Below are 42784 nucleotides of genomic sequence, written 5' to 3' on the forward strand. Positions count from 1 at the left end.
CCGGGGCTCCGCCGCCGTGGCCACGCGGCGTTCCCCATCGGCCCGGGCCGTCCGCGCCGGGGCTGGGGCGTCCCGGGGTCGGGCGACCGCTTGCGCCGGGCGCGGCGCGGAGGCCGGCGCCGGCGCGGTCGCCGTGCGGGCAGCGGCCGAGCCCTCGTCCAGCATGGCACGGCAGGCACCGCTGAGCCGGTCGCGCTCGCGCTGGAGACAGGCCGCGACCCGGCCCGGATCGGGGATCGACGAGGCGCAGAGCCGGATCGCATCCGGCCCGCAGGCCGCGCGCTGGGCTTCGGTGCCTTGCGCCCAAGCCGGCGTCGCGGCGAGCAACGGCAGGATCAGGGCCACCTTCGGGATGATCGTCATGCGCATACCCTCGGTTCGATGATGAACGGGTCCGCGCCCGGACCGAACGGCCCCGGGCGCGACGCCGCCGCGCTGTCCGGAGCGCGGCGACGGGGCCGCCCAGGTGACCATAAAACCGGTCCGGGGGGCAAATGCGGGGATCGCCGGTATCCGAAAGACGCGGGCCGACGCCGACGCCTCGCCCGGCACGCGGGGGTCACGATGGCGGCAGCGCGCCGGACTCGCAGAACCCGCGGGCTGCCGCGCCTCACTTCGTGATCTTCACCGAAACCGGATCGCTCGACGGGAAGGTCTCTTCCAGCGCTTCGTCGAGACGTTCGTTCGCCTTTTCCTGGCTGTTCTCGGGATGGGCCTTGTCGCCCTTGCCGTCCTGGCGGAAGCCGGCGGCCTTGGGATCGTCCTTCTCAACGCTCTTGTCGGTCACGGGTACCTCACTCGGGGGTTCGATCGCCGCGCCCTGCACGGCGGAGATGTGGGACCAACGCGGGCGACGGCCCGGGTGTTTCGTCCGGATCGGACGCGTTTACCGGCCGGCAGGCCGGATCGGGTAGCGTCGAGGTTCGGCGCCGCGCGGCGCTTCCCGGGCGGAGCCGCCGATGCATGTCGTGATTCTCGCCGAGTTCGCCGCCGCGAGCGGGGGCGCCGAGAAGGTGGCGGTCGAGTCCGCCCGCGGCCTCGCGGAAGCCGGGGTGGAGGTCACCTACATCCAGGGCGTGAGCGGCCCCGCCGACGCGCTCCTCGATCACCCCCGCCTGCGCCGCATCGATCTCGCCCTGCCGGACGTGTGGTCCCTGCCGGCGTGGCGCGGCGCCGCGACGGGGATCTGGCATGCGGAGGCCGCCCGGCGCCTGTCCGCCGTGCTCGGGGCCCTGCCGGAGCCGGCCGATTGCCTGCACCTGCACCAGTGGACGCGCACCCTCTCACCCGCCGTTCTGCCGGTGCTGCGGGGCTATCCGGCGCCCTTGGTGCTGACGCTCCACGACTACTTCCTCGCCTGCCCGAACGGCGTCTATTACCGCTTCGACCGGGCCGAGCCCTGCGCCCTCTCCCCCCTCTCCGCGCGCTGCCTCACCGCCCCCTGCGATCCCAAGAGCCGGCTGCACAAGGCGGTGCGGGTCGGGCGGTCCGTGGCGTTGCGGGCTGCGGCCGGAAGCGAGCCCCTCGACGTCATCCATGTCTGCGATGCCAGCCGCGCCCGCATGCCAGGACTGCTCGGGGCCTTGCGCCTGCGCCATCACCGGATCGACAACCCCGTGCGGGTGGCGCCCGGCCTCCCGGCCGAGCCCGCGAACGGCCAGGCGATCGCCTATGTCGGCCGGCTGACCGCGGAGAAGGGAGCGGATCTCGTGGCCGAGGCCGCAGGCCGGGCGGGCCTGCCGGCGCTGTTCATCGGGGCGGGCCCGCTGGAGGATTCCCTGCGTGCCGGGGGTGCCGAGGTGATCGGCTGGCGCAGCCCGGACGAGGTCGCGACGATTCTCCGGGCGCGGGCCCGGGCGGTCTGCGCGCCCTCACGCTGGTACGAGACCGGCCCGCTCACGGTCTACGAGGCCCTGGCCCAGGGCCTTCCGGTGGTGGCCTCGACTCGGTCCGGCGCCGCCGAGAAGGTCCGCCACGGGGAGACCGGCCTCGTCGTCGAGCCCGAGTTCGAAGCCCTGGCGCAGGCCTTCCGGGCGCTGCGGGACGACGCCTTGGTGGCCCGACTCGGTAGAGCCGCCCACGCGGCCTACTGGCAGGCGCCGCCGACCCTGGCGGCGCATGCCGACGCCCTCCTCGGGCTGTACCGGCAGCTCGCGGAGGATCGCCGTTCGCGGCACTGCGGCAGCGCGCCGACGCATCTGCGGGAGATCTCCCCCGCATCCGCCCCGTGAGCGCACCGTCAGCGGTTGGCGGAGCGCGCCATTCATCACTATAATGCGTCGAACCACAACATAGGTAGCAGGACGCTGCCAGGGCCCTCAGCCTATATTCCTAGCTGTGTCAGGGGCTTATCGACCGATGGCGTCGATCACGATTTGGTTCCCCCGCCTTCTTGACTTTTATGTTGCACTGCAACATACGGGTTTCGGGCCGGTCATCTGAACGGAAGGGCCCCGCTTCCTGAGCGGCGCCACCATCTCCCGGTCCTGACGACAGGAGAGCGATATGAGCACCCCGAATTTCGAGATCCCCGCTGAGTTCCGCGATTTCGCCGACAAGAGCGTCGATCAGGCTCGCAACGCCTTCGGCACCCTCCTGAACGGCGCCGTGAAGACCTCCGAGCAGCTCCGCAGCTCCGCCACCACGGTTCAATCCGCCCTGTACTCGGCCGTGCTGAAGGGTCTCGACCACGCCAAGACGAACGCCGACGCCACGTTCGACTACGCCCAGCGCATCGTCCGCTCGAAGGATCCCAAGGAGGCCTTCGAGATCCAGTCGGAGTTCGTGAAGTCCCAGTTCGCCGCTTTCCAGGCCCAGGCCAAGGAATACGGCGCCCTCGCTCAGAGCGCCGCCCGCTGATCGGGTTCTGTCCCGGCTGCGGCCGGGACGCGACGGCATGACGGTTCGGGATCCTGACCCAGGGTCCCCGAAGCGTCATGCCACGACGCTATGCTCTCCTGCGGCGCTCCGGACTCTGTCCGGAGTCGCCCGAGAGCCATGGGTATCGAACGAGGAGAGGTTTCATGTCGTCGAGCCGCCGCAGAGGACGTTCACCGGGATCGCCCGCCGCGGGCACTCCCTCTCCCGCCCAAGACGTGGCGCCGACCCCCGAGATTGCGCACGAGACCCCCGAGGCGGTCGAGCACGCGGCCTCCTCCGTCGCGACGCCGGAGGAAGCGCCCGCCGCCATCGAGGCGAGCGACGCGTCGTCGGAATCCCCGGTTGAGGCCCCGGCCGACCATCCGGCTTCGGACGAGCCCTCCGTCGTGGAAGAGCCCGTCGTGGAAGAAACCGCCCCGGAAGAGCTCGCCCCGGAAGAGCCCGTTCAGGCGCTCGCCGAGCCGGCCGTCGAGGCCGCCGAGAGCGTGACCGAGACGGCGTCGGAGGTCGTGACCGCGTCGGTGGAGCAGACGGCCGAGGCCGCGTCGAGCAGCGTCGCGCAGACGACCGAGGCGGTCGCTGAGACCGTCGAGCAGACCAGCGCGGCGGTGTCGGATGCCGCCGAACTGTCGACCGAGGTCGCGGCGCAGGCCACTGAGGTCACGGCCGAGACCGTGACGGACGTCGCCGAGGCGGCCACCGAACCGGCGGTGGCGGTGACCCATGCGGTCGTCGAGACCGTCTCGTTCGCCACCGACAAGGCCTTCGAATCGCCGAAGGGCGTGCACATCGGCGCGAACTTCGTGTTCGTCCCGACACTGGCGCCCCTCACCGAGATCAACCAGACCCTGCTGGCTTTCGCCCGCGGCGAGGGTGAAGCCGCGGTGGCGCATTTCCAGGCTCTGACCCGGGCCAAGTCCCCGGCGGAGGCGATCCGGCTCCAGGTGACCGAGATCCAGCGGGCGGCGGACGCCTCGCTGACCTGCTTCAGCCACATCCTGCGCAGCGCCAACCCCTTCGGCGATACCGCCCGCTGGCACTGAACCCGGCTTGGGGCGCGGCGGCCTCTCGCCCGCCGTGCCCGCCGGGGCTACATAGCCCGGATCGTACCTGTGTCTTCCGGGAGACCCGCCATGCCCCTCTCGCCGCTTCTGCCGGCCGGCCTGCTGTCCGCGCTTCTGCTCGCGGCCCCCGCCGCCGCCCAGATGGCGCAGACGCCCGAGAAGACCGTCCCCCTCTCGAAGGGCGAGATTCAACTCTCCTTCGCCCCGGTGGTGAAGCGGGCGGCCCCGTCCGTCGTCAACGTCTACGCCTCGCATGTCGAGAAGCGCACCGCGCGGTCCAGCGCCATGGACGAGTTCATGCGCCGCTTCTTCGGCGAGGATCGCCCGGGCCGCGGCCCCTCGGGCATGCCGGGCGAGCGGGCCCAGCGCTCCCTCGGCTCGGGGGTGATCGTCGATGGCAGCGGCCTCGTCATCACCAACAACCACGTCATCGAGAACATGAACGAGGTGAAGGTCGCTCTCGCCGACAAGCGCGAGTTCGAGGCCCAGATCGTGCTGCGCGACCCGCGCACCGACCTCGCCGTGCTGAAGATCAAGACGCCCGCCGACATCGCGCCCATGCCGATCGGCGATTCCGACCATCTCGAGGTCGGGGACGTGGTGCTGGCGATCGGCAACCCCTTCGGCGTCGGCCAGACGGTGACGCAAGGCATCATCTCGGCGCTGGCCCGCACCCAGGTCGGCTCCTCGGACTACCAGTTCTTCATCCAGACCGACGCGGCGATCAATCCGGGCAATTCCGGCGGCGCGCTGGTCGATCTCCAGGGCCGCCTCGTCGGGGTCAACACCGCGATCTACTCGCAATCCGGCGGCAGCCACGGCATCGGTTTCGCGATTCCCGCGAGCATGATCCGCGCCGTGGTCGACACCGCCAAGGGCGGCGGCAGTCTCGTACGCCGCCCCTGGCTCGGGGCGCGGGTGCAGAGCGTGACCGCCGACATCGCCGAGAGCGTCGGCCTCGACCGACCGACCGGCGTGCTGGTGGCCAACATGCAGGCCAAGAGTCCGGCCGAGGAGGCAGGCCTGAAGCGGGGCGACGTGATCCTCACCATCGACGGGCAGGGCGTCGATGATCCGGACTCCTTCGGCTACCGCTTCGCCCTCAAGGGCATCTCCGGCACCGCCCAGTTCGGCATCCTGCGCGGCACCCGGCGCCAGACCCTTCAGGTCAAGCTCGGCCCCGCCCCGGAGACCCGCCCGCGCGACGCCCTCAAGGTCCGGGCCCGGACTCCCTTCGCGGGGGCGACCCTCGTCAACACCTCGCCCGCGGTCGGCGAGGAGTTGCAGGCCGACCTTCCCGAGGAAGGCGTGGCGATCAGTGCCGTCGAGGAAGGGTCGCTCGCCAACCGCGCCGGCTTCAAGAAGGGCGACGTGATCGTGGCGGTGAACGGAACCCCGGTTGCCTCGACCAAGGACCTCGACCGGTTGACCCAGCGCAGCTTCGGCCTGTGGGAGGTCTCGATCAACCGCGGCGGCGAGGTGCTCACCTCCGTCTTCGGAGGCTGAGGGCACCGCTCTCATGGCGGACCTTGGGGACGAGCACGTCCATGTCGGGCGTGAAGGCTGGCTGTTCCTGACCGCCGGCAGCAACAACGTCGTCGGGCAGTTCAGCCGCTCCGGCTTCATGCGGCGGCGGGTGCGGGGCTGGAAGCGCCTCGTGGTGGAGCGGGTCCGGCGCTGCGAGACGCTCGGTGCTCGCTACCTTCACGTGGTCGTGCCGGAGAAGCTGTCCGTCTACGATCACCGGCTCGCCCCCGGCCTGCGGGTGGCGGTGCGCCTCTCTCCGGCCCTGCGCCTGCGCCGGTCCCTGTTCTGGCACCGGACCGCCCGCCGCGCCTGCCTCGACCTCGTCACGGCGTTCCGGGCGGCGCGGGACGAACGCGACCTCTACCATCGCACCGACAGCCACTGGTCGTTCGAGGGCTGCGATCTGGCCCACCGCCTGATCTGCGCGGCGGTCGGTGCCGAGCCGGGGGATCTGTCGGTCGAGCCGGACCAATGGATGGAGCGCGCGGGCGACCTCGGCGACAAGTTCGATCCGCCGGTGACGGAATCCTGGCCGATCCGCACCCTGCCGATGCGGGCCGAGCGGGTACATGCCAGCCCGATCGTGCAAGTGCGCGAGCAGGCGGGCCGCGCCGAGACGCTCCATGTCGGCGCCCACGTGATCTTCCGCAATCGCGCGGAGGGGGTCGATCCGCGCCGCGTGGTGCTGTTCGGCGATTCCTATTCCCACTTCGCGCCGATCCTGCTCACGGCTCACCTGACCCAGAGCTTCGCCGAGGTGCATTTCCTGTGGTCGTCCTCCCTCGACTGGGGCTACCTCGAGCGTGTCCGGCCGGACATCGTGATCGGACAGATGGCCGAGCGCTTCATGTTCCGGGTGCCCGACGACCGTTTCGACCTCGAGGCCTATGCGAAGGAGCGCTTCGGCGCCGAACTGGCGCAAGCCGGTCTCGCGGCCGAGCCGTGAGCCGCGCCCCGGCACAGTCCGGAGCGCCCGGCAGAGTCCGTTTAGCCTGACCTGAAAATGTTTCGTGCGCGGCGCCCGACGCAACATCCCCATGTGCGCTGGCGCAATGCGTCCGAAACCTGACGCGCCTATCCCTAGCCCCAGACGAGAGCCGAAAAGGCTCCGAGCAAGGGGTGGACATCATGCGGGACGTTCTCAAGATCGTGGTGGCGGGTTCGGTGCTGACGGCCTACGCCGTGCTCGTGCCCTCGATGGTGGAAGCGGTGCCGGCGCCCGCGGGCAAGGCCTTCACCCAGCGCCTGCCCCAGGCCGGCGGCGCGGTGCCGGTGAGCGCCCGCCTCTCCGCTTCGGACACGGTCGAGACCCGCGTGTTCGTCGCCCGCCGGCCGCTCGTCAGCGGCGTCTCGACCAGCGGAGCCGCATGGTGACCACCGCGGACGCGCCCCTCCTCGCCGCGGTGTTCGTCGCCGGCCTTGGCCTGGCCGCCCTGCTCAACACCCTCCTGGCCTGAATTCCGTCGTCAGGGCGGCGGGTGTTTCGCGACCTGCTGCTTCCATCCCCTCCCGAGATTCTCAGCTCGCCGCGAAGGCGAGGGCGCGCGGATTGCCGTGCAAGCCCGCGCAGAGGTCGTCGACTTCCGTCACGTCGAGCGCGTCTCCGCTGCTGGCCGCGATGGTGTCGATGAGGTCGTCCTTCCGGGGGTCGAACGGGTGACCCTGCATCCGGTAGAACTGATAATAGCGCAACGCCGCCAGCAGCGTGTCACGCTCGCGGGCGGTCACGGTGAGGTTCTGCGTGGTCATGGGATTCCCCTTGGCTTGCAACGAACGCTTGGGCGAGGCCGCGCGCGACTCGCCAAGCTTGGCCGTTGTAACCCCACGAGGTGAGTCCCGTCCATGTGAGCGGGTCGGCGCGCTCCCGCATCGTCCTCGAACCGAGCGATCCCGGATCCGCCCCGCCTGACGCCGGATCGGGGAACGCGCCTGTGCCTTCGCGCGGTTCGGGCGCTCCTCCGGGCCCGGGAATGGTCCGATGGGATGATCCGGCGGGATGATCGGGGCGGCCTCGGACCGATCACGGGATCGGCGCGGGCGCGCGCCGGGAATCCCGCTGGACCTCTTTCCCCGCTCCCGGGTTCGGCCTTAATGCTCGCTGCCGCCGACGCGAGCGGCGAGCGGGTGCGGCATGGCCCCGGGAGGGCGCGATTTCGGACGGTTTCTGGTCTCCGGCGCTCGGCCTCTTCGCGGTCGTCGCCCTCGTCCTCGCCAACGGCTTCTTCGTCGCGGCGGAATTTTCCCTCGTCGCGGTGCGACGCAGCCGAATCGCCGAACTCGTCAACGAGGGCCGACTCAACGCGAAGGCGCTCCAGCGCGCCACCGACCGGCTCGACGCGCATCTTGCCGCGACGCAACTCGGCATCACGATCTCGTCCCTGGCCCTCGGCTGGGTCGGCGAGCCGGCGCTCGCCCACTTGGTCGAGCCGGCCTTCTTCTGGCTGCCCGAGACGGCCGCCGGCATCACGGCCCACACGATCGCCGTGGCGGTGGCCTTCCTGATCATCACGACGCTACACATCGTTCTCGGCGAACTCGCCCCGAAGAGCCTCGCGCTCCAGCGCAGCGAGCGCACGGCGCTGGTGATCGTGCGGCCCCTCACCCTGTTCCTGCTCGTCTTCGGGCCGGCGATCCACTTCCTCAACGGGCTCGGCAACGGCGTGCTGCGGCTGATCGGCCTACGCCCCGGCGAGGGCGAAGGCCACCTGCCCTCCCCGGCCGAACTGAGCCTTCTCGTCACCGCGAGCCACGAGGCCGGCCTGCTGCACGAGGCGCAGGAGGACGCGGTCGCGCGGATCCTGGCCATCGGCGAGCGGCGCATCCGCGAGATCATGACGCCGCGCAACGAGGTCGACTGGGTCGATCTCGATGACAGCCAAGAGGCGATGATCGAGGCGGTGCGCGCCTGCCGCCACGAGCAGATCGTGGTGAGCCGCTCGCAGATCGACGATGTGGTCGGCGTCCTGCGCAAGCAGGACCTGCTCGATCAGGTTCTCGACGGCAAGACCCTCGACATGAAGGCCGCCACCCGCGAGCCCATCGTCGTCCACGAGGGTCTGGCGATCCTCAAGGTGCTGGAGATGTTCCAGACCAAGCCGGTGCGCATGGCGATCGTGGTGGACGAGTACGGGAGCCTGGAGGGCATCGTCACCCAGACCGACCTCCTCGAGGCCATGGCCGGCGAGATCCCCGAGCCCGGCGAGGAGAAGATGGTGGTGGAGCGCGAGGACGGCTCGCTGCTCATCGACGGGATGATGCCGGTCGGCGACGCCCTGGACCGCCTCGGCTTCTCCGACAAACCGCGCTCGGACGACTTCTCGACCCTCGCGGGCTTCGTCATCGTGCAGCTCGGCCGCATCCCCACCGAGGGCGACGCGATCGAGGTGCAGGGCTGGCGCATCGAGGTGATCGACATGGACGGACGGCGCATCGACAAGGTGCTGGCCCAGCGGCTGGCGGAGGCGTGACCGTTCTCGGATGCGTGCGGACTCGCTCTTCATCCTGACGGGCGCCGGCATCTCGGCCGAGAGCGGGCTCGGCACGTTCCGCGACCGGGGCGGGATCTGGAGCCGGTTCGATCCGATGCGGCTGGCGACGCCCGAAGCCTTCGCCGCCGAACCGGTTCTGGTGCACGAATTCTACAACCTGCGCCGCCGCAACGCGCGGGAGGCCAGGCCGAACCCGGCCCACGCGGCCCTGGCGCGGCTCGAAGCGGGGCTGTCGCAGGCGGGCGGCCGGCTGTTCCTGTGCACGCAGAACGTCGACGACCTGCACGAGCGCGCCGGCTCCCGCGCCGTCGTCCACATGCACGGCGAATTGGCCAAGGCCCGCTGCCTCTCCTGTGAAGCCGTGCATCCCTGGGAGGACGACCTCTCCGTCGACACGCCGTGTCCCGCTTGCGGGCGGAGCGGCGGGATGCGGCCGGACGTGGTGTGGTTCGGCGAGATGCCCCATCATCTCGACGCCATCGACGCGGCGCTGGCGGCGGCCGACCGGTTCGTCGCGATCGGCACCTCGGGGGCGGTCTACCCGGCGGCGGGCTACGTCGCGCAGGCGCGCCAGCGCGGCATCCCGACCCTCGCCCTGAACCTGGAGGCCGCCGACAATGCCGGCCTGTTCGAGGCGACGCGGCTCGGACCCGCGAGCGTCACGGTGCCGGCCTTCGTCGCGGCGCTTCTCGACGGACGGTAACGGACGCTGCGGGGCCGGGATCGTCCCGGCTCCGCAGGCGCGACACGGATCATACCAAATCCGGTTGATCCCTTCGGGACGGCGGATTTGGGCTTCGCTCAAACGCCGCGCGGGCTTGCCTGATCCGGGCTCCGCCTTGATCGAGCGGAGCCCGGATCAGGCGTCGAGCTGGTCGTCGTCCTCGTCGTCGATATCGACCAGGAACACGATGTCGGCCTCGTCCTCCTCGCCGTCATCGGCATCGTCGTCGTTGGCCGAAGCGTGCTTCGGATCGGGCTCGAAATCGCCCTCGCCCTGATCGGCGGCGAGCGCCTCGTCGAATTCGTCGATTTCGTCCTGGCTGGCCGGGCGGACCTTGAGTTCGGAGGTGCCGTTCCAGATCGGGGTGCCGTCGACCGTCAGCGAGCGGATGTCTTCCTTGAAGCCGTCGCAGGTGAACAGGTCGCGGGCGGTCGCCTCGTCGCCGTTGATGACCGCGACGGCGGTGCCGTCGATCTCGAGGGTGAACATCGGCAGGATCCTCGTATGCGAGTGAGGCTCGGCGGGTCCCCGGGCCATCCCGGCGGGCCACGCCGCGCGCGCTTGTAGGCCGCTCGGGCCGGATTCGTCGATTGGCCCGTAACCCCTTTTCCCGACGTTCCGGTGAAGGTGGGGGCCCTGCGGCTAGGTTCCGCCCGCGCTGCCACGGGCGATGGCGCGTTTGACCACGCCCTGGACCTCCCGGTTCGACAGGAACAGGTCGTGGTTGAACAGGCCGCCGCCGTAATCCGAGGCGTCGGCCACCCGGACGCCGAGGGATTCCAGGCGCTCGCGGTCGGCAGCGCCGGCCCGCACCACGCCGCCGGCGATGGCGCCGGACAGTTCCAGGGCCCGGTCGTTGGTGGCCGAGATCACGGTGATGCGCTTGGCGTCGGGCCCGAGACGCTCGACCCCGCTGGCGAACAGGTCGATGTCGATGTCGGGCGCGGCGAGCACCACCGCGCCGATGCGGGCCACCGCCGCCTCCCCGACCTCGACCCGCAGCATCCGCAGGGTCTCGAGGGTCAGCAGGGTCCCCATCGAATGGGCGACGATGTGGATGCGCCCGCCGCTCGGCGTGGTGGCGAAGGCCTTGAGCAGGTCCTCGAAGGCGTCGCGCGACCAGAGCGCGCTCTCGCGATCGTAGCCGTAATCGAAGGTGGCGGCGGCCGAGGGCCACGTGAACAGGGCCGAGGCTCCGGAAAAGCGCACCCCGTCGGAGAGCCGCGCCGCGCTGACGGCCGCGGATTCGAAGCTCTCTCGGTAGCCGTGGACGTAGATCAGCACGTCGCGCCCGAAGGCGGCCTGGGCGAAGGCGGCGGCCGCGGCCGGTCCCGTCGTGACCTCCCCGACCGAGCGCACGCCCCAATCGCCCGAGACGACGGACGACACCTTGCCGATCAGCGAGCGGTCGGGCGCGGACATGCGGGCTTCGGCGAAGCTCAGGCCCCGGCCCCGGTCGGAACCGAAGAAGGGCGAGCGCGGCGGCGTCCCGGTCGCGGGCCGGCGGGTGGTGGCGACCAGTAGCACCGGGCTCACGTCCAGGGCCGATTGCGTCTCCGCGACGGTGCCGGTGGCGAGACCATCCATGACGCAGGCGGACAGGGCAGGCGCGAGAGCAGCAACGGTCGCGAAGCCGAGGAACGAGCGGCGGGTCGCGTCGGCGGATTCGATCGGCATGTCTGACCCCGGAAGACCGGCCGCGGACCGGCATCGGGCCGGAACGGGCCGTGTCCTCTGGCGCATGATCTTGACCGTGGCGGGGCACGAACGATTCTTCCTGTCCGCGCGCCTGACGCGACCCCTTTGCACACTCTCCTACCGGCCCGACCCGCGGCCGCCGCCTCCGCGGGGCATGGGGATGCCCGAAGGCCGGCGGCCATCACGCTCGAGCGATTGCCCGGGAACTTGCCGCGATGGGCCTCGACGCCGGAGGGCGACCCCGGCATGAAGGGCAGCATGAACGCCCCTGCCCTCCCCGACATGGACTCGATCCGCGAGCGGCTCCTCGCCGGAGACCGCGCGGCTCTGGCCCGCGCCATCACGCTGGCCGAGTCGCGCCGCGCCGATCACCGGGCGGCGGTGCGCGACCTGATCGACGCGGTGCTGCCGCGGACCGGGAACGCCATCCGTGTCGGCATCACCGGCGTGCCCGGGGTCGGCAAGTCCACCACGATCGATGCGCTGGGCTCTCTGCTGACCGAGGCCGGCCACAAGGTGGCAGTGCTCGCCGTGGATCCCTCCTCGACCCGCACCGGCGGCTCGATCCTCGGCGACAAGACGCGGATGGCCCGCCTCGCCCACGATCGCAACGCCTTCATCCGGCCCTCGCCCTCGTCGGGCACGCTCGGCGGCGTGGCGGCCAAGACCCGCGAGACCATGCTCCTGTGCGAGGCGGCGGGCTTCGATGTGATCCTCGTCGAGACGGTCGGCGTCGGCCAGTCGGAGACGGCGGTGGCGGACCTGACCGACTTCTTCCTGGTGCTGATGCTGCCGGGCGCCGGCGACGAGCTTCAGGGCATCAAGAAGGGCATCCTCGAACTCGCCGACATGATCGCGGTCAACAAGGCCGATGACGGCGAGGGTGAACGTCGGGCCAGCGCCGCGGCGTCCGAGTACCGCGCGGCGCTCCATATCCTCACGCCGGCCTCCGCCACCTGGACGCCGCCGGTGATCACCATCTCGGGCTTGCACGGCAAGGGGCTCGACGGGCTCTGGTCGCGGATCGAGGATCACCGCCAGAAGCTCACCGCGACGGGCGAGATCGAGAAGCGGCGCCGGGAGCAGGACGTGAAGTGGATGTGGGCGCTGGTCCACGAGCGGCTGCACCAGCGCCTCGTCGGCAGCGCCGAGGTGCGCAAGGCGACCGCGGCGGCGGAGAAATCGGTGGCCGCGGGCGAGCATTCCCCGGCGGCGGGCGCCCAGACCATCGCCGCGCTGATCGGGCTGTGACGCGGGCGTGAGCCGCCTGCTCGTCACCGGCTTCGGCCCGTTTCCCCGGGTGCCCGACAATCCGAGCGCCCGGGTGGCGCGGCGGCTCGCCGCCCTGCCGCGGCTGCGCCTCGTCCTCGCGGGGGCGGGCGGGGACCCGGCCGCCGCCCACCTCGCCGCGACCCTGCGCGCGGCCTTCGCCGACGGCGCGTCATAGGAAGCGATGCATCACCCACGCGTCGACCGGCCCGTGGACCGGATGGCGGAACACGCCGGGCAGACGACCCACCGCGACGAGGCCGAGGCTCGTCCACAGGGCCACCGCGCGGGTGTTCGTCGCGACCACGAGGTTGAACTGCATGGCCGAGAACCCGGCCGCGCGGGCCGCCTCGAAGGAGTGCAGGCCCATCGCCCGCGCGACGCCCCGGCCCTGCGCCTCGGGATGCGTCGCGTAGCTGCCGTTGGCGACGTGGTCGCCGGCCCCGCGCTGGTTGGCGCGCAGGTAATAGCTGCCGAGCACGCGGCCCTCGCCGGCCGCGACGAAGACCCGGTGATCCGGCGCGAACCACGCGGCGAGCGCCTGCTCCGCGGTCCCGTCGCGGGGCAGCGCAAACACCGCGCCGGCCCGCAGGATCGGCTCGAGGATCGCCCAGATCGCATCGCGGTCGGCGGGCGTGGCCGGGCGGATATGGAGGTCGGTCATCCGCGGGTCGTTCGTCAGGGGGAGCGGGCGGCCCGTCAATGGGAGGCGCCGGCCAGGACCGGCGGCCCCCGCAGGCGCGCCACGGCGTCCGCGGCCTGACGCGCGAGCGCCTCGATGCGGGCGGCCGCCGCCGCGTCGAGCAGGACCATGGCGCACCAATAGGCGCCGAGCGCCGCGAAGGGCTCGGGCGAGCCGATCGGAACCATGACGAGGCTGCGGATCGCCTTGCTGGCATAGGGCGCGACCGGCACCCGGGGATCGCGGGCGATGTCCGGGACGATCACCGTCTGGTCGTTCAGCATCGCCCAGCCCGAGACGCAGGCCTCGAGCGGGAAGCGGCAGCCCATCCACAGGGGCTCGACGGCATCCTCGGCGACGTAGACGCAGCTTCCCCCCTCCCGCAGCACGACGGCGATGCCGTCCGAGCCGGCGATGCGCCGGGCCGTCTGCCGCAGCACCGTGACGACCTCGTTCAGGGATCCGGCCATCGCCATCAGCTCGGCGGTCCGCTGCAGATGCGGATCGGAAGGGAAACGCTCGTCAACCATCCGCGCAGCCTAGACCGTTTGGCGCAGCTGTACAGGCGCCGGCCGCCGCACGGGCGACGCCGGCGGGTCATTCTCACCCGCCCTGCGGACCCTGCGGCAGGGCCGCCCGGGCGTTCGCGTCCGCCGCATCGGGCAAGAAATCGATCCGCCCCCAGCCCGGTAGCTTGAGGGCCGGGCGACGCCAGTCGAGGCCGGCCACGGCGCCGAGCAGGTTGATCTCCAACCCGTCGACCCAGCCGAGCGTGAGCCCGGCATAGCCCTGGAGCGACAGGCGCAGACCCGTGCCGCTCGGCGTGCGTTCGGCGAAGCGGCCGGTCGGCGTCCAATCCTTGCCGAGCGCCGTCGGCGGCAGCGGCACGTCGTTGTCGGGGATGCGGGCGACGATATGGGCCGCGAAGGTGTTCGAGTTCGGCCCCGGCCAAGCCCGGTACGAGCCGAGGCTGCGATGGGGATAGTCGGCCACCGCGGCCCGGATCTCGGGGATCGCCCGGGCCGCCGCCGCGCCGTCGAGGGCGAGCACCGGCTCCGGTGCATTGCCGAACCAGCGCCCGTCGGGGGCGTAGGCGTCGGTGCGCACCGGCGGCCCCCAGCCGACCACGTCGTAGCGGGTGTAGCGGGGCGCGCCCGCCTCCTTCACGACCACCCAGCTGTGATGGGCGAAGATGCCCCGCCAGCGTCCGACCCGGGCGGCGTAGACCCGCACCACCGCCTCCGGCTTGGCGGCGGCGGGCGGCAGCAGGCCCGCGCTCGACCAGTCGGCCGTCGACCAGGTCTCGGCGCGGCCGCCCTTGGCCGTCCACCAGAGGGCGTGGGTCGCAAGCGGGACGAGGAAGACAAGGACGAGACCGAGGAGGAGCAAGCGCAGGGTGGCGAACAGCATGTCGGCGATCATGGACGGCTTATGTCAGGACCGGCCCCGTCCCCGGCAAGCGCCGCTTTGCCGCGCTCCGCCGTTCCAGGTGGTCGCCCCGTGCCGGCGCGCACGCGGGGGCGGCGGCTGATGCAAGCCGGCCACAGATGCATGCCGGCCACATCGGCCCGCCCGCGATGCGACGGGGCCGGAGGGGTACTTGCAACATTGTAACATTCAGGAGATGAAACATTGTAACGTGACGGGAAGAGGTCGGGCAGGATGCGGCGCGGGCGTTCGAGACGGTTGCTGCTGGCGGCGGGCGTGGTTCTGGTGGGTGCGCCCGGCTCCGTCACCGCGGCGCGGGCGCAGGCGGCGGCCACACTGGAGGAGATCAGCGTCACCTCGGAGAGCCCGATCCAGGGCCGGCGCGGCCCCCCGGCGGCGGCGGTCCCCGCGGCGATCCCCGCGGCGCGGGCCGCGGAGGTGCTGCCCGTCGTCACCGACACGTTCTCGCCCGTGACGGTGGTGCCCCAGGAGCGGATCGCCCGTGACCAGCCGCGCACGCTCGGCGACGCCCTGTCCGACCGGCCGGGCATCTCGTCCTCGACCTACGCGCCGGGGGCGGCCTCGCGGCCGATCATCCGCGGCCTCGACCAGGCCCGGGTCCGCATCCAGGAGAACGGCATCGTCAACGGCGGCGTGTCCGATCTCGGCGAGGACCACGCGGTGCCGGTCAATCCGCTCAACGCCAGCCGGATCGAGGTGATCCGCGGCCCCGCGACCCTGCGCTACGGCTCGGGCGCCATCGGCGGCGTGGTCTCGGCGGAGAACAACCAGGTGCCGACCTTTATCCCGGCACGCGGCGTGACGGGGCAGGTCACGACCGGCTTCTCCAGCGTCGACAATGGTCGGCTCGGGGCGGCGAGCGTCGATGCGGGCGGCGACGGGATCGCGGTCCATGCCGACGGCTTCGCGACCGCGGCCGATTCCTATGCCATTCCCGGGGGCATCCAGCGCAACTCGGCCTCCGAGACGCAGGGCGGTTCGGTCGGCCTCTCGGCGATCGGCGACCGGGGCTTCGTCGGCGTCGCCTACAGCCACTACAACGCCCTCTACCAGATCCCCGGCGGCGAGGCGGCGGAGTCGCGCAGCCGCCTCACCCCGAACCAGGACCGCCTGCTCGCCCGGGGCGAGTACCGGCCGCTGGCGGGGCCGTTCGAGGTGCTGCGCTTCTGGGCCGGCGGCGCGGTCTACCGCCACGAGGAGATCGGCCGCGGCCACGGCGACCACGATCACGGCGACGAGGACCACGACCATGACCACGCCCACTCGGGACCCGCGGGCGAGGGCGTGCAGGCGATCTTCAAGAACCGGGAGGTCGAGGCCCGGTTCGAGGCGCAGCACGTGCCGGTCACGACGCCCTGGGGCACGCTCACCGGCGCATTGGGGATCCAGACGAGCCGGCGGGTGCTCAACTCGCAGCTCGAGAGCTTCCTGCCGCCGACCGAGTCGCGGGTGCTGGCCGCCTACCTGTTCGAGGAGCTGAGCCTCGGCAACGGCCTGCGCGTCCAGGCGGCGGGCCGGATCGAGGGCGACCGGCTCAACAGCCTCGCGACCCGGTTTCCCGGCAGCTTCCTGCCCGGGGACGGCGACCCGGTGAGCGCTCCCCTGACGCGCCGCTTCGCCCCTAAGAGCGCGAGCCTCGGCGTCCTGCAGGACCTGCCCCACGGCTTCGTGGCGAGCCTCAACGGCTCCTATGTCGAGCGCGCGCCGACCGGCTACGAGCTGTTCTCGCAGGGGCCGCACCACGCCTCGGCGACCTTCGAGATCGGCGACCCGACCCTGCGGCTGGAGCGGGCCCGCACGATGGAGCTCTCGCTGCGCCGGGCGGAGGGGCCGTTCCGGCTCGACGCGACCGCCTACCTCACCCGCTACACCGGCTTCATCTCCCGCCGCGACACCGGCAACCGCTGCGACGACGACTTCGCCTCCTGCGGCAGCGGCGACGAGCTGCGCCAAGTGGTCTATTCACAGGCCAACACGACCTTCTACGGCGCCGAGATCGGCGCCCAGCTCGACCTCCTGCCCGTGGGCGACGGCTGGGCCGGCCTCGAGGCGCAGTACGATTTCGTGCGCGCCCGGTTCGACGACGGCACCTTCGTGCCCCGCATTCCGCCCCACCGGCTCGGCGGCGGCGCCTTCGTGCGGTCGGGCGGCTGGTTCGCCCGGGTGAACCTGCTCCACGCCTTCGACCATATCGAGATCGCCCCGTTCGAGACGCCGACCAAGGGCTGGAACGACCTGCGCGCCGAGCTGTCCTACACCCAGGCGCTCGATCCCGCGCTCTCCGGCGCCACCGAGGTGACGCTCGGCCTCCAGGGCCGCAATCTCCTCGACGACGACATCCGCAACTCCGCCTCCTTCAAGAAGGACGAGATCCTGCTGCCGGGGCGAAACCTCCGGCTGTTCCTGACGGCGCGGTTCTGAGGGCGGGCGCTGCCCTCGCCGCCGTCCCGGCGTTCGACAGGCCGCGCGCTCCGGCCTAGGATCGCCCGGCAACCAGGAGGGGGCGGTCATGGCGACGGCGATGCCGATGACGGGGCTGGCGGCGGTCCGGGCTCGTCCCGCGGTCGCGCGGGCGTCCCCGCCGTGGCGCGGGCCGCGGTTGCTCCTCCTCGGCGCGACGTTCGCCGCGTCCGGGACCGTGTGGCTCGCGAGCGGCGCCTCGCCGCCCTCGGTCGAGGCGGATCTCGCCCGCGTGCTGCTCTTCATGGCCGGGCTCAAGCTCGCCCTGGCGGTCCTCGCCGTCGCGGTTGGCCTGTGGCGCCTGTCCCGGCCGGCGCGGGGCTGGCGCGGGATCGCCTATGTCGGCGGACCGCCGCTCGCCGTCGCCGGCGCGCTGCTGATGCTGACCCTCGACCATCTCGGCCTCGCCGCCCTCGGCGTCCATGCCGGCCTCCTGGCGGTGCTGGCCGCGGCCCTGACGGACGCGCAGTTCTTCGCGGGCCGGACGGCGTAGGGTCCGATCAGGCGGCCCGGACGGTGGCGAGGAAGCCCGAGACCTCGGCGCTGAGATGCTCGGATTGGCGCGACAGCTCGGCGGAGGCCGACAGCACCTGATGCGCCGCGGCGCCCGTCTCCTCGGAGGCCTGGGCCACCTCGGCGATGCTGCCCGTCACCGCGCTCGCGCCGCTCGCCGCCTGCGCCACGTTGCGCACGATCTCCTGCGTCGCCGCCCCCTGTTCCTCCACCGCCGCCGCGATGCCGGTCGCCACGCCGTCGATCTCGCGGATGCGGGCGGTGATGCCGCCGATGGCGGTCACCGCCTGATCGGTCGCTCCCTGGATCGCGCCGATCTGGCCGGCGATCTCGTCGGTGGCCCGCGCGGTCTGGCCGGCGAGTTCCTTCACCTCGGAGGCCACCACGGCGAAGCCGCGTCCCGCCTCGCCCGCGCGCGCCGCCTCGATGGTGGCGTTGAGCGCCAGGAGGTTGGTCTGGCTGGCGATGGAGGAGATCAGGCCGACCATGTCGCCGATCCGGGCCGAGCTCTGCTTCAGCGCCTGGACGAGGATCGCGGTCCGGTCGGCCTCGGCCACCGCGGCCTGGGCCAGGGCGGCCGAGTTGCCGACCTGACGGCCGATCTCGTGGACGGAGCAGCCCAGTTCCTCGGCGGCCGCCGCCACCGTGTTGACGTTGGTCGCCGCCTCCTCGGCGGAGGCCGCCACGGTGGTCGAGCGGGAGGCCGTCTGCGCGGCGCTCGCCGTCATCTGCTGCGCCGTGGACTGGAGTTGGATCGCCGAGGAGGACACCCGGCCGACGATGCTGCCCACCGCCCGCTCGAACCCGTCGGCCATCTGGCGCATGCCGGCCCTGCGCTGCTCCTCCGCCGAGGCGCGGGCGAGTGCCGTGTCCTCTTCCAACCGGCGCGTCCTGACGAGGTTGTCCCTCGCGTCCTTGACCGCGTTCGCGATCGCCCCGATCTCGTTGGCACGGCCGGTGAAGGGCACCGCCGCCTGCAGGTCGCCCGCCGCCAGCGCCCGCATCCGCGCGATCAGGCGGTCGAGCGGGCGGGTGAGGCCCAGCACCACGAAGGCGAGGCCGGCCAGCCCGGCCGCGAGGGCGAGGCCGCCGAGGAGGACCGTGAGCCGGAGGGCGTTGTCGTAGGTGTCGGCCGCCGCCGTCCTGGCGCGATCACCGCCCTCCAGGTTGATCGCGGTGCCCTGGTCGAGGCTCTTCACCGATCCCTCGAAGCTGGCGCGCGAGGCCGAGAAGAGTTCGCCCATCCGCTTCTGGTCGCCGGCGAGCGAGGCCGCCTGGAGCTGGGACCGCACGGCGAGGTAGTCGCTCCAGTGCTTGCGATAGGCGGTCCAGGCCGCCCTCTCCGCCTCGCTCGCGATCAGGGGCGCGTAGCGGTCGGCCGTCGCCTCGACTTCGGCGAGCCGCCCCTCGCCGACCTTGACCAGATCGGCGTTGGGCTCGGTGGCCGTGACGAAACGGGCATCGGCCAGCCTCAGGCGGGTGATCCGATACTTGAGTTCCCCGAGTTCGCGCACGCTCGGCAGCCAGTTCTCGGTCAGGTCGATGGCATTGGCGTTCACAGCCCGCAACTGTGTCGTTCCCAGTGCCCCCTGAGCCAGGATCGCCAGGGAGAGGCCGCCGACCAGCCCGATGAGCGTATGCTTGATGCGAAGGTTCACGGCCGAGCCCCAATTTTATACTGGAGTTTTGCGTTCTCGGGAGTGAAAGAAGCGTAAATTCACATCAAATGTAATGATAACCTGACGGCTTTCGCCGTCGCGTTGCACTTCCCGGGATGGGACATCCGCGCGACGGGAGCATCGTCCCGAAGGATGGTTGCGGCCTCCCGGACAAGACGATGCGCCGAGGGGAGCGTCGCGGGTGGGAGCCGCGGCGCCTCAGGCAGCGCGGCGCGCCGCCCGCCACAATCGCCACAGGCGGCGCCAGCGGGGCATCTCGACGAGGCTGTGGAGCGGGTCGTAGCCGGGCCGCTCCATGGCGGCGAGGTAGGGCTCGACCAGGGCGGTGGGCAGGAAGGCCGGCCGCGCGGCCGGGGCGATCGTGGCGCGGGCCGCCGCGCAGGCGGAGAGATGGGTGCGCGCGAGGCGGCGCAATTCGGCGCAGACCCGCACCAGACCGGGGCCGCCGCGGCCCGAGACGATGTCCTCGCGCGTCACGCCGTTCTGCCGCAGGAGGTCGGCGGGCAGGTAGACCTGGCCCTGGCGGGCATGCCAGGGCAGCGCCCGCAGCAGCCCGGTGATGCCGTAGGCCACGCCCGCATGGCCCGCCGCCGCCGCCCCCCCGGGTTCGGCCCCGTCGGCGAGCACCAGCCCCGAGAGGCGGATCAGGGACGAGGCCGTCTCGCCGCAATAGCCTTCGAGGTCGTTCACCCGGGGCATCGGGTCGTCGTAGAGGTCGAACACCCGGGCGTCGATCAGGTCGACGAAGGGCTGGCGCCCGAGCCGGCGCGCGACAATCGCGTCCTCCAGGGCTGCCGCGACCGGGTTGGCCCGCACGTCGCCCCGGGCCTCGCCCTGGAGCGCGTCGCGCCACCATTGCAGCCGGATCTCCCCCGCCATCGGGTTGCCCGCCGCCTCGCGCACCCGGGCGACGGTGAGGCTGAAGGCCGAGAGCGCGAACAGGTGGGGCCGGAACGCGGCCGGCGCGAACAGGGTGGCGAAGTAGCGATCGGGATCGCCCTCGCGCACCAGCTCCTCGCAGTGGCGGAAGGCGAAGGCGAGGCCGCCATTGTCCGGGGCGGGGCTCGGCGCGGTGCGGGTCTCAGGGCGCGGCGTCATGGAGCGGGGCTCGTGCGACGGCGGTGGGACAGGGGGGCAAGGGCTCAGGGAACCGCGATCAGCGCGGCCGCGACCTTGCGGTTCTCGGCCATCAGGATGTTGTAGGTGCGCGCCGCCGCCCCCGTCTGCATGGCGTCGAGGCCGATACCCGCGGCCTTGAGACGCTGGCGCAAGGCATCGGGCAGGAACACGATGTCGAGGCCGGTGCCGACGAGCAGGAGTTCGATGCTCTCGCGCTCCGCCAGGACCGGGGCGAGGCTCCGCCCGTCGATGCCGGAGGGTTCGGTCACGTCCCAGGCCTGGATGCCGGAGGGCAGCATCAGGATCGAGCCGCGATGCGACATCTGCCCGAAGCGGAACCCGCCATTGCCGTAGGCGTCGATGCCGTGGCGGCCGGGCAGGAAGCCCTCGTAGAGACGTCCGTCGCTCATGCCGGCCCTCGCGCGCGCGCTCTCGCCGCGCCGGTCACTCGGCCGCCTGCGGCGCCAGCCCGGTCTCGCGCTGCCCCGATTTCGCGCCCGAGAGCGTCAGCCCGATATAGATCAGCGCGGGCGTCGAGACGAAGATCGCCGAGTAGGTGCAGATGACGACGCCGGCCAGCATCACCACGGCGAAGCCCTTGATCGCCTCGCCGCCGAACATCACCAGCGCCACGAGCGACAGGATGGTCGACATCGAGGTCATCACCGTGCGCGACATGGTGGAGTTGATCGACAGGTTGAGGAGCTCGACCACCGGAATGGTCTTGTAGCGGCGCATCAGCTCGCGGGTCCGGTCGAACACCACCACGGTCTCGTTGAGCGAGTAGCCGACAATGGTCAGGATCGCGGCGATCGAGGTCATGTTGAACTCGATTCCCGTGACGATGAAGATGCCCACCGTCAGCACGATGTCGTGCAGCGTGCCGACGATGGCGCCGAGCGCCAGTTCGCGCTCGAAGCGGAACCACAGGTAGAGGAGCACCGCGAGCACCGAGAGCACCACGCCGACGGTGCCGGACTGGACCAGCTCGCCCGAGACGCGCGGGCCGACGGTTTCGGTGCGGCGGAATTCGTAATGCGCGTCGAAGGCGGCGTGCGCCTTCTGCATCACCGTGGTCTGGCCCTGCTCGCCGGCCTGGAGCGGGAAGCGCACCAGCACCTGCCCCTCGCCGCCGAGTTCCTGCACCTCGGTCTCGCCGAAGCCGAAGCCGTTGGCGGTCTCGCGGATCTCGGCGACGTTGGAAGTCTGGCCGGGCTTGACCTGCAGCTCGACGAGCGTGCCGCCCTTGAAGTCGATGCCGTAATTGAGCCCCACGGTGAGGAACAGCACCACCGTCGCCACGGAGATGAAGGCCGAGAGCGGGAAGGTGAGGTGCCGGAACCGCATGAAGTCGAAATGCGATTCATCGGGCCAGAGGCGGAGCAGGCGCATGGTCGGTCTCGGAGCCTGAAGGCGGCGCGCGCCTTGTCATCAACGGCGAAGCGGCCCGCCGCGTCCCCGCGGCCGGCCGGCGAGAGTCAGAACGGCAGGGCTTTCGGCCGGAAGGCGTTGTACCACACCGCGATCATCATGCGGGTCAGCGTCACCGCCGTGATGACCGTGGTGAGGATGCCGAGGATGAACACCACGGCGAAGCCCTTCACCGGGCCGGAGCCCATGAAGAACAGGATGATGGCGGCGATCGCCATGGTCGAGTTCGAGTCGATGATGGTGGCGAAGGCCCGGTCGAAGCCGGCCTGGAGCGCCGAGACCAGGGAACGGCCGGAGCGGGCCTCCTCGCGCATGCGCTCGTAGATCAGCACGTTGGAATCGACCGCGGTGCCGATGGTGAGGACGATGCCGGCGATGCCGGGCAGCGTCATCGTCGCCTCCAAGACCGACATCAGGCCGAGGATCAGGCCGACATGGACGAAGAGCGCGATGTTGGCGATGAAGCCGAACACGCCGTAGGTCGCGAACATGAAGACCACCACGAGCGCGGCGGCGACCAGGGTGGCCCTCGTGCCGGCCTCGATCGAGTCGCGGCCGAGGCCGGGGCCGACCACGCGGCGCTCGACCACGGTGAACTTGGCCGGCAGGGCGCCCGCGCGCAGCAGCACCGAGAGGTCGTTGGCCTGCTGGACCGTGAAGTTGCCGGTGATCTGGCCCGAGCCGCCGGTGATCGCCGAGCGGATCACGGGGGCCGACTGCACCACGCCGTCGAGCACGATCGCCATGCGGCGCCCGACATTCTCCGAGGTCGCCTGACCGAACTTCTGGGCGCCCTTCAGGTTGAACTTGAAGCTCACCATCGGCTCGTGGGACTGCGGGTCGAAGGCCGGCTGGGCGTCGGTGAGTTCCGCACCGCTGGCCATCACGCGCCGCTCGACCGGCACCTTGGCGCCGCCCTCGTCCTTGTTGGGCAGGAGATCGACGTCGCCCGAGGGCGAGTCCGCGAGCATGCGGAATTCGAGTTTGGCGGTGGAGCCGAGCAGCGCCTCCAGGCGGCTCGGATCCTGTTCGCCCGGCACTTGGATCAGGATGCGCTCGGCGCCCTGCTGCTGGATCGAGGGCTCCAACGTGCCGGTGGAGTCGAGGCGGCGGCGGATGACCTCGATGCCCTGGCTTACGGCGCGGCGGGTGTTGTCGATGAGGCCGGCATCGCTGAGGGTGATCTGGATCAGGCCGTCGGGCTGCTCGCTCACGTCGAGCGTGTTTCCACCCCCCGGTCCGGCGATGGCGTTCTGGATCGGCTGGGAAAGCTCGCGCAGCTTCGGCAGCACCTTGGCGCGGGCGGCCGCATCCGGGATGCGCACCTGCACGCCGCGCTTCAGCGTCTGGATGCCGCCGTCGGCCCGCACGCCTTCCTTCTGGAGCGCACCGCGCACGTCGTCGCGCAGGGCCTTGACCTTGGAGCCGACGAGGTCGTTCTGATCGACTTCCAGCAGGAGCTGCGAACCGCCCTGGAGGTCGAGGCCGAGCACGATCGCCCGCTGCGGGATGACCCAGCTCGGGAACCACGCTGGCAGCGAGGCCATGAACGCCTTGCGGCTGTCGGCCGGGACGAAGCTCGGCACCGCGAGGCTCAGGCCGATCAGGATGATGGCGAGCGTCGCGATGATCTTGGTTCTCGAGAAGCGCAGCATCCGCCCGTTCCGACTTTTTGTCATGGGTGCCGGAGGTTGGCCCGGCACGCTCACATGGCGCCTCAGGAGGCCTTGACCGGGGCGCCCTTGACGCGGACCTCGGAGACCATCGTGCGCACGACCTTCACGCGGACGTTCGGGGCGATCTCGACCTCGATCTCGTTCGAATCGTCCGTGACCTTGGTGACGCGGCCGACGAGGCCGCCGGTGGTCACGATCGTGTCCTCCCGGCGCACGTTCTTGACCATGCTCTGGTGGTCCTTGAGCCGGCGCTGCTGCGGGCGCAGGATCAGGAAGTACATGATCACGAAGATCAGGACGAAGGGGACGAATTGCAGCGCGACATCCGCGCCGCTCGCGGCTCCGGCTCCTTGCGCGAAGGCGGGGGTGATCACGCTGTCAGACTCCTGGGATGAGACGGGCCCGGAGGGCCGCGGAGATTCCGGGCCCTCGCGAGACGACGGGCCTGTCGAAAAGCGCGCGGACTATAGCCACGGGCGACTCGAAAGCAACGTCATGCTGTTTCGGCCTCCGTCGCCGGCGCCCGCCTCCGCGGGCTTAGGCCCTCGCTCCGCCAGACGGCCTCGGCCAAGGCCGAGACCCGCTGCGCGGGGCGCTCTTCGCGCCCGGCCATACGGTGCTGCCGCGCGCTGCAGGCGCCCGATCCGCCGGCCTCACCGCGCCTCCCCATTTTCGTGGGAAGCGCCTACACAGCCGCGCGACACGAGGGAGGAGTCCCTCCCCCTGCAAACCGGACAACGCCATGGCCGCTGAGCCGACGCCCGCCGACCTGCTGCCGCTGCTGGAGCGGATCGCCGCCGCCCTCGAACGCGCCGCGCCCCCGACCGTCCCGCGGGTGGAGACGAGCGGCGCCGACGCCTTCCTGTGGGGACCCGAGCGCCGGCTGATCCCGGTGCCGCGGGTCAACCGGGTCGAGATCGGGATCCTGACCGGCATCGACCGGGCCCGCGACACCCTGGTGGAGAACACCGAGCGCTTCGCCCGAGGCCTGCCGGCCAACAACGCCCTGCTGTGGGGCGCGCGCGGGATGGGCAAGTCGTCGCTGGTCAAGGCGGTGCATGCCGCGATCAACGCGCGCCGGCCCGAAGGCGCCCGGCCGATGAAGCTCGTCGAGATCCACCGGGAGGACATCGAGGCGCTGCCCGCGCTGATGAGCCTCCTGCGCGACGATCCCCATCGCTGGCTCGTCTTCTGCGACGACCTCTCGTTCGACGCCGACGACACCTCCTACAAGTCGCTCAAGACGGCGCTCGACGGCGGCATCGAGGGCCGGCCCGGCAACGTGCTGTTCTACGCGACCTCCAACCGGCGGCATCTGCTCGCCCGCGAGATGGTCGAGAACGAGCGCTCGACGGCGATCAATCCCGGCGAGGCGGTGGAGGAGAAGGTCTCGCTGTCCGACCGCTTCGGCCTCTGGCTCGGCTTCCACAAATGCAGCCAGGACGAGTATCTGGCGATGATCCACGCCTATGTCGCGCGGCACGGCCTCGCGGTCGAGCCGGAGCGGCTGCGGGCCGAGGCGCTCGAATGGGCCACCACCCGCGGCTCGCGCTCGGGCCGCACGGCGTTCCAGTTCATCCAGGATCTGGCGGGCCGCCTCGGACAGCGCCTCGACGGCTAGCCATGTGGTCCCCGGGACGGGACCCGGCGGGCCGCCTCCTCCCCTCCGGCGGACGACCCGCCGCCTCAGGCCGCCTCCGCCTTCGCCACCGCGTGCACCACCGGCACGGCGGGCGCGCCCTCCCACTCCGAATGGGCGGGGATCGACTCGCCCTTCATCACGATGGTGAGGGGGCGCAGCCGCGCGAAGTCGCCGACATGGCTGTCGTAGAGGACGGTCGAGAAGGCGCCCACCGAGACGCCGCGCCCGACCACGACGGGGCCGACCTTCATGATGCGGTCCTCGTAGAGGTGGGTCTGGAGCGCCGCCGAGCGGTTGATCGCGGCGTAATCGCCGATCGACACGCAGTCGAACTCGGTGACGTCGGTCATGAGCAGGCAGGTGCCCTGCCCGATCTTCACGCCGAACAGCCGCAGCACCCAGGGCAGGAACGGCGTGCCCATCAGGTGTTCGAGCAGCACCTTGCCGGCCAGGCCCCAATAGGCGACGGCGATGGCCTCGGTGCGCATGGCCCACCACGACCACATCGGCCGCATCCCGGGGCTGTAGGCCCCCATCAGCAGCCATTTGAGGGCGATGACGCTCGAGGTCTGGATCAGGGCGATGACGACGCTGGCGATCACGAACGAGACCGCGAGGCCGAGCCAATCGCCCTCCAGGATCGCAGGGTAGAACACCCAGTCGATCGCGCAGATGGCCAGCGACAGGTAGAGCATCGGCGAGAACGAGGTCGCGAAGGCCTCGAACAGGCCACGCCGGAGCTTGGCCGCCACGCTCGGCTCGAAGGTCTGGGCCTGCGAGCCGAGATCGACCCGCTGCCGCACCGGCAGGCGGATCGGCGGCGAGCCGAACCACGTCTCGCCCGGATGCATCGCGGCGTTGGCGGGCGGCTTCGACTTGATCCCGATCAGCACGTCGTCGGGAATCTTGACGCCCGGGGGTAGGACCCCGTCGTTGCCCACGAAGACGCGGGCGCCCGTCTCGACGGGGTGGAGATGCATCCAGCCGCGGCGGATTTCCTCCTCGCCCACCACGACCTCGTCGGCGATGAAGTTGTTGGGCCCGACCGCCACGAGGTCGTGGCGCGAGCCCAGATTGGTCGAGATCTCCGCGCCCCGCCCCATCCGGGCGCCGAGCAGCCGGTACCATGCCCGCATGTAGACGGTGGCGAACAGCGACGAGAGCGTCTCCAGCGTCACCTCGGAGGCGAGGGCGACGAGCCATTTGCGGAGATAGAAGCCCGACCAGATCGAGTAGGTGCCCGCGCGCCGCCGCGGCAGCACCGCCCAGCGGATGCCCGCGATGAGCAGCACCGTGCCCGCCGTCATCAGCATGGCGGTGGGCCAGGTCAGCAGCGGCAGATAGGCATGGTAGTCCACGTCGGTGATCTCGGAGAGCCGGTCCGAGATCTGGTCGAAGACGTAGAAGGCCGGGAAGATCGGCAGAAGGCCGATCGCCGGCACCGCCGCGAGCAGGAAGGCGTAGACGACGCCGAAGGCGAGCCGCCGGGCCGGCGAGGCGGTGGCGGGCTCGGGCAGGGCGGCGAAATCGACGGTGCCGACCCGGCGGCCCGGCGAGCCGTCCCAGGCCTCGGCCGGGCCGACCTCGGTGCCGGCCGGGACCGTGGTCAGGTCGGCGATCTCGGCATGGTCCCCGATCACGGCGTCGCGGCCGATCACGCAGGACGTGCCGATCATCGCGTCGGCGCCGATGGTGACGGGGCCGATGATCAGCTCGTTGCCGACGACCTCGGCGTTGGCGATCACGAGGCGCCCTCCCAGCGAGGCGCCCCGGCCGATCGTGAGGAGGTCCGGGGCGCCGACATCGAGGTCGGAGATCAGCACGTCGTCGCCGATCCGCGCGCCGAGCAGCCGCAGATAGGTGGCGATGACCGGCGAGCCCTGGAGCCACTTGATGTGGACGAGCGGCGTCAGGCGCTGCGCCAGCCACCAGCGGTAATAGTAGACGCCCCAGAGCGGGTAGCGCCCGGGGCGCGTGCGCCCGAGGATCAGCCACTTGCCGAGGATGGCGATGCAGGCCGTGACCGCGTTGATGCCGATATAGACCAGCAGCAGGACCGCCAGTTCGCCCCAGAAGCCGAGCCCGCCGCCGGTCAGCAGCAGGTAGGTCACGAAGATGCCGAGCCATTGCGCGGTGGCGAGCGCGATCACGAAGGGCAGCGCGGCGGCCTGGGCCAGCCCGCACAGGGCGCGCCGCCGAAGCGGGGGCGGTTCGAAGCTCAGGTCCCGGATCGCGGTGGCCGCGCCCGCGCCGCCGGTCCGCTCGATCAGGCTCGCGGCCATCGTCCGGAGGGTGCGGCCGGCATAGACGTCCTGCAGGGTGATGCCGGCGAGCGCCGGCGTCTCGCGCACCGCGCCGACGAAGCGGGCGGCCAGCAGCGAATGGCCGCCGAGGTCGGCGAAGAAGTCGGCCTCGAACCCGATCGGCCCCTCGCCGAAGACCTTCTTGGCGGCGGCCAGCAGGGCGGCCTCGGTCTCGTTGTCGGGGGCCTCCTGCGTGCCGTCGGCCGCCACGACGGTGAGCGGGGCGATCCTCAGGGCCTTGCGGTCGACCTTGCCGGAGGTGAGCCGCGGCAGGGTCTCCACCGTCTCGAAATGGCCGGGCACCATGTAGGGCGGCATCTGCGCCGCGAGGCCCTTCCGGAGCGCCGTCCGGTCGATCTCGGCGCCGCGCTCCGGCACGAGGAAGGCGACGAGGCGATCCACGTCGTCGTCGCGGCGCAGCACCACCGCCGCCTGGTTGATCCCGGCCTCGCCCCGGATGCGGGCCTCGATCTCGCCGAGCTCGACCCGGAAGCCCCGAACCTTGACCTGATCGTCGATGCGCCCGTGGAACAGGATGTCCCCGTCCTCGGTCATCGAGACGGCATCGCCCGAGCGGTAGAGGACGGGGTCGCTCCCGTCGGAGGCGAACGGGTTGGCGACGAACTTTTCCGCGGTCAGTTCGGGGCGCTTGAGATAGCCCGCCGCCACGCCGGGGCCGCCGATCAGCAACTCCCCCTGTTCGCCGGGCCCCAGGAGGTTCAGCGCCTCGTCGGCGACATACACGGAATAATTCGGGATCGGGCCGCCGATGGTGACGGGCCGGTCCGGCCGCATCTCCGCGGCGGTCGCCACGACCGTCGCCTCGGTCGGCCCGTAGGTGTTGAACAGGCGCCGCTCGCCACTCGCCCAGCGCGCCACCAGCGGCTCGGGCAGGGCCTCGCCGCCGAGGAGCACGAGGCGGACGCTGGGCAGGTCGCCCGGGATCATCGCCAGCAGCGTCGGCACCGTGTCGAGCACGGTGACGCCCGCGCCCGCGATGATCGCCGGCAGCGCCTCCACGTCGCCCATCATGGCCGGGCTCGCCACGAACAGGCCGGCGCCGACCAGATAGGGCACCCAGATCTCCTCCATGGAGAGATCGAAGGCGACGGAGGCGCCCTGGAACACCACGTCCTCGGGCCGCACCCCGTAGACCGCGTTGCCCGAGCGCAGGAAGTGGCAGATGTTGGCGTGGCTGATGACGATGCCCTTCGGCACGCCGGTCGAGCCCGAAGTGTAGATCAGGTAGGCCGGGTGCTGCGGGGTGAGGCCGGCCGCGTCGAGATCGGGGGCGGGCGCGCCTTCGGGGGCCGCGCCGAGCAGGTCGGCGGTCGTGACGAGGGTGACGCCGTCCGGGGCCTGCGCCCTCAGCCCCTCCGAGACGAACAGGGCCTTGGCGGTCGCGTCCGCGAGGCACACGGCGACGCGGTCGGCGGGCGCCTCCGCGTCGAAGGGGAGCCAGGCCGCGCCCGACTTGGTGATGGCGATCTGCGCGACGAGGAGTTCCGGCCCCCGCGCCATCCACAGGCCGACCACGTCGCCCGGGCCGATGCCGCGGCCGGCGAGCGCCGCGGCGAGCCGGTCGGAGCGGGCATCGACGGCGGCATAGGTCAGGACCGGCGGGGCCTCGCCCGGGCGGGCCGCGGCGGCGTCGATCAGGCAGGGCGCCTCGGGGCGGGCGGCGGCGCTCGCCCGGAAGATCGTCGACAGGGTCTCGTGCCGGATCAGGTCGGGCCGCGCCGCGCCGCGCAGGACCGCGCGCGCGGTCGCCCCCGCGCCGCCCGGCCGGCCCTCTCCGGCGCTCTCCTGCACGGTCCGGCTCTTCCCGGCGAGGCCGTCCATCCCGATGCTCCGTCCCGAATCCCGAGCGGCGGATGGTGTCCCACCCGCATGACAGGCGCCTGATGCGAGGCGCACGGGGCGGTTTTGCGACCGGATCGCGCCGCCCCGGGGGCTGCCGTCGCACGTCCCTTACACCCGTCGGGCCGCGAGGGAACCCGTCCGCGCCGGACCGAGCCCTCCGCCCGGCACGGTTTCCCTGGTCCCGGCCCGCCGGAACGGGGCCTCACCCGACCACGAGATGGAGCCGGCGCGGGGCCGGCGACAGGCTCACCTGCCGCCCCCAGCCAAAGTCCAGGAAGTCCTGCTCGATGCCGTCGGCGAAGACGACGCCGCCCTCGTTCATCCGCGAGGTGACGCGGAGCGGCGCGGCGAGCTTGCCGGCTCGCATCCGCGCGGCGGTCGCGCGGCCGGGGAAGGGCTCGCGCACCCAGTAGCCCACCGCCGGCTCCTCCGGCCCGAGGGGCAGGCCGAGATGGGTCGCCTCCGCGATCGACCGGGCCCAGCCGGTGGCTCCGGTCCCGGAGGCGACGATGAGTCCGCTGGAGGCCTGCTCCTCCCCCGTCTCGGGGCCCTCCTGTGCCGCGGTGTCGATCCGGTAGCGGGCGGTCTGGTGACTGCGGTGGCCGACGTAAACCTCGTTGAGGGCGAACAGGCGCTCGCCCCCGTCGAGGATCGCCTGGACCATGGTCCGCCGCTCCAGCGCCACGTCGCCCGCCACGCTCGCCGGAAGCAGCCGGGCGAGCCGCGCGACGGGGTTGCGCACCAGCACCCCGTCGTTGCGGTCGGGGGCCGGGTCGATCCCGATCACCGGCTGGCCCTCAAGATACTTCGCCACGTTGGCCACGAGCCCGTCCTGGCCCACCGCGACGATCACGTCGTCGGGGCCGAACAGGAAGCGGTCGAGCGCCTCCCGGCCCACCAGCGCCTGCCGCCAGCCCGCGGGCACCGCGCCCCGCGCCTGCGCCAGCACGCCGTGGAAGCGGGTGTGCTCCGCCTCCACCGCCTCGATCCGCTGGCCGCGGCTCTCCAGGAAGAACCGGGCCTGCCCGCTCGTGGCGTGGCGGGCGATCAGGCGTTCGTAATCCGTCTCGCGGGTGACGAAGACCGCCCGGTTGGTGAGCGCTGCCATGACACGATCCCGTCAGCGCGCCGCGACCCGGGCGGGAGCCTCGCGCAGCTGTCCCATCACCGTGGCCAGGAGATCGGGCGTCACGGTCACGTGCTCGATCGTCTCGAGCTTGCCCGCGAGCGCCTGCGCGGCGAGGCCGAGCAGCAGGCCCGGCGGCAGGTCGCGGTAGGCGGCGACGCGGGCGGCCTCCGCCTCGGCCCGGGCCCCCTCCACGGCGCGGATGCGCGCGGCCTCGGCCTGCGCCTCCAGCCCCTGGGCCTCGGCCTGACCCACCGCCCGGTCGCGGGCGTTCTGCGCCTCCTGGGCGATGAGCTGCGTCTCCTGCCGGGCGAGCTCGGTCTTCGTCGCGAGTTCGTTCTCGGCGATGGCCCGCTCCTTCTCGACGGCGAGCGCCCGGCGGGCGAAGGTCGCCTCGTCGGCCTTCTGCTGGAGCGCCTCGTAGGTCGGGGTCTGGAGCGCCCGCTCCAGCTCGCGGCTCGGGGCGAGGTTGGCCAGGCGCACGCCGACCACGGCGATCCCGATCTCGGCCAGCCCGGGATCGGCGGCGAGCGCCGCCTGGAGCTCCGTCCGAAGGGCCTCGGGCCCGGCCTCGAGCAGGGCGCGCACCGGCGCCTGACCGAGGAATTGCTGCACCGCCTGGGCGGCGAGCCCGCTGATGCGCGCCTCGATCTTCTCGATCGGCTCCCCCCGCCACTGCCCGTCGCTCAGCCCGATCGAGAAGTCGATCCGGCGCGCCAGGCGCTCGGGATCGGCGACATGCCAGCCGACCGTGCCCTGCACGGCCAGGGCCTGGAAATCCCGGCTGCGGCCCTGGACGAACAGGGTCATCTCGCGGTCGTCCATCGGCAGCTCGCTGATGCTCGCCGTCTCCGGCTGGAACCAGAAGACGAGGCCGCGCCCGCTCCGGCGTACCCGGCCGTTGTGGAAGCGGATGACGTGGCGGCTCGCCTCGCTGCGGAGCTGGGAGGCGAAGCCGAAGCGGCGGATCGTGGCCATGGCGGATTCCTGTCGATCACGGGGTTTTCTGGAAGCGGAACAGCTCGGCCGGGCGGTAGGAGGTGCCGGCCTCGTGGCGGCCCGTGGGCGCGAGCCAGCCGCGGTCGAGCATCCGGCGCCGGAAGGCCGGCTTGTTGAGCGCGGTGCCGAGGATCGCCTCGTGCACGTCCTGGAGCTGGCGCAGGGTGAACAGCGGCGGCAGCAGGGCGAAGCCGACCTCGGAATAGTCGAGCTTGCCCCGCAGCCGCCGCAGGGCGACGCCGAGGATCTCCCCGTGGTCGAAGGCGAGCGGCAGGCCCTCGCCCCGCTCGGTGGCGGCCTCGGCCGGCCCGTCGGGCGCCGCGGGCAGGGTGAGCGCCGCGGCCCGGAGCGACGGCGCCTGGGCCAGGGCCTCGGCCAGCGCCGCCTCCGTCAGCAGGCCGAGATAGGCCACGCTGACGATGCGCATCCGCGGATCGCGGGTGAGGGCGCCGAAGGTGAAGAGCTGCTCCAGATAGGCCTGCGCCGCGCCGGCCTTCTCCCGCAGGACCCGCCCAGCCGCCGCCTCGAGATCCTCCGCGATCCCGACGAAGCCGCCGGGCAGGGCCCAGCGCCCGGCATGGGGATGCTGGGCCCGCGGGCCCAGCAGGACGACCGGGCGCCCTCCCCTCAGGCCCAGCAGCACCAGATCGACGGCGAGCGCGGGCCGCGGGTAGTCGGCGGGATCGTAGCGGGCCAGGAACTCGGCCTCGGTCATCGCCCGGCCTCCTTATATCCAGTCTGCGTCTTAGTTATGCGCGAAATGGATATAAGTCAAGCGGATGCGCGTCGGCCGCCGTCCGTGCGAGGCGCGGTGCTCCGCCGGGTCAGGCCCAGCGCCAGCCTTGCCCTTCGAGGACGAGGACGCTGCCCTGGCGGATGCCGAGGCGGGGCGCGGCGTAGGTGTCGAGATGGCCCAGGATGACGAGGAGCGCCCGGGCGATGCCGCCATGGGCGACCATCACGGTCGGGCGGCGCAGCTCGGCCACCACCTCCTCGACCCGGGCCTCGACCATGGCGTAGCTTTCGGCGTTGTCGCCGCGGGGCCGGTAGCCCCAGCGGTCGCGGTCGCGCGCCAGGGCGCTGGCGGGGTCGCGCCGCCGGATCTCGGCCCAGGTATGGCCCTCCCAGGCGCCGAAGCCGATCTCCCGCAGGCGGAGGTCGGTGCGGTAGGCGGTCTCCGGCAGGCCGATGCGGGCGCGCACGGTCTCCATGGTCCGGCGGGTGCGCAGGAGCGGGCTCGCCACGTAGTCGGCGGTGGGGAGATCCGCCCCGGCGACGCGGCGCAGACGGTCGGCGACCTCCTCGGCCTGGGCGAGCCCGCGGGCGTTGAGGTCGATGTCGCGGTGGCCCTGGAGCCGCCCTTCCGCATTCCAATCGGTCTGGCCGTGGCGCAGGAAGTAGATCGTCGGGGCCCCGCTCACGCCGCTTCGCTCCCAAAAGCGCGGGAACGGCGGGGGCGGCGCATCTGTTTGGGGCTCAAGCTTTCCCCTCCGGCGGGTCCGGACCGTCCCTGCGATCGGTTCACGAGCGAGTGATCTTCGGCATGAGCAAGCAGAACGGCAAGGATCCGGGTGGTCCGCAGGCGGGGAAAAGCCGGGAAACGACGTCGCAGGGCGACGGGCCCTCGAAGGCGCGGAGCAAGGGGCAGGCCACCGGGCAGGCCACCGCGCGCGGCACGAAACCGGCCGAGGACCATCCGCCCTCCTCCGCCCGCTGGGCTCGGGCGGCGGATGCGGGCGCGGGCACCGCCCCGAGCCTGTCGCCCCACCTCCACCCGGTCCTGGCGCCCGCCGCCCCCGGCATCGTCACCGTGGAGCCCGGCCCGCGCTTCTCCCTCGCCTCGGTCGATCCGGACGCCACCGGCGGCCTCGACAAGGCCGAGGCCAAGGCGGCGCTCGCCGGGGAGCGGACCCGGATCAAGGCCCTGCAGGAGCGGCTCTATGCCGAGCGCCGTCGCAGCCTCCTCGTCGTGTTCCAGGCGATCGACACCGGCGGCAAGGACGGCACCATCCGCGCCGTGCTGGAGGGCGTGAACCCGCAAGGGTGCCGGGTCTGGTCGTTCAAGGTGCCGAGCGCCGAGGAGCTCGATCAGGATTTCCTGTGGCGCTACCACGCCCGCACCCCCGGCCGCGGCCTGATCGGGGTGTTCAACCGCAGCCACTACGAGGACGTGCTGGTGGTGCGGGTGAAGGGGCTCGTGCCGGAGGAGACCTGGCGCGAGCGTTACGGCCTCATCAACGACTTCGAGCGGCTGCTGACGCTCTCGGGCTGCACCATCCTCAAGTTCTTCCTCCACATCTCCAAGGACGAGCAGAAGGAGCGGCTCGAGGCGCGCCTGGGGGATCCGGAGAAGCACTGGAAGTTCGACCCCGCCGACCTCGTCGAGCGCAAGAGCTGGGACGCCTACCAGACCGCCTTCGACGACGCGCTCTCGCGCTGCTCGACCCCCTACGCCCCCTGGCACGTGGTGCCGGCCAACCGGAAATGGGCCCGCAATCTCATGGTGGCCCGCACCATCGCCGACACGCTGGAGGCCATGGACCCGCGTTTCCCGCCGCCGCGGGACGGGATCGCGGGGCTGACCGTGCCCGATTGAGGGATTGCGGGCGCGACGGTCCCGTGCGCCCGGGCACCGCGCCGGCGCCGCGCCGGGGCGAGGCTGCGCGGCATGGGTGCACCGGGCCGACGCGGCGTGCCTCACGAAACGCCCGGATCCCCGGCCGCCTCCGTTCCGGTCCGGACGGCGGGGCGGGCGTTTCGGGGGAGGCGCACGAGGCCGTGAGGGCGCCCGCCTGAGGCGCTGCCCCCGATGCCGTCCCCCGCTCCGACCCGTCGCACCGTCCTCGGACACTTGGCCGCCGCGCCCCTGGCGCTCTCGGTCCCGGTGTCGCTCCCCTTGTCCTTGCCGGTGCCGCGCGCGCGATCGGCGGGACTTCCGTCACCGGCCGGCGCCGCTTCCGTCGCTCCCGTCCTGAACGATGCCGGCCGGATGAGCCCGACCCGGGTCGCGCGCCACGTCCTGGTGCCGTCCGAACCCGGCGAGGCGCGGGTCGCCCGCCTGCGGGCCGAACTCAAGGCCGCGGCGGCGGAGGGGCGCCCCGTCGCCGTCGGCGTGGCCCGGCATTCCATGGGCGGCCAGAGCCTCGTGCCCGAGGGCGTCGCGCTGACCCTGGAGGGGGGCGGGGTGGAGATCGACACGGCCGCCCGGCGCTACCGGGCCGCGGCCGGCACCCGCTGGCGGCAGGTCATCCCGGCCCTCGACGCGGCCGGCCTGTCGCCCGCCGTCATGCAGTCGAACAACGATTTCGGCATCGGCTCGACCTTCTGCGTCAACGCCCATGGCTGGGCGGTCCCGTGCGGGCCGTTCGGCACGACGGTGAGGCACCTGCGCCTCCTGCTCGCGGACGGGACGCTGGTCGCCTGTTCGCCCACCGAGGAGCCCGAACTCTTCGCCCACGCCATGGGCGGCTACGGCCTGTTCGGCCTCGTCGTCGATCTCGAGCTCGACGCCGTGCCGAACCGTGCCCTGGCGCCCGACCTCGCCCGCCTGCCGGCGGACGGGTTCGCCGACGCCTTCCTGCGCACCGTGCGCACGCCGGAGGTCGCCATGGCCTATGGCCGCCTCTCCGTGTCCCGGTCGCGTTTCCTGGAGGAGGCCGTCCTCGTCGCCTTCCGGGCGCGGACCGGGCCGGTGCCGCCGCCGGAGGCCGCATCCCTGCCCTGGCTGCAGCGGCTGATCTATCGCGGGCAGACCGGCAGCGAGGCGGGCAAGCGCCTGCGCTGGCTGGCCGAGACGCAGGTCGCGCCGCACCTCGCCCCCGGCCGCGTCGCCCGCAACGCCCTGCTGAACGTGTCGGCGGCGGTCCTGGCGAATCGCGATCCCGCCCGGGTCGACATCCTCCACGAGTATTTCCTGCCGCCGGAGGGGCTCGCCGCCTTCCTCGCGGCCTGCCGGACGATCCTGCCTGCGGCCGGGGGCGAGCTCCTCAACGTGACGCTGCGCCATGTCGAGGCCGACCCGATCGCCTGCCTCGCCTACGCGCCGCAGGCGCGGATCGCGGCGGTCATGTCGTTCTCGCACGATCGCACGCCGGAGGCGGATGCCGCCATGGGGGCCATGACGCGCCGCCTCATCGAGGCCGCGATCGGACTGGGCGGGAGCTTCTACCTGCCCTACCGGACGCAGGCGCATCCCGACCAGGTCCGCCGCGCCTATCCCCGCGCCGACGCCTTCGCCGCGCTCAAGCGCCGCTACGATCCCGATCTGCGCTTCCGGAACGGGCTCTGGGACGCCTATTTCGCGCAGGCCTGACCCCCGCCGCCGGCGCCGCCGGACGCGCTGACAGCGGGGGGCAGGCCCGCTACGCTTCTCTCCCGAGGCCGTGCGAGTCACCGATGCCGATCGTGCAGGACATCGAGGCGGCCGGCTACCGGTCCCTGAGAGACATCCGGTTCCCGGTCGGGCCGCTCACCGTGTTCGTCGGCGGCAACGGGACGGGCAAGACCAACCTGTACCGGGCCCTCGCCCTCCTCCAGGCCGCCGCCGCCGGCACGCTGACGCGGGCGCTGGCCGCCGAGGGCGGAATGGATTCGGTGCTGTGGGCGGGAACCCGCCGCCGGGGCGAGCCGGCCCGGGTGCGGCTGCGCGCGGATCTCGCGGACGCGGAAACCGGCCACGCCTACGCCTACGCCGTCGAGGTCGGCCTCGTGCCGCAGGTCCGGGACGCCGTCCTCGGAGCGGCGTTCCGTCTGGAGCCCCAGGTCAAGGCGGAGCGGCTCACCGTGCAGGGCGGTGCGCGCCCCGTCGTCGCCCTCGACCGCGACGGGCCCGCGGGTTTCGTGCGCGACGAGGAGGGCCGCAAGCGCCCGCTCGGCACCGGCCTGCTCGCCACCGAGACGGCGCTCGCCGCCCTGCAGGACGGGATCCGGTTCCCGGAATTGCAGATCGTCCGGCAGGCGATGGCGGGGTGGCGCTTCTACCACGACGTCCGCACCGACGCGGGCTCGCCGCTGCGAAAACCCTGCCTCGCGGTGACGGCGCCGACCCTGGCCTCCGACGGCGCCAATCTCGCCGCGGTGTTCGCGACACTCGCCCATATCCGCGGCGACACCGCCGATCTCGACGCGGCGATCGACGGCGCCTTTCCCGGCGCCCGCCTCGTCGTGCCGGAGCCCGGGCGCGCGGCGCAATTCGGCCTCGTCTTCCCCGATTATCCCATGCGGGTCTTCGAGGCCTCCGAAATGTCGGACGGGACGCTGCGCTACCTTGCGCTCGCGGGCGCCCTGCTCGCCTACCGGCTGCCGCCCTTCGTGGCGCTCAACGAGCCCGAGACCAGCCTCCACCCGGATCTGATGGAGCCCCTGGCGCGGATGATCGTGCAGGCCGCGCGGCGCACGCAGGTCTGGCTGGTGACCCATTCCGAGCGCCTCGCCGCCGCGGTGGCGGCGGAGGGCGGCGTGCGCCCGCGGGTGGTGACGAAGCGCGCGGGCGCGACCTGGATCGAGGGCCTGCAGCTGGGCGGGGATTTTCAGGACGAGGAGGCTTAGGGATGCGGGTCGTGATTCGCGCGGTGCTGACCGGGCCCGTCGCGCCGCTCGGGGCGGCGGGTCACGTCAGCGCCAGTGCCATCGCCAAGGCGCCGGTCGCCGGCGCCGTCGCGGTGGGCCGGCTCGGCCTCGCGGGTGACGCCCAGGCCGACCGGCGCTTTCACGGCGGGCCGGAGAAGGCGGTGCACCATTACGGCCTCGACCATGCCCCGGCTTGGCGCGCGGAGCTGCCCGGCGCGCCCGACCTCCTGGAACGGCCCGGCGCCTTCGGCGAGAATGTCTCGACCCTCGGCCTCACCGAGGCGGAGATCTGCGTCGGCGACCTGTGGCGGGCGGGCAGCGCCCTCCTCCAGGTGTCGCAGGCCCGTCAGCCCTGCTTCAAGCTGAACCTGCGCTTTTCCGTGCCCGACATGGCCCGGCGGGTTCAGGCGAGCGGCCGCACCGGCTGGTACTACCGGGTGATCGCGGAGGGCACCGTGGCGACGGGGGACACCCTGGCCCTGGTCGAGCGCCCGCATCCGGACTGGCCGCTGTCGCGGCTCCTGCACCACGTCTACGTCGACCGCCTCGACCGGGCGGCGCTCACGGCCATCGCGGCGCTGCCGGAGCTCTCGGAGAACTGGCGGGCGCTCGCCGCACGGCGGCTGGCGAGCGGGGCGGTGGAGGATTGGTCGCGCCGCCTGACCGGAGCGGGATAGGGCCGACCTGTCCCGTCCGGGCGTTTTCCGCGCCCGCGCCGCGCGGCGGCAGGGGCCCGCCTCCCCCAGGTAAGGCGGGAGGCGAGGCGCCGGCGCCTAGTCCCGGTCGCGGGTGATGTCGGGCGCCTCGGGATTCTTCATGCCGACGACGTGGTAGCCGGCATCGACGTGGAGGATCTCGCCGGTCACGCCCTTGGACATGTCGGAGAACAGGTAGGCCGCGGTCTCGCCGACCTCCTCGATCGTCACCGTCCGGCGCATCGGCGCGTTGTACTCGTTCCACTTGAGGATGTAGCGGAAGTCGCCGATCCCCGAGGCCGCCAGCGTCTTGATGGGACCGGCCGAGATCGCGTTCACGCGGATCTGCTTCGGGCCGAGATCGGCGGCGAGATAGCGCACCGACGCCTCCAGGGCGGCCTTGGCGATCCCCATCACATTGTAGTGGGGCATCCACTTTTCGGCGCCGTAATAGGTCAGCGTCAGGAGCGAGCCGCTGTCGCGCATGATCTTCTCGGCGCGCTGGGCGATGGCGGTGAAGGAGTAGCACGAGATCAGGAGCGACTTGGTGAAGTTGCCTTCCGAGGTCTCGATGTAGCGGCCCGTCAGCTCGTCCTTGTCGGAGAAGGCGATGCAGTGGACCACGAAGTCGATGCCGCCGGGAAAGGCCTCGGCGGTGGCCGCGAAGGCGGCGTCGATCGAGGCCGGGTCGGTCACGTCGCAATGGCCGACCACCTTGGCGTTCAGCTCGCGCGCCAGCGGCTCGACCCGCTTCTTGAGCGCGTCACCCTGGTAGGTGAAGGCGAGTTCGGCCCCGTGCTGAGCCGCACTGCGGGCGATGCCCCAGGCGATGGAGCGGTTGTTGGCCACGCCCAGCACCAGCCCGCGCTTGCCCGCGAGCAGCCCGCCCGCCTTCTGATCCGACATGCGTCACCTTCGCTTCGGCCGCGCGCGCCCCCTCGATGGGCGCGACGGGCTTCCTTAGCGGAGGCCCGCCGGAGGGGGAAGCCTGAAGCCGTCGAACCTGAAGCCGTCGTCGCGGACGGGCGCCCATTGGGCCGCCCGCCGGCTCAGACCGTGCCGGCCTTGGCCTCGCGGCGGCGGCGGGCATAGTCGGTGAGGGCGGCATCCTCGCCGACGGGGAGCGCCACGGCCGTCGTGGCGAGGAGGTCGCCGCGGGTGCCGTCCTTCTTCGGCAGCCCCTTGCCGCGCAGGCGGAAGGTGCGGCCCGAACTCGTCATCGCCGGCACCTTCATCTCGACGGCCCCCGTCAGCGTCGGCACCCGCAGGGTCCCGCCCAGCACCGCGTCCTCCAGCGGCAGCTCGACGGTGGCGCGCAGGTCGGCGCCCTCCACCTTGAAGACCGGATGGGGCAGCACCCGGATGGTCAGCAGCGCGTCGCCGGGCTCGCCGCGGGGGCCCGCCCCGCCGCCGAGGCCGCGCAGGCGGATGGTCTGGCCGTCGACGACGCCCTTGGGGATCACCACGTCGACGTCGCGCCCGCCGGGCAGGCCGATACGCATCTTCTCCTCGCCCGCGACCTGTTCGAGGGTGACGCTGAGCTCGGCCGCCACGTCCTCGCCGCGGGCCGGCCCGCCGCCGCCCCGGCCGAAGCCCGGCCCGGCCCCGCCGGCGCGGAACGCCTCGCCGAAGATGTGGCTGATGAAATCCTCGCCGACCCCGCCGGGGCCCGCGCCGGCGCCGCCGCGCTGGCGGGTGAAGCCCTCGAAGTCGAAGGCGCTCCCGCCCCGGCCGCCGCCGAAGCCCGAGAAGCCCTCGAACCCGGTCGCCCGCGGCTTGCCGTCGGCGTCGATCTCGCCGCGGTCGAACTGGCCGCGCTTGTCCTTGTCGCCGAGGATCTCGTAGGCCGTGTTCGCCTCCGCGAAGCGCTCCTTGGCCTTCGGGTCCTTGTTGCTGTCGGGATGATAGGCCTTGGCGAGCTTGCGGAAGGCCTTCTTGACCTCCGTCTCGCTCGCGCCCTTGGGCACGCCCAGCACGTCGTAGGGGTTTCGCATCGTCGATCTTTTGAAGGGGTCGAACCGTCGAGGGTACGGCCTTGGCCGCCCGGCTTCAACGTGGGGAGGGCGTTGCGGTCCTGCAACACCCCGACGGTGCGATTCCGAAGGCGGCCGCGGGGCCCTCGTCAGCCCCGGCCCGAGCGCAGCCGCTTCAGCTCCCACACGCCGCCGCTGAGCTTGCAGCCGGTGCCGCGCAGGAAGCGGCTCCGCGCGCCGGGGCCAATCTCCTTGCCCGCCCCCTTGCCCGCCCCCTTGCCGGCGGGGTCGCCGACGATGGTGGCCAGGAAGTCGCGGCAGATCTCGTCGCCCGCCACGTAGGGCAGGCCGGTCGGGTTGACCGAGCCGCGCATGGCGGTGTCCGGGTTGTCCCACTTCACCGGGCGGCCGTTGCCCTGCGGGTCGAGGGCCAGGGAGAGCGCCCCATGGGCGCGCCGCCAATCCTCGTCGTCGAGGTCGCGGCCGAAGCTCGTCGGACGCTTCGGGATCGAGCCGGTCACGGTCGGCTCGGGCGTGGTCGGCGCCTCCTTCGCCTTGAAGGAGAGGATCGGCCCGCTGCAGCCGGCCGATGTGGCGGCGGCCAGGCCGGCCGCCAGGCAGGCGAGGACTTTACACAGACGCACACGCATTACACCTGAACTCGAGGCAGACAGGGTCCGACAAGGGTATGATGCCCGCGCCGGTGCCCCCCGACCCGGATGCCACAGAGAGCAAAATGACCTTCGATCGGTTAAGAGAGGATGATCCCGCCGGTCCCGGCGCGTCCCACGCCGCTCCATCGGACTTCACCCTGGCCTCGGATCCCTGGATCCTGTTCACCGCCTGGATGGCGGAGGCGGAGGCCGCCGAGCCCGAGGACGCCAACGCCATGGCGCTCGCCACCACCGGGGCGGACGGGTTGCCCGACGTCCGGGTGGTGCTGCTGAAGGGGCTCGATCCCCGCGGCCTCGTCTTCTACACCAACCTCGAATCGGCCAAGGGCGGGCAGCTCCGGGAGAACCCGCAGGCCGCCATCGTGCTGCACTGGAAGTCCCTGCGCCGGCAGATCCGCGCCCGCGGGCCGGTTTCCCCGGTCACGCCGGAGGAGGCCGACGCCTATTTCGAGAGCCGCCACCGCGACAGCCGCATCGGCGCGCTCGCCAGCCGCCAGTCGCGCCCGCTCACCGACCGCCCGACCCTCATGGCCGAGGTCGCCGAACTCTCGGCGAAGTACGAGAACGGCCCGGTGCCCCGGCCGGAGCACTGGGCGGGCTTCCGCCTCGCCCCGGTGCAGATGGAGTTCTGGCAGAACGGCGCCTACCGCCTGCACGACCGGGTGCGCTTCACCCGCGCGGGCCGAAGCGAGGGCGAGGGCTGGTCCCGCGCGCGGCTCTATCCCTGAGGCGGAGTCTCTATCCCCGAGGCGGGGCCTCTATCCCTGAGGCGGGGCCTCGGACGGATCGAGCAGGCCGCGGATCGCCTCGATGACCTGCTCTTCCGTGTAGGGCTTGCGCAGGAAGCGGCCCTCGGCCGGCACGTCGCCGGGCTGGGGCCGCACCTTGCCCGAGGCGATCACGATGCCGACCCCGGGCCAGCGCCGGTGGATGCAGGCGGCGAGCTTGATGCCGTCGATGCCGAGCGGCATGTCGATGTCGGTCACGACGACCCGCACCGCCGCGCCGTCGTCGAGCACGCGGATCGCCGCGTTGCCGTTGTCGACCGCCCAGACGGCGAATCCCGCATCCTCGATCATGGCGATCGCGGAGTGGCGGGTGACGGCATCGTCCTCCACGACGAGCACGATCGGCTTCTCCCGCGTTGTGCTCACGCTTGCCGCCCTCACGCCCACCGCGCCCCGTCCTTCCCGCTCGCACGGAACGGCCGCCGGGGACAACCCGTGCGGATCGACGGGGTCCCCGGCGGCCCGCGCCTTTCGCAGCGCAGCGGGAACGCTGGATTTCCGACAGGGCGCGGCTTAGACCTTGAACCGACATCACGCCCGCCGCGCCGCGGCGCGTTTCGCGGGCAGCGAGGAATCGGCCTTGGCCTCATCCAACGACCGTCGACGGGTGATGCTGCTCACCGGCGCCAGCCGGGGCATCGGGCATGCCACCGTCAAACGCTTTTCCGCCGCAGGCTGGCGGGTGATCACCTGCTCGCGCCATCCCTTTCCCGAGAACTGCCCCTGGGAGATGGGCCCGGAGGACCACCTCCAGGTCGATCTCGCCGACGCCGCCGACACGGTGCGCGGCGTGCGCGAGGTGGCCGAGCGCCTCGCCGCCGAGGGAGGCTTGCTGCAGGCCCTCGTCAACAATGCCGGCATCTCGCCGAAGGGGCCCGGCGGCGCGCGGCTCGGCGCGCTCTCGACCGAGTACGCCGATTGGGCCCGCGTCTTCCAGGTCAACTTCTTCGCGCCAATCCTGCTGGCCCGGGGCCTGTGCGAGGAGCTGACCCGGGCGCGGGGCTCGATCGTCAACGTCACCTCGATCGCGGGCTCGCGGGTCCACCCCTTTGCGGGCGCGGCCTACGGCACCTCGAAATCGGCGCTCGCTGGGCTGACCCGGGAGATGGCCGCGGATTTCGGGCCGCTCGGGGTCCGCGTCAACGCGATCTCGCCCGGCGAGATCGACACCTCGATCCTGTCGCCGGGCACCGACAAGCTCGTGGAGCAGATCCCGCAGCGCCGCCTCGGCACCCCGGACGAGGTCGCCAAGGCGATCTATTTCCTCTGCACCGAGGCCTCGTCCTACGTGAACGGCGCCGAACTCCACATCAACGGCGGCCAGCATGTATGACCCGCGGGCGGCGCGTGCCGCCCTGCGGGCGACGGGCGCCCTGCTGATCCTGGCCGCCCTCCCCGTCCGGGCCGAGCCGGCCCCCGCGGTGGAGCCGGTCGCCCTGCCCTTCCGCGTGGCGGCGATGCGCGGCCCCGGCAGCGAGGTGGCGCTCGCGGTGG

At 72.3% G+C, this 42784-nt stretch carries 41 protein-coding genes and 1 pseudogene; 19 read left to right on the top strand and 23 right to left on the bottom strand.

Features of this window, described 5'->3' with window-relative positions:
• A pseudogene (locus LW587_RS16715) lies at window positions 1-363 on the bottom strand (cysteine rich repeat-containing protein); the annotation flags it as partial.
• A gap of 247 nt (window positions 364-610) precedes the next feature.
• Window positions 611-787: a hypothetical protein gene (locus tag LW587_RS16720; protein WP_232630729.1), complete on the bottom strand. Its 177-nt coding sequence runs from the start codon at window positions 785-787 to the stop codon at window positions 611-613.
• 172 nt (window positions 788-959) lie between these two features.
• Here LW587_RS16720 and LW587_RS16725 point away from each other — a divergent pair, with 172 nt between their 5' ends.
• The 6 genes from LW587_RS16725 to LW587_RS16750 all read left to right on the top strand — a co-directional run bounded on the left by LW587_RS16725 (window position 960) and on the right by LW587_RS16750 (window position 6845).
• On the top strand, window positions 960-2231 hold the full coding sequence (locus LW587_RS16725) for a glycosyltransferase family 4 protein (protein ID WP_232630730.1): 1272 nt from the start codon (window positions 960-962) through the stop codon (window positions 2229-2231).
• 274 nt (window positions 2232-2505) lie between these two features.
• Window positions 2506-2859, top strand: a complete 354-nt coding sequence (locus LW587_RS16730) for a phasin (RefSeq protein WP_232630731.1) — start codon at window positions 2506-2508, stop codon at window positions 2857-2859.
• A 236-nt stretch (window positions 2860-3095) separates the two neighbouring features.
• Window positions 3096-3923: a Phasin gene (locus LW587_RS16735; RefSeq protein ID WP_232630732.1), complete on the top strand. Its 828-nt coding sequence runs from the start codon at window positions 3096-3098 to the stop codon at window positions 3921-3923.
• Window positions 3924-4013: 90 nt separating this feature from the next.
• Entirely contained in the window at window positions 4014-5450 is a 1437-nt protein-coding gene (locus LW587_RS16740; RefSeq protein WP_232630733.1) for a DegQ family serine endoprotease, read from the top strand.
• 13 nt (window positions 5451-5463) lie between these two features.
• Window positions 5464-6417 carry an alginate O-acetyltransferase AlgX-related protein gene (locus LW587_RS16745; protein ID WP_232630734.1) on the top strand — a complete coding sequence of 318 codons (954 nt, stop codon included), beginning with the start codon at window positions 5464-5466 and terminating at the stop codon, window positions 6415-6417.
• Between the two features lie 182 nt (window positions 6418-6599).
• Complete coding sequence (locus LW587_RS16750) at window positions 6600-6845, top strand: hypothetical protein (protein ID WP_232630735.1); 246 nt, start codon at window positions 6600-6602, stop codon at window positions 6843-6845.
• A gap of 144 nt (window positions 6846-6989) precedes the next feature.
• Here the strand turns inward: LW587_RS16750 and LW587_RS16755 are convergent, their stop codons facing one another.
• On the bottom strand, window positions 6990-7220 hold the full coding sequence (locus tag LW587_RS16755; RefSeq protein WP_232630736.1) for a hypothetical protein: 231 nt from the start codon (window positions 7218-7220) through the stop codon (window positions 6990-6992).
• Between the two features lie 401 nt (window positions 7221-7621).
• On the opposite strand from LW587_RS16755, the gene LW587_RS16760 reads away from it, so the two are divergent.
• Window positions 7622-8938: a hemolysin family protein gene (locus LW587_RS16760; protein WP_232630765.1), complete on the top strand. Its 1317-nt coding sequence runs from the start codon at window positions 7622-7624 to the stop codon at window positions 8936-8938.
• 10 nt (window positions 8939-8948) lie between these two features.
• Window positions 8949-9662: an NAD-dependent deacylase gene (locus LW587_RS16765; RefSeq protein ID WP_232630737.1), complete on the top strand. Its 714-nt coding sequence runs from the start codon at window positions 8949-8951 to the stop codon at window positions 9660-9662.
• Between the two features lie 156 nt (window positions 9663-9818).
• Here LW587_RS16765 and LW587_RS16770 read toward each other — a convergent pair whose 3' ends face one another.
• Both LW587_RS16770 and LW587_RS16775 read right to left on the bottom strand, forming a co-directional pair.
• On the bottom strand, window positions 9819-10172 hold the full coding sequence (locus LW587_RS16770; protein ID WP_232630738.1) for a hypothetical protein: 354 nt from the start codon (window positions 10170-10172) through the stop codon (window positions 9819-9821).
• A 153-nt stretch (window positions 10173-10325) separates the two neighbouring features.
• Window positions 10326-11354, bottom strand: coding sequence for an alpha/beta hydrolase (locus LW587_RS16775; RefSeq protein ID WP_232630766.1), 1029 nt, complete (start codon window positions 11352-11354; stop codon window positions 10326-10328).
• A 273-nt stretch (window positions 11355-11627) separates the two neighbouring features.
• On the opposite strand from LW587_RS16775, the gene meaB reads away from it, so the two are divergent.
• Both meaB and LW587_RS24245 read left to right on the top strand, forming a co-directional pair.
• A complete protein-coding gene (gene meaB, locus LW587_RS16780) occupies window positions 11628-12632 on the top strand; it encodes a methylmalonyl Co-A mutase-associated GTPase MeaB (protein WP_442919158.1) in 1005 nt (334 codons plus the stop codon).
• A gap of 7 nt (window positions 12633-12639) precedes the next feature.
• Entirely contained in the window at window positions 12640-12828 is a 189-nt protein-coding gene (locus tag LW587_RS24245; protein WP_442919159.1) for a hypothetical protein, read from the top strand.
• Here the strand turns inward: LW587_RS24245 and LW587_RS16790 are convergent.
• The 3 genes from LW587_RS16790 to LW587_RS16800 all read right to left on the bottom strand — a co-directional run bounded on the left by LW587_RS16790 (window position 12823) and on the right by LW587_RS16800 (window position 14754).
• Window positions 12823-13314 (bottom strand): GNAT family N-acetyltransferase, encoded by a 492-nt coding sequence (locus tag LW587_RS16790; RefSeq protein WP_232630740.1) that lies wholly within the window; start codon window positions 13312-13314, stop codon window positions 12823-12825. The two genes, LW587_RS24245 and LW587_RS16790, sit on opposite strands and share 6 nt — an antisense overlap.
• A gap of 35 nt (window positions 13315-13349) precedes the next feature.
• On the bottom strand, window positions 13350-13802 hold the full coding sequence (locus LW587_RS16795) for a GAF domain-containing protein (RefSeq protein ID WP_332839841.1): 453 nt from the start codon (window positions 13800-13802) through the stop codon (window positions 13350-13352).
• 133 nt (window positions 13803-13935) lie between these two features.
• The gene (locus LW587_RS16800; protein WP_232630742.1) at window positions 13936-14754 is read right to left on the bottom strand and encodes a DUF3750 domain-containing protein; all 819 of its coding nucleotides are present in this window, start codon (window positions 14752-14754) and stop codon (window positions 13936-13938) included.
• A 264-nt stretch (window positions 14755-15018) separates the two neighbouring features.
• Here LW587_RS16800 and LW587_RS16805 point away from each other — a divergent pair, with 264 nt between their 5' ends.
• Both LW587_RS16805 and LW587_RS16810 read left to right on the top strand, forming a co-directional pair.
• Window positions 15019-17202, top strand: a complete 2184-nt coding sequence (locus LW587_RS16805) for a TonB-dependent receptor (RefSeq protein ID WP_232630743.1) — start codon at window positions 15019-15021, stop codon at window positions 17200-17202.
• 88 nt (window positions 17203-17290) lie between these two features.
• Window positions 17291-17734 (top strand): hypothetical protein, encoded by a 444-nt coding sequence (locus LW587_RS16810; protein WP_232630744.1) that lies wholly within the window; start codon window positions 17291-17293, stop codon window positions 17732-17734.
• Between the two features lie 7 nt (window positions 17735-17741).
• Here LW587_RS16810 and LW587_RS16815 read toward each other — a convergent pair whose 3' ends face one another.
• The 6 genes from LW587_RS16815 to yajC all read right to left on the bottom strand — a co-directional run bounded on the left by LW587_RS16815 (window position 17742) and on the right by yajC (window position 24033).
• Complete coding sequence (locus LW587_RS16815) at window positions 17742-19412, bottom strand: methyl-accepting chemotaxis protein (RefSeq protein ID WP_232630745.1); 1671 nt, start codon at window positions 19410-19412, stop codon at window positions 17742-17744.
• 219 nt (window positions 19413-19631) lie between these two features.
• A complete protein-coding gene (locus tag LW587_RS16820) occupies window positions 19632-20531 on the bottom strand; it encodes a phytoene/squalene synthase family protein (protein ID WP_232630746.1) in 900 nt (299 codons plus the stop codon).
• A 44-nt stretch (window positions 20532-20575) separates the two neighbouring features.
• On the bottom strand, window positions 20576-20962 hold the full coding sequence (locus tag LW587_RS16825; protein WP_232630747.1) for an Mth938-like domain-containing protein: 387 nt from the start codon (window positions 20960-20962) through the stop codon (window positions 20576-20578).
• Between the two features lie 34 nt (window positions 20963-20996).
• Window positions 20997-21944, bottom strand: a complete 948-nt coding sequence (secF, locus tag LW587_RS16830; protein WP_232630748.1) for a protein translocase subunit SecF — start codon at window positions 21942-21944, stop codon at window positions 20997-20999.
• A gap of 86 nt (window positions 21945-22030) precedes the next feature.
• Window positions 22031-23638 (bottom strand): protein translocase subunit SecD, encoded by a 1608-nt coding sequence (gene secD / locus LW587_RS16835; RefSeq protein WP_232630749.1) that lies wholly within the window; start codon window positions 23636-23638, stop codon window positions 22031-22033.
• 62 nt (window positions 23639-23700) lie between these two features.
• Window positions 23701-24033 (bottom strand): preprotein translocase subunit YajC, encoded by a 333-nt coding sequence (gene yajC, locus LW587_RS16840; RefSeq protein ID WP_232630750.1) that lies wholly within the window; start codon window positions 24031-24033, stop codon window positions 23701-23703.
• A gap of 368 nt (window positions 24034-24401) precedes the next feature.
• On the opposite strand from yajC, the gene LW587_RS16845 reads away from it, so the two are divergent.
• A complete protein-coding gene (locus tag LW587_RS16845) occupies window positions 24402-25280 on the top strand; it encodes an ATP-binding protein (protein ID WP_232630751.1) in 879 nt (292 codons plus the stop codon).
• A 65-nt stretch (window positions 25281-25345) separates the two neighbouring features.
• Here LW587_RS16845 and LW587_RS16850 read toward each other — a convergent pair whose 3' ends face one another.
• From LW587_RS16850 to LW587_RS16870, 5 genes are all read right to left on the bottom strand, one after another.
• Window positions 25346-29446, bottom strand: coding sequence for a Pls/PosA family non-ribosomal peptide synthetase (locus LW587_RS16850; RefSeq protein WP_232630752.1), 4101 nt, complete (start codon window positions 29444-29446; stop codon window positions 25346-25348).
• A 223-nt stretch (window positions 29447-29669) separates the two neighbouring features.
• A complete protein-coding gene (locus LW587_RS16855) occupies window positions 29670-30575 on the bottom strand; it encodes a hypothetical protein (RefSeq protein ID WP_232630753.1) in 906 nt (301 codons plus the stop codon).
• A gap of 12 nt (window positions 30576-30587) precedes the next feature.
• Window positions 30588-31571: an SPFH domain-containing protein gene (locus LW587_RS16860; protein WP_232630754.1), complete on the bottom strand. Its 984-nt coding sequence runs from the start codon at window positions 31569-31571 to the stop codon at window positions 30588-30590.
• 16 nt (window positions 31572-31587) lie between these two features.
• On the bottom strand, window positions 31588-32307 hold the full coding sequence (locus tag LW587_RS16865; RefSeq protein ID WP_232630755.1) for an NUDIX domain-containing protein: 720 nt from the start codon (window positions 32305-32307) through the stop codon (window positions 31588-31590).
• Between the two features lie 109 nt (window positions 32308-32416).
• On the bottom strand, window positions 32417-33013 hold the full coding sequence (locus LW587_RS16870; RefSeq protein WP_232630756.1) for a histidine phosphatase family protein: 597 nt from the start codon (window positions 33011-33013) through the stop codon (window positions 32417-32419).
• Between the two features lie 122 nt (window positions 33014-33135).
• Between LW587_RS16870 and LW587_RS16875 the strand changes: the two genes are divergently transcribed.
• The 4 genes from LW587_RS16875 (at window position 33136) to LW587_RS16890 (ending at window position 37837) form a co-directional block, all read left to right on the top strand.
• Window positions 33136-34188 carry a polyphosphate kinase 2 family protein gene (locus LW587_RS16875; protein WP_232630757.1) on the top strand — a complete coding sequence of 351 codons (1053 nt, stop codon included), beginning with the start codon at window positions 33136-33138 and terminating at the stop codon, window positions 34186-34188.
• Window positions 34189-34581: 393 nt separating this feature from the next.
• Complete coding sequence (locus LW587_RS16880) at window positions 34582-35904, top strand: FAD-binding oxidoreductase (protein WP_232630758.1); 1323 nt, start codon at window positions 34582-34584, stop codon at window positions 35902-35904.
• A gap of 83 nt (window positions 35905-35987) precedes the next feature.
• Entirely contained in the window at window positions 35988-37139 is a 1152-nt protein-coding gene (locus LW587_RS16885) for an AAA family ATPase (protein ID WP_232630759.1), read from the top strand.
• A gap of 2 nt (window positions 37140-37141) precedes the next feature.
• Entirely contained in the window at window positions 37142-37837 is a 696-nt protein-coding gene (locus tag LW587_RS16890) for an MOSC domain-containing protein (protein ID WP_232630760.1), read from the top strand.
• 96 nt (window positions 37838-37933) lie between these two features.
• On the opposite strand, the gene fabI is transcribed toward LW587_RS16890, so the two are convergent.
• The 3 genes from fabI to LW587_RS16905 all read right to left on the bottom strand — a co-directional run bounded on the left by fabI (window position 37934) and on the right by LW587_RS16905 (window position 40478).
• Window positions 37934-38761, bottom strand: coding sequence for an enoyl-ACP reductase FabI (gene fabI, locus LW587_RS16895; protein ID WP_232630761.1), 828 nt, complete (start codon window positions 38759-38761; stop codon window positions 37934-37936).
• 143 nt (window positions 38762-38904) lie between these two features.
• Window positions 38905-39849, bottom strand: coding sequence for a DnaJ C-terminal domain-containing protein (locus LW587_RS16900; RefSeq protein WP_232630762.1), 945 nt, complete (start codon window positions 39847-39849; stop codon window positions 38905-38907).
• 128 nt (window positions 39850-39977) lie between these two features.
• On the bottom strand, window positions 39978-40478 hold the full coding sequence (locus tag LW587_RS16905; RefSeq protein WP_232630763.1) for an RT0821/Lpp0805 family surface protein: 501 nt from the start codon (window positions 40476-40478) through the stop codon (window positions 39978-39980).
• 86 nt (window positions 40479-40564) lie between these two features.
• Here LW587_RS16905 and pdxH point away from each other — a divergent pair, with 86 nt between their 5' ends.
• Complete coding sequence (gene pdxH / locus LW587_RS16910; RefSeq protein ID WP_269780340.1) at window positions 40565-41230, top strand: pyridoxamine 5'-phosphate oxidase; 666 nt, start codon at window positions 40565-40567, stop codon at window positions 41228-41230.
• Window positions 41231-41260: 30 nt separating this feature from the next.
• On the opposite strand, the gene LW587_RS16915 is transcribed toward pdxH, so the two are convergent.
• Window positions 41261-41656 carry a response regulator gene (locus tag LW587_RS16915; RefSeq protein ID WP_232630764.1) on the bottom strand — a complete coding sequence of 132 codons (396 nt, stop codon included), beginning with the start codon at window positions 41654-41656 and terminating at the stop codon, window positions 41261-41263.
• 244 nt (window positions 41657-41900) lie between these two features.
• Between LW587_RS16915 and LW587_RS16920 the strand changes: the two genes are divergently transcribed.
• Complete coding sequence (locus tag LW587_RS16920; RefSeq protein WP_232630768.1) at window positions 41901-42623, top strand: SDR family NAD(P)-dependent oxidoreductase; 723 nt, start codon at window positions 41901-41903, stop codon at window positions 42621-42623.
• The last annotated feature ends 161 nt before the right edge of the window (window positions 42624-42784 follow it).

Source organism: Methylobacterium sp. Leaf118 (assembly GCF_920984675.1).
Classification (GTDB): Bacteria; Pseudomonadota; Alphaproteobacteria; order Rhizobiales; family Beijerinckiaceae; genus Methylobacterium.

Coding starts and splice junctions, on each gene's coding strand:
- LW587_RS16725 (WP_232630730.1), top strand. CDS start 960: ATGCATGTCGTGATTCTCGCCGAGTTCGCCGCCGCGAGCGGGGGCGCC.
- LW587_RS16730 (WP_232630731.1), top strand. CDS start 2,506: ATGAGCACCCCGAATTTCGAGATCCCCGCTGAGTTCCGCGATTTCGCC.
- LW587_RS16740 (WP_232630733.1), top strand. CDS start 4,014: ATGCCCCTCTCGCCGCTTCTGCCGGCCGGCCTGCTGTCCGCGCTTCTG.
- LW587_RS16745 (WP_232630734.1), top strand. CDS start 5,464: ATGGCGGACCTTGGGGACGAGCACGTCCATGTCGGGCGTGAAGGCTGG.
- LW587_RS16750 (WP_232630735.1), top strand. CDS start 6,600: ATGCGGGACGTTCTCAAGATCGTGGTGGCGGGTTCGGTGCTGACGGCC.
- LW587_RS16755 (WP_232630736.1), bottom strand. CDS start 7,220: ATGACCACGCAGAACCTCACCGTGACCGCCCGCGAGCGTGACACGCTG.
- LW587_RS16765 (WP_232630737.1), top strand. CDS start 8,949: ATGCGTGCGGACTCGCTCTTCATCCTGACGGGCGCCGGCATCTCGGCC.
- LW587_RS16770 (WP_232630738.1), bottom strand. CDS start 10,172: ATGTTCACCCTCGAGATCGACGGCACCGCCGTCGCGGTCATCAACGGC.
- meaB (WP_442919158.1), top strand. CDS start 11,628: ATGAAGGGCAGCATGAACGCCCCTGCCCTCCCCGACATGGACTCGATC.
- LW587_RS16790 (WP_232630740.1), bottom strand. CDS start 13,314: ATGACCGACCTCCATATCCGCCCGGCCACGCCCGCCGACCGCGATGCG.
- LW587_RS16795 (WP_332839841.1), bottom strand. CDS start 13,802: ATGGCCGGATCCCTGAACGAGGTCGTCACGGTGCTGCGGCAGACGGCC.
- LW587_RS16800 (WP_232630742.1), bottom strand. CDS start 14,754: ATGATCGCCGACATGCTGTTCGCCACCCTGCGCTTGCTCCTCCTCGGT.
- LW587_RS16810 (WP_232630744.1), top strand. CDS start 17,291: ATGGCGACGGCGATGCCGATGACGGGGCTGGCGGCGGTCCGGGCTCGT.
- LW587_RS16820 (WP_232630746.1), bottom strand. CDS start 20,531: ATGACGCCGCGCCCTGAGACCCGCACCGCGCCGAGCCCCGCCCCGGAC.
- LW587_RS16825 (WP_232630747.1), bottom strand. CDS start 20,962: ATGAGCGACGGACGTCTCTACGAGGGCTTCCTGCCCGGCCGCCACGGC.
- secF (WP_232630748.1), bottom strand. CDS start 21,944: ATGCGCCTGCTCCGCCTCTGGCCCGATGAATCGCATTTCGACTTCATG.
- secD (WP_232630749.1), bottom strand. CDS start 23,638: ATGCTGCGCTTCTCGAGAACCAAGATCATCGCGACGCTCGCCATCATC.
- LW587_RS16845 (WP_232630751.1), top strand. CDS start 24,402: ATGGCCGCTGAGCCGACGCCCGCCGACCTGCTGCCGCTGCTGGAGCGG.
- LW587_RS16850 (WP_232630752.1), bottom strand. CDS start 29,446: ATGGACGGCCTCGCCGGGAAGAGCCGGACCGTGCAGGAGAGCGCCGGA.
- LW587_RS16855 (WP_232630753.1), bottom strand. CDS start 30,575: ATGGCAGCGCTCACCAACCGGGCGGTCTTCGTCACCCGCGAGACGGAT.
- LW587_RS16860 (WP_232630754.1), bottom strand. CDS start 31,571: ATGGCCACGATCCGCCGCTTCGGCTTCGCCTCCCAGCTCCGCAGCGAG.
- LW587_RS16865 (WP_232630755.1), bottom strand. CDS start 32,307: ATGACCGAGGCCGAGTTCCTGGCCCGCTACGATCCCGCCGACTACCCG.
- LW587_RS16875 (WP_232630757.1), top strand. CDS start 33,136: ATGAGCAAGCAGAACGGCAAGGATCCGGGTGGTCCGCAGGCGGGGAAA.
- LW587_RS16880 (WP_232630758.1), top strand. CDS start 34,582: ATGAGCCCGACCCGGGTCGCGCGCCACGTCCTGGTGCCGTCCGAACCC.
- LW587_RS16885 (WP_232630759.1), top strand. CDS start 35,988: ATGCCGATCGTGCAGGACATCGAGGCGGCCGGCTACCGGTCCCTGAGA.
- LW587_RS16890 (WP_232630760.1), top strand. CDS start 37,142: ATGCGGGTCGTGATTCGCGCGGTGCTGACCGGGCCCGTCGCGCCGCTC.
- fabI (WP_232630761.1), bottom strand. CDS start 38,761: ATGTCGGATCAGAAGGCGGGCGGGCTGCTCGCGGGCAAGCGCGGGCTG.
- LW587_RS16900 (WP_232630762.1), bottom strand. CDS start 39,849: ATGCGAAACCCCTACGACGTGCTGGGCGTGCCCAAGGGCGCGAGCGAG.
- LW587_RS16905 (WP_232630763.1), bottom strand. CDS start 40,478: ATGCGTGTGCGTCTGTGTAAAGTCCTCGCCTGCCTGGCGGCCGGCCTG.
- pdxH (WP_269780340.1), top strand. CDS start 40,565: ATGACCTTCGATCGGTTAAGAGAGGATGATCCCGCCGGTCCCGGCGCG.
- LW587_RS16920 (WP_232630768.1), top strand. CDS start 41,901: ATGCTGCTCACCGGCGCCAGCCGGGGCATCGGGCATGCCACCGTCAAA.